The organism is Mycobacterium sp., assembly GCF_046091765.1.
Classification (GTDB): Bacteria; Actinomycetota; Actinomycetes; order Mycobacteriales; family Mycobacteriaceae; genus Mycobacterium.
Genome location: NZ_JBJTCF010000117.1, coordinates 1 through 55,990, shown reverse-complemented (window position 1 = coordinate 55,990; position 55,990 = coordinate 1). Strand labels below are relative to the sequence as shown.

General features: G+C 69.6%; 54 protein-coding genes, 2 tRNA genes and 1 pseudogene (1 of these 57 cut by a window edge). 40 read left to right on the top strand and 17 right to left on the bottom strand.

Annotation, left to right across the window (positions count from 1 at the left end; genetic code table 11):
- Positions 1–1,007 carry the 5' portion of a glycoside hydrolase family 15 protein gene (locus ACKOB8_RS13545; protein WP_526378075.1) on the bottom strand. Its footprint begins 994 nt before the window's first position, so only the first 1,007 of its 2,001 coding nucleotides appear in the window; the start codon lies at positions 1,005–1,007; its stop codon lies off the left edge, out of view.
- Positions 1,008–1,101: 94 nt separating this feature from the next.
- On the opposite strand from ACKOB8_RS13545, the gene ACKOB8_RS13540 reads away from it, so the two are divergent.
- The 6 genes from ACKOB8_RS13540 to ACKOB8_RS13515 all read left to right on the top strand — a co-directional run bounded on the left by ACKOB8_RS13540 (position 1,102) and on the right by ACKOB8_RS13515 (position 5,825).
- Positions 1,102–1,296 carry a hypothetical protein gene (locus tag ACKOB8_RS13540; RefSeq protein WP_526378073.1) on the top strand — a complete coding sequence of 65 codons (195 nt, stop codon included), beginning with the start codon at positions 1,102–1,104 and terminating at the stop codon, positions 1,294–1,296.
- Between the two features lie 352 nt (positions 1,297–1,648).
- Positions 1,649–2,653 (top strand): sulfate ABC transporter substrate-binding protein, encoded by a 1,005-nt coding sequence (locus tag ACKOB8_RS13535; RefSeq protein WP_526378105.1) that lies wholly within the window; start codon positions 1,649–1,651, stop codon positions 2,651–2,653.
- Complete coding sequence (gene cysT / locus ACKOB8_RS13530) at positions 2,650–3,522, top strand: sulfate ABC transporter permease subunit CysT (protein WP_526378071.1); 873 nt, start codon at positions 2,650–2,652, stop codon at positions 3,520–3,522. The genes ACKOB8_RS13535 and cysT overlap by 4 nt, the downstream gene beginning before the upstream one ends.
- The gene (cysW, locus tag ACKOB8_RS13525) at positions 3,519–4,331 is read left to right on the top strand and encodes a sulfate ABC transporter permease subunit CysW (RefSeq protein ID WP_526378069.1); all 813 of its coding nucleotides are present in this window, start codon (positions 3,519–3,521) and stop codon (positions 4,329–4,331) included. The genes cysT and cysW overlap by 4 nt, the downstream gene beginning before the upstream one ends.
- Positions 4,328–5,353, top strand: a complete 1,026-nt coding sequence (locus tag ACKOB8_RS13520; RefSeq protein WP_526378067.1) for a sulfate/molybdate ABC transporter ATP-binding protein — start codon at positions 4,328–4,330, stop codon at positions 5,351–5,353. Before cysW ends, ACKOB8_RS13520 begins: the two co-directional genes overlap by 4 nt.
- Positions 5,354–5,429: 76 nt before the next feature.
- The gene (locus ACKOB8_RS13515; RefSeq protein WP_526378065.1) at positions 5,430–5,825 is read left to right on the top strand and encodes a hypothetical protein; all 396 of its coding nucleotides are present in this window, start codon (positions 5,430–5,432) and stop codon (positions 5,823–5,825) included.
- Positions 5,826–5,842: 17 nt separating this feature from the next.
- On the opposite strand, the gene ACKOB8_RS13510 is transcribed toward ACKOB8_RS13515, so the two are convergent.
- From ACKOB8_RS13510 to ACKOB8_RS13500, 3 genes are read right to left on the bottom strand one after another with little or no spacing between them, the layout of a single operon-like run.
- Entirely contained in the window at positions 5,843–6,559 is a 717-nt protein-coding gene (locus ACKOB8_RS13510; RefSeq protein WP_526378063.1) for a sirohydrochlorin chelatase, read from the bottom strand.
- On the bottom strand, positions 6,559–7,281 hold the full coding sequence (locus ACKOB8_RS13505; protein ID WP_526378061.1) for a phosphoadenylyl-sulfate reductase: 723 nt from the start codon (positions 7,279–7,281) through the stop codon (positions 6,559–6,561). Before ACKOB8_RS13505 ends, ACKOB8_RS13510 begins: the two co-directional genes overlap by 1 nt.
- Positions 7,278–8,954, bottom strand: coding sequence for a nitrite/sulfite reductase (locus ACKOB8_RS13500; protein WP_526378059.1), 1,677 nt, complete (start codon positions 8,952–8,954; stop codon positions 7,278–7,280). The genes ACKOB8_RS13505 and ACKOB8_RS13500 overlap by 4 nt, the downstream gene beginning before the upstream one ends.
- 293 nt (positions 8,955–9,247) lie before the next feature.
- On the opposite strand from ACKOB8_RS13500, the gene hemW reads away from it, so the two are divergent.
- The 11 genes from hemW (at position 9,248) to ACKOB8_RS13445 (ending at position 19,369) form a co-directional block, all read left to right on the top strand.
- A complete protein-coding gene (gene hemW / locus ACKOB8_RS13495; protein WP_526378102.1) occupies positions 9,248–10,393 on the top strand; it encodes a radical SAM family heme chaperone HemW in 1,146 nt (381 codons plus the stop codon).
- A gap of 115 nt (positions 10,394–10,508) precedes the next feature.
- Positions 10,509–11,546, top strand: coding sequence for a heat-inducible transcriptional repressor HrcA (gene hrcA / locus ACKOB8_RS13490; RefSeq protein ID WP_526378057.1), 1,038 nt, complete (start codon positions 10,509–10,511; stop codon positions 11,544–11,546).
- Between the two features lie 24 nt (positions 11,547–11,570).
- Positions 11,571–12,710, top strand: coding sequence for a molecular chaperone DnaJ (gene dnaJ, locus ACKOB8_RS13485; RefSeq protein ID WP_526378055.1), 1,140 nt, complete (start codon positions 11,571–11,573; stop codon positions 12,708–12,710).
- A 9-nt stretch (positions 12,711–12,719) separates the two neighbouring features.
- The gene (locus ACKOB8_RS13480) at positions 12,720–13,475 is read left to right on the top strand and encodes a 16S rRNA (uracil(1498)-N(3))-methyltransferase (protein ID WP_526378053.1); all 756 of its coding nucleotides are present in this window, start codon (positions 12,720–12,722) and stop codon (positions 13,473–13,475) included.
- A gap of 133 nt (positions 13,476–13,608) precedes the next feature.
- Positions 13,609–14,583, top strand: a complete 975-nt coding sequence (locus ACKOB8_RS13475) for a PhoH family protein (RefSeq protein ID WP_526378051.1) — start codon at positions 13,609–13,611, stop codon at positions 14,581–14,583.
- Between the two features lie 18 nt (positions 14,584–14,601).
- Positions 14,602–15,135 carry an rRNA maturation RNase YbeY gene (gene ybeY, locus ACKOB8_RS13470; RefSeq protein WP_526378049.1) on the top strand — a complete coding sequence of 178 codons (534 nt, stop codon included), beginning with the start codon at positions 14,602–14,604 and terminating at the stop codon, positions 15,133–15,135.
- On the top strand, positions 15,132–16,409 hold the full coding sequence (locus ACKOB8_RS13465; RefSeq protein ID WP_526378047.1) for a CNNM domain-containing protein: 1,278 nt from the start codon (positions 15,132–15,134) through the stop codon (positions 16,407–16,409). Before ybeY ends, ACKOB8_RS13465 begins: the two co-directional genes overlap by 4 nt.
- Positions 16,402–16,722 (top strand): cytidine deaminase-like protein, encoded by a 321-nt coding sequence (locus ACKOB8_RS13460; protein ID WP_526378045.1) that lies wholly within the window; start codon positions 16,402–16,404, stop codon positions 16,720–16,722. Before ACKOB8_RS13465 ends, ACKOB8_RS13460 begins: the two co-directional genes overlap by 8 nt.
- A complete protein-coding gene (era, locus tag ACKOB8_RS13455; protein WP_526378043.1) occupies positions 16,719–17,621 on the top strand; it encodes a GTPase Era in 903 nt (300 codons plus the stop codon). Before ACKOB8_RS13460 ends, era begins: the two co-directional genes overlap by 4 nt.
- A gap of 55 nt (positions 17,622–17,676) precedes the next feature.
- A complete protein-coding gene (recO, locus tag ACKOB8_RS13450; protein ID WP_526378041.1) occupies positions 17,677–18,495 on the top strand; it encodes a DNA repair protein RecO in 819 nt (272 codons plus the stop codon).
- Positions 18,458–19,369 (top strand): decaprenyl diphosphate synthase, encoded by a 912-nt coding sequence (locus ACKOB8_RS13445; protein WP_526378039.1) that lies wholly within the window; start codon positions 18,458–18,460, stop codon positions 19,367–19,369. The genes recO and ACKOB8_RS13445 overlap by 38 nt, the downstream gene beginning before the upstream one ends.
- A 4-nt stretch (positions 19,370–19,373) precedes the next feature.
- Here ACKOB8_RS13445 and ACKOB8_RS13440 read toward each other — a convergent pair whose 3' ends face one another.
- Positions 19,374–19,832 carry a Fur family transcriptional regulator gene (locus ACKOB8_RS13440; protein WP_526378100.1) on the bottom strand — a complete coding sequence of 153 codons (459 nt, stop codon included), beginning with the start codon at positions 19,830–19,832 and terminating at the stop codon, positions 19,374–19,376.
- Between the two features lie 110 nt (positions 19,833–19,942).
- On the opposite strand from ACKOB8_RS13440, the gene ACKOB8_RS13435 reads away from it, so the two are divergent.
- Entirely contained in the window at positions 19,943–21,337 is a 1,395-nt protein-coding gene (locus tag ACKOB8_RS13435) for a glycine--tRNA ligase (RefSeq protein ID WP_526378037.1), read from the top strand.
- Between the two features lie 7 nt (positions 21,338–21,344).
- On the opposite strand, the gene ACKOB8_RS13430 is transcribed toward ACKOB8_RS13435, so the two are convergent.
- On the bottom strand, positions 21,345–23,348 hold the full coding sequence (locus tag ACKOB8_RS13430) for a TPM domain-containing protein (protein WP_526378035.1): 2,004 nt from the start codon (positions 23,346–23,348) through the stop codon (positions 21,345–21,347).
- Between the two features lie 73 nt (positions 23,349–23,421).
- On the opposite strand from ACKOB8_RS13430, the gene ACKOB8_RS13425 reads away from it, so the two are divergent.
- From ACKOB8_RS13425 to ACKOB8_RS13415, 3 genes are all read left to right on the top strand, one after another.
- Entirely contained in the window at positions 23,422–24,711 is a 1,290-nt protein-coding gene (locus ACKOB8_RS13425) for a deoxyguanosinetriphosphate triphosphohydrolase (protein ID WP_526378033.1), read from the top strand.
- 9 nt (positions 24,712–24,720) lie between these two features.
- Complete coding sequence (gene dnaG / locus ACKOB8_RS13420; RefSeq protein ID WP_526378031.1) at positions 24,721–26,637, top strand: DNA primase; 1,917 nt, start codon at positions 24,721–24,723, stop codon at positions 26,635–26,637.
- Between the two features lie 61 nt (positions 26,638–26,698).
- Positions 26,699–26,998: a DUF7155 family protein gene (locus ACKOB8_RS13415; RefSeq protein ID WP_526378029.1), complete on the top strand. Its 300-nt coding sequence runs from the start codon at positions 26,699–26,701 to the stop codon at positions 26,996–26,998.
- Positions 26,999–27,003: 5 nt separating this feature from the next.
- Here ACKOB8_RS13415 and ACKOB8_RS13410 read toward each other — a convergent pair whose 3' ends face one another.
- Positions 27,004–27,258: a hypothetical protein gene (locus tag ACKOB8_RS13410; RefSeq protein ID WP_526378027.1), complete on the bottom strand. Its 255-nt coding sequence runs from the start codon at positions 27,256–27,258 to the stop codon at positions 27,004–27,006.
- Positions 27,259–27,374: 116 nt separating this feature from the next.
- Between ACKOB8_RS13410 and ACKOB8_RS13405 the strand changes: the two genes are divergently transcribed.
- Together ACKOB8_RS13405 and ACKOB8_RS13400 are read left to right on the top strand one after the other, a co-directional pair.
- Positions 27,375–27,450: transfer RNA gene (locus ACKOB8_RS13405), tRNA-Asn, on the top strand.
- 67 nt (positions 27,451–27,517) lie between these two features.
- A complete protein-coding gene (locus tag ACKOB8_RS13400; protein ID WP_526378025.1) occupies positions 27,518–27,814 on the top strand; it encodes a hypothetical protein in 297 nt (98 codons plus the stop codon).
- Here ACKOB8_RS13400 and ACKOB8_RS13395 read toward each other — a convergent pair.
- Complete coding sequence (locus tag ACKOB8_RS13395; protein WP_526378023.1) at positions 27,811–29,748, bottom strand: acyl-CoA dehydrogenase family protein; 1,938 nt, start codon at positions 29,746–29,748, stop codon at positions 27,811–27,813. The genes ACKOB8_RS13400 and ACKOB8_RS13395 overlap by 4 nt on opposite strands.
- Before the next feature lie 131 nt (positions 29,749–29,879).
- Here ACKOB8_RS13395 and ACKOB8_RS13390 point away from each other — a divergent pair, with 131 nt between their 5' ends.
- The 3 genes from ACKOB8_RS13390 to ACKOB8_RS13380 all read left to right on the top strand — a co-directional run bounded on the left by ACKOB8_RS13390 (position 29,880) and on the right by ACKOB8_RS13380 (position 33,746).
- The gene (locus ACKOB8_RS13390; protein WP_526378021.1) at positions 29,880–30,773 is read left to right on the top strand and encodes a bestrophin family protein; all 894 of its coding nucleotides are present in this window, start codon (positions 29,880–29,882) and stop codon (positions 30,771–30,773) included.
- A gap of 64 nt (positions 30,774–30,837) precedes the next feature.
- Complete coding sequence (locus ACKOB8_RS13385; protein WP_526378018.1) at positions 30,838–32,928, top strand: ATP-binding cassette domain-containing protein; 2,091 nt, start codon at positions 30,838–30,840, stop codon at positions 32,926–32,928.
- Positions 32,925–33,746 carry an energy-coupling factor transporter transmembrane component T family protein gene (locus ACKOB8_RS13380; RefSeq protein ID WP_526378016.1) on the top strand — a complete coding sequence of 274 codons (822 nt, stop codon included), beginning with the start codon at positions 32,925–32,927 and terminating at the stop codon, positions 33,744–33,746. The genes ACKOB8_RS13385 and ACKOB8_RS13380 overlap by 4 nt, the downstream gene beginning before the upstream one ends.
- On the opposite strand, the gene ACKOB8_RS13375 is transcribed toward ACKOB8_RS13380, so the two are convergent.
- Together ACKOB8_RS13375 and ACKOB8_RS13370 are read right to left on the bottom strand one after the other, a co-directional pair.
- The gene (locus ACKOB8_RS13375) at positions 33,743–35,062 is read right to left on the bottom strand and encodes an extracellular solute-binding protein (protein WP_526378098.1); all 1,320 of its coding nucleotides are present in this window, start codon (positions 35,060–35,062) and stop codon (positions 33,743–33,745) included. The genes ACKOB8_RS13380 and ACKOB8_RS13375 overlap by 4 nt on opposite strands.
- Positions 35,062–35,886, bottom strand: coding sequence for a carbohydrate ABC transporter permease (locus ACKOB8_RS13370; protein WP_526378014.1), 825 nt, complete (start codon positions 35,884–35,886; stop codon positions 35,062–35,064). The genes ACKOB8_RS13375 and ACKOB8_RS13370 overlap by 1 nt, the downstream gene beginning before the upstream one ends.
- 27 nt (positions 35,887–35,913) lie before the next feature.
- Here ACKOB8_RS13370 and ACKOB8_RS13365 point away from each other — a divergent pair.
- Positions 35,914–36,741 (top strand): annotated as a pseudogene (locus ACKOB8_RS13365) (PE-PPE domain-containing protein); the annotation flags it as partial.
- Positions 36,742–36,834: 93 nt separating this feature from the next.
- Here the strand turns inward: ACKOB8_RS13365 and ACKOB8_RS13360 are convergent.
- Complete coding sequence (locus tag ACKOB8_RS13360) at positions 36,835–37,707, bottom strand: carbohydrate ABC transporter permease (protein ID WP_526378012.1); 873 nt, start codon at positions 37,705–37,707, stop codon at positions 36,835–36,837.
- Between the two features lie 24 nt (positions 37,708–37,731).
- Between ACKOB8_RS13360 and ACKOB8_RS13355 the strand changes: the two genes are divergently transcribed.
- Both ACKOB8_RS13355 and ACKOB8_RS13350 read left to right on the top strand, forming a co-directional pair.
- Positions 37,732–39,243: a metallopeptidase TldD-related protein gene (locus tag ACKOB8_RS13355; RefSeq protein WP_526378010.1), complete on the top strand. Its 1,512-nt coding sequence runs from the start codon at positions 37,732–37,734 to the stop codon at positions 39,241–39,243.
- Between the two features lie 10 nt (positions 39,244–39,253).
- Positions 39,254–40,621 carry a metallopeptidase TldD-related protein gene (locus ACKOB8_RS13350; RefSeq protein WP_526378008.1) on the top strand — a complete coding sequence of 456 codons (1,368 nt, stop codon included), beginning with the start codon at positions 39,254–39,256 and terminating at the stop codon, positions 40,619–40,621.
- Between the two features lie 17 nt (positions 40,622–40,638).
- Here the strand turns inward: ACKOB8_RS13350 and ACKOB8_RS13345 are convergent, their stop codons facing one another.
- On the bottom strand, positions 40,639–42,510 hold the full coding sequence (locus tag ACKOB8_RS13345) for a beta-propeller fold lactonase family protein (RefSeq protein ID WP_526378006.1): 1,872 nt from the start codon (positions 42,508–42,510) through the stop codon (positions 40,639–40,641).
- 109 nt (positions 42,511–42,619) lie between these two features.
- On the opposite strand from ACKOB8_RS13345, the gene ACKOB8_RS13340 reads away from it, so the two are divergent.
- The 5 genes from ACKOB8_RS13340 to ACKOB8_RS13320 all read left to right on the top strand — a co-directional run bounded on the left by ACKOB8_RS13340 (position 42,620) and on the right by ACKOB8_RS13320 (position 46,917).
- The gene (locus tag ACKOB8_RS13340; protein WP_526378004.1) at positions 42,620–44,362 is read left to right on the top strand and encodes an amidase; all 1,743 of its coding nucleotides are present in this window, start codon (positions 42,620–42,622) and stop codon (positions 44,360–44,362) included.
- Positions 44,363–44,405: 43 nt separating this feature from the next.
- A complete protein-coding gene (locus tag ACKOB8_RS13335) occupies positions 44,406–45,461 on the top strand; it encodes an agmatine deiminase family protein (protein WP_526378096.1) in 1,056 nt (351 codons plus the stop codon).
- 91 nt (positions 45,462–45,552) lie between these two features.
- Positions 45,553–46,401: a carboxymuconolactone decarboxylase family protein gene (locus ACKOB8_RS13330; protein WP_526378094.1), complete on the top strand. Its 849-nt coding sequence runs from the start codon at positions 45,553–45,555 to the stop codon at positions 46,399–46,401.
- 9 nt (positions 46,402–46,410) lie between these two features.
- Positions 46,411–46,761, top strand: a complete 351-nt coding sequence (locus tag ACKOB8_RS13325) for a VOC family protein (RefSeq protein WP_526378002.1) — start codon at positions 46,411–46,413, stop codon at positions 46,759–46,761.
- 82 nt (positions 46,762–46,843) lie between these two features.
- Positions 46,844–46,917: transfer RNA gene (locus ACKOB8_RS13320), tRNA-Ile, on the top strand.
- Here the strand turns inward: ACKOB8_RS13320 and ACKOB8_RS13315 are convergent.
- Positions 46,899–47,378, bottom strand: a complete 480-nt coding sequence (locus ACKOB8_RS13315; protein WP_526378000.1) for a nitroreductase family deazaflavin-dependent oxidoreductase — start codon at positions 47,376–47,378, stop codon at positions 46,899–46,901. The genes ACKOB8_RS13320 and ACKOB8_RS13315 overlap by 19 nt on opposite strands.
- A complete protein-coding gene (locus ACKOB8_RS13310; protein ID WP_526377997.1) occupies positions 47,375–48,631 on the bottom strand; it encodes a protoporphyrinogen/coproporphyrinogen oxidase in 1,257 nt (418 codons plus the stop codon). The genes ACKOB8_RS13315 and ACKOB8_RS13310 overlap by 4 nt, the downstream gene beginning before the upstream one ends.
- Before the next feature lie 74 nt (positions 48,632–48,705).
- On the opposite strand from ACKOB8_RS13310, the gene ACKOB8_RS13305 reads away from it, so the two are divergent.
- Genes ACKOB8_RS13305 through ACKOB8_RS13290 form a run of 4 tightly spaced genes read left to right on the top strand, consistent with a single transcriptional unit; the run spans position 48,706 to position 53,267 of the window.
- Complete coding sequence (locus ACKOB8_RS13305; RefSeq protein WP_526377995.1) at positions 48,706–49,482, top strand: SDR family NAD(P)-dependent oxidoreductase; 777 nt, start codon at positions 48,706–48,708, stop codon at positions 49,480–49,482.
- A gap of 11 nt (positions 49,483–49,493) precedes the next feature.
- Positions 49,494–50,690, top strand: a complete 1,197-nt coding sequence (locus tag ACKOB8_RS13300) for an acyl-CoA dehydrogenase family protein (RefSeq protein ID WP_526377993.1) — start codon at positions 49,494–49,496, stop codon at positions 50,688–50,690.
- Between the two features lies 1 nt (position 50,691).
- Entirely contained in the window at positions 50,692–52,149 is a 1,458-nt protein-coding gene (locus tag ACKOB8_RS13295) for an aldehyde dehydrogenase family protein (RefSeq protein ID WP_526377991.1), read from the top strand.
- Complete coding sequence (locus tag ACKOB8_RS13290) at positions 52,146–53,267, top strand: CaiB/BaiF CoA transferase family protein (RefSeq protein ID WP_526377989.1); 1,122 nt, start codon at positions 52,146–52,148, stop codon at positions 53,265–53,267. Before ACKOB8_RS13295 ends, ACKOB8_RS13290 begins: the two co-directional genes overlap by 4 nt.
- 5 nt (positions 53,268–53,272) lie before the next feature.
- Here ACKOB8_RS13290 and ACKOB8_RS13285 read toward each other — a convergent pair whose 3' ends face one another.
- Complete coding sequence (locus ACKOB8_RS13285; protein WP_526377987.1) at positions 53,273–53,731, bottom strand: hypothetical protein; 459 nt, start codon at positions 53,729–53,731, stop codon at positions 53,273–53,275.
- A 43-nt stretch (positions 53,732–53,774) separates the two neighbouring features.
- Here ACKOB8_RS13285 and ACKOB8_RS13280 point away from each other — a divergent pair, with 43 nt between their 5' ends.
- Together ACKOB8_RS13280 and vapC are read left to right on the top strand one after the other, a co-directional pair.
- Positions 53,775–53,987 carry a type II toxin-antitoxin system VapB family antitoxin gene (locus ACKOB8_RS13280; protein WP_526377985.1) on the top strand — a complete coding sequence of 71 codons (213 nt, stop codon included), beginning with the start codon at positions 53,775–53,777 and terminating at the stop codon, positions 53,985–53,987.
- A complete protein-coding gene (gene vapC / locus ACKOB8_RS13275; protein WP_526377983.1) occupies positions 53,984–54,388 on the top strand; it encodes a type II toxin-antitoxin system VapC family toxin in 405 nt (134 codons plus the stop codon). Before ACKOB8_RS13280 ends, vapC begins: the two co-directional genes overlap by 4 nt.
- 14 nt (positions 54,389–54,402) lie before the next feature.
- Here vapC and ACKOB8_RS13270 read toward each other — a convergent pair whose 3' ends face one another.
- Both ACKOB8_RS13270 and ACKOB8_RS13265 read right to left on the bottom strand, forming a co-directional pair.
- On the bottom strand, positions 54,403–55,470 hold the full coding sequence (locus ACKOB8_RS13270) for an alpha/beta fold hydrolase (protein WP_526377981.1): 1,068 nt from the start codon (positions 55,468–55,470) through the stop codon (positions 54,403–54,405).
- 73 nt (positions 55,471–55,543) lie between these two features.
- Positions 55,544–55,990 (bottom strand): peptidoglycan recognition protein family protein (locus ACKOB8_RS13265; RefSeq protein ID WP_526377979.1); only part of this gene is annotated, 447 nt, incomplete at its 5' end.

The following is a 55,990-nucleotide window of genomic DNA, read 5'->3' as shown; positions in this document are numbered from 1 at the left end:
GTGTAGAGGCCCCACAGGGCGAAGGTCGAATCACGCACCCATGCGTAGCGGTAGTCCCAGTTGCGCTCGCCACGCGGGGTCTCCGGCAACGAGGTGGTGCTCGCCGCCAGTAGCGCACCGGTCGGCGAGTACACCAGTCCCTTCAGGGTCAGGGCGCTGCGCTGCAGATAGGCCCGCCACGGATGATCCGGGAACTGACCGACGTTGATCCACTGCCGCCAGGCCTCGCTGGTCTGCCACATCCGCTGGGTGGCCTCCTCGTAGGTATGCGGTGGCGGATTCTTCGACCACGACAGCGCAACGAAAACGTTGTCGCCCTCCTTGAGACGGGTGCGGGCCCGGGCCTCCCGGCCCTCCAGGCCGATCCGCAGGTTGGTGGTCAGCCGCAGGGCGGGATGCTCATCGGCGTCGGAACGGCCGCGCGCGATCGCCTCGCCGTAGCCGTCGGTGGAGTACTCCCAGACGGTGTTGATGCGCCCGTAGTCGAAACACGGTTCGCAGTTCATGGTCAGTTCCACGGTCCCGCTCACGCAGCGCACCGTGCGCAACAGAATGTGCTCGGCATCCCAGTCCATCGGTGTACGGCGGTGGGTGTGGGAGCGGGCCTCGATGTCGTGCCACGGACCCATCACCAGGGCCTCGCGAACGATGATCCAGCCCGTGTGCGTCTGCCACGTCGTCTCCATGATCAAGCTGCCCGGCAGATAGCGCCGTGCCGCCGGGACCGTCACCCCGTACGGGCCCAGTCGGAAGTGGCCTGCGCCCCGGTCCAGGATGGCGCCGAAGACGCTGGGGGAGTCCGGGCGCGGGACGCACATCCATTCCACCGAGCCGGCCGAAGAGATCAGGCAGGTGTTCTCGCAGTCGGACAGGAAGGCGAAATCGGCGATCGGGGGAAACGGACCGCGATGGGCCGCGGACGGAACGAAGCTGGCCGGGGCGGTCGACAGCCGCGAGGGCCGCCCGTCGGCCGCGCCGACATTCCCGGGCTGGGTATCCAGAGACATTCCGACATCATCAGCCCCGCGGGCCTCCTGCGTCCACCGTTACCGAAGAAGGCGCTTGAGGTGTGGTCACCAGCGGTGCGGTTAAGGTAGTGCGGTGGCCGGGTTCCTCAGCTGGTGGGACAGTGCCGAGCTGTGGTTGTCGGGACGGGGCTTCGTGCTGCAGACCGTGATCGTCATGCCGGTCGTTCTGGTCCTCGCCTACGGCATCGCGTCGGCTCTGGACGCCATGCTCGGCCGGGGAATTCGATTGCTGAGCCGGCTGCGGGGGAGCGGGGACCGGCGGGGGTGAGCGGAATGCCGCGCTCCCGGGTCAGTCTCGCGCTGGTCGCCCTGCTGCTGCTCGTCGTCGTGGTGTGGCTACTCAACCGTTGACTTCGGGGGGTCCCCGGTGCTCTGTTAGGCTGCGGCGCATGCGTGCGGCAGCGTTGACATCGCCCATCGGTGAGCGCGGCGTTGCGCACACCGGCTGTTTTTGCTGACTCCACCGCCCGCGCGCGGTTCGGTGCCGGATGGGGCACAGCTCCGGTTGCCGTCCAGTCGCTGGTGAATCCAGAACTCGACGAGGAAAGAAGCCGTCAGTGCCGATCACGCCGATCACACCGCTCGACTCCCGGACCCGGGCCCTGCAGCACTCCCGCCGGATCGCCCTGCAAGCCGGCCTCGCGGCACTGCTGACCCTGACCGCCGCCTGCAGCGGCGGGGCCAGCGACGTCGTCGGCGGCGGGGGCGGTAAGGCCGACACCACGCTGACCCTGGTGGCCTACGCCGTTCCGGAGCCGGGCTGGAGCAAGATCATCCCCGCCTTCGCGGCGACACCCGAGGGCAAGGGAGTCGCCGTGACGACCTCCTACGGTGCCTCCGGCGACCAGTCCCGCGCCGTGGTCGACGGCAAGCCGGCCGACATCGTGAACTTCTCCGTCGAGCCCGACGTGACGCGGCTGGTCAAGGCCGGCAAGGTTGCCGCGGACTGGAACGCCGACGTCACCGGTGGGATTCCGTTCGGATCGGTGGTGACCCTGGTGGTCCGCAAGGGCAACCCGAAGAACATCCGCGACTGGGACGACCTGCTGCAGCCCGGCATCACGGTGGTCACCCCGAGCCCGCTGAGCAGCGGTTCGGCCAAGTGGAATCTGCTTGCTCCCTATGCGGTCAAGAGCGACGGCGGTCGCGACCGGCAGGCCGGCCTGGACTACGTCAGCCGGCTCGTCACCGATCACGTCACCACCCGCCCCGGCTCCGGTCGCGAGGCCACCGATGTGTTCCTGCAGGGCACCGGCGATGTTTTGATCAGTTACGAGAACGAGGCGATCAACATCGAGCGTCAGGGCAAGCCGGTCGAACACGTCAACCCCGCGCAGACCTTCAGGATCGACAACCCGGTCGCGGTGATCGCCACCAGCACCCATCTCGACAAAGCCACCGCGCTGAAGAACTACCTCTATACCCCTGAAGCGCAGATGATCTGGGCCCAGGCGGGCTTCCGGCCGGTCGACCCAGGCGTCGCCGCCGACTACGCAGGCGACTTCCCGCTGCCGCAGAAACTGTGGACGATCGCCGATCTGGGCGGCTGGGATGTCGTCGACCCAGCTCTTTTCGATAAGGACACCGGGGCGATCACCGAGATCTACAAGAAAGCGACCGGATGACCCCACCGGCCGGTCCCGGCGTCGCGGCAGCCCGCATGGCCGCGCCCGCCGACGGTGATCCGGCGGTGGTCATGGGCCGCGGCGCCTCGACCGTGGCGCTGGCCGGTGTGGCGTCGATCTGGCTGAGCCTGATCGTTCTGGCTCCGCTGGCGGCGATCGTGTGGCAATCGGTGGAGGGTGGCCCGGGTGCCTTCTGGGACGCGGTGACCTCCAGGCCGGCGCTGGAGTCGTTTCAGGTGACGATGGTGATCTCTGTCGCCGTGACCCTCATCAACACGGTGCTCGGCCTGCTGGTGGCATGGGTGCTGACCCACGACGAGTTCGCAGGCCGAAGGTTCGTCGATGCGGTGATCGACCTGCCGTTCGCCCTGCCTACCATCGTCGCGAGCCTGGTGATGCTGGCGCTGTACGGCCCGAACAGTCCGGTGAACCTCCACCTGCAGCACACCAAGTGGGGGGTGGGGATCGCGCTGCTCTTCGTGACCCTGCCGTTCGTGGTACGAACGGTGCAGCCTGTGCTACTCGAACTGGACCGCGAGGTCGAGGAAGCCGCGGCATCACTCGGTGCGGGAAACCCGGCGATCTTCGCCCGGGTGATCCTGCCCGCCCTCGCTCCGGCTCTGCTGTCCGGGGCGGGCCTAGCCTTCTCGAGGGCGATCGGCGAATTCGGGTCGGTGGTACTGATCGGCGGAGCCATTCCCGGTAAGACCGAAGTCTCCTCGCAGTGGATTCGCACCCTGATCGAGAACGACGACCGAACCGGTGCGGCAGCCGTATCCATCGTGCTGCTGCTGGTGTCCTTTCTCGTACTGCTGGTGTTGCGCATCGTCGGATCACGGGCGGCCCGACGGGAGGAACTTGCCGCATGATCCTCTCGCCGCTGGTCCGCTACCTGATCCGCTACTCCGCGCTGTTTTATGTGGCGATTCTGGTGCTCGTGCCGGTGGGATTGATCGTCTGGCGCACCGTCGCGCCCGGCTTCGACACTTTCGTCGCCTCGATCACCACGCCGGCGGCGATCTCAGCACTGCAGCTGTCACTCCTCGTCGTCGCGATCGTCGTCCCGCTCAATGTGGTGTTCGGGGTTCCCACCGCCTTGCTGTTGGCGCGCAGGCGATTCCGCGGCAAAGCGATCCTGCAGGCCGTCATCGACCTGCCCTTCGCGGTATCGCCGGTCGTGGTCGGAGTGGCCCTGATTCTGCTGTGGGGCAGTGCGGGGTTACTCGGATTCGTCGAGAACAGTCTGGGGTTGAAGATCATCTTCGGACTGCCCGGGATCGTTTTGGCAAGTGTCTTCGTCACGGTGCCGTTCGTGATCCGGGAGGTCGAGCCCGTTTTGCACGAGCTCGGTACCGAGCAGGAGGAGGCCGCCGCCACGCTGGGTGCGACCTGGTGGCAGACGTTCTGGCGCATCACCCTGCCGTCGATCCGATGGGGACTGACCTACGGTGTGGTGCTGACCGTGGCCCGGACACTGGGCGACTACGGCGCGGTCTTGATGGTGTCGTCGAATCTGCCGGGCCAGTCCCAGACCTTGACGCTGCTGGTCGCCGACCGCTACAACCGGGGCGCGGAATACGGCGCCTACGCGATCTCGACGGTGCTGATGACGATCGCGATTCTGGTCTTGGTTGCCCAGGTGGTCCTGGATGCACGACGCGGCAGGATCGGCAGATGATCGACGCGATCACCGTCACCGGTGCCAACAAGCAGTACGGGGATTTCCGGGCCCTGAACAATGTCGACTTCGTGGTCCCCGCCGGGTCGCTCACCGCTCTGCTCGGACCGAGCGGGTCGGGCAAGTCGACGCTGTTGCGGGCCATCGCCGGACTTGATCAACCGGATACCGGCACGATTGTCATCAACGGTCGTGACGTCACGAGAGTGCCGCCGCAGCGGCGCGGTATCGGTTTCGTCTTCCAGCACTATGCGGCGTTCAAGCACCTGACGGTGCGCGACAACGTGGCGTTCGGCCTGAAGATCCGCAAACTCGCCAAGCCGGAGATCGATGAGAAGGTCGACAACCTGCTGCACATCGTTGGTCTGGCGGGCTTCCAGACCCGCTACCCCAGCCAGCTCTCCGGCGGTCAGCGCCAGCGCATGGCACTGGCCCGCGCGCTCGCGGTGGACCCAGAGGTCCTGCTGCTCGACGAACCTTTCGGCGCGCTGGATGCCAAAGTTCGCGAGGGTCTGCGGGCGTGGTTGCGGCGATTACACGACGAAGTCAATGTCACCACCGTGCTGGTCACTCACGACCAGTCAGAGGCCCTCGATGTGGCCGATCGGATCGCGGTGCTCAACGAGGGTCGTATCGAACAGGTCGGCACGCCGGCGGAGGTGTACGACCATCCCGCCAACGCCTTCGTGATGTCGTTCCTGGGCGCGGTCTCATCGCTCAACGGGATCCTGGTGCGTCCGCACGACATCAGGGTCGATCGCAGCCCGGAGATGAACTACGCCGCCGGCGACGGAACCGCACAGACCACCGGCGTCACCCGCGCCACCGTCGAGCGGGTGGTCTATCTCGGATTCGAGGTTCGGGTCGAGTTGACCAGTGCCACCACCGGCGCCCCGTTCACCGCTCAGATCACCCGTGGGGACGCTGAGGCGCTGGGACTTAGCGAGGGCGACACCGTCTATGTGCGGGCCACCCGGATTCCGCCGGTCGCCGGCGACGAGACGCCGTCAAGCGCTTCCTGAGCTGGTATTTCCCCACCCCCGGGTAGCGTGCAGGAGGAGATGGCGGCCCGACGGGCGGCCCGAAGGAGAGGCAATCATGGATGCCGGATCATCGCGCGTGCGAGCGCTGCGACTGCTCAGTGCCGGAGCGCTCGTCGCTCTGGTGGCCGCGACAGGGGCCTGCGGCAAACCCGTGCCGGGGTCGGCGACGTCACCGGGCGATGCGACCGCAACGACGACAACGACTGAAGGGCCGGCGATGACTGAGGGTGGTAACGGGGGCAGTGGCGGTAACGGCGGCCAGGGTGGTAACGGCGGCCAGGGCGGGGCCGGCGGCCAGGGTGGCGCGGGTGGCGCCGGGGGCGCGGGCGGTCAGGGCGGTCAGGGCGGCAAGGGCGGTCAGGGCGGCAAGGGCGGGCTTGGCGGGCAGGACGGCGTCGCCGGTGCCGACGGGGCCGACGGGGCCGACGGGGCGCCGGGTGCACCCGGCTGAGTAGACCGGTCCCGCGTTCAGGCGGCGGCGCGGCCGCGCCGCGCGGCGTCGAAGCGGTCCAGGAGGGTTTCCGCCACCAGGGGGTGCGCTCCGAGAGGGTCGGCCATTTCGGCTCCGCTCGTGTGAGCCGTCGCGGCGAGCCGGTCGGTGATGCGCCCCGGCGCGATGAACCAGGGGGCGATGACGATCCGCCGTGCGCCCAGGTCGCGAAGTCGTTCGAGACCGTCGGTCACCGAGGGTGTCGGGCCGGTCGCGAACGCCAATCCGACGGCGGCCCGCGGATGGTCGCGGCCCAGGCTCTCGGCGACGCCGGCGGTTCGGGCGTTGGCGTCGGTGTCTGACGACCCGACGGCCACCACCAGCACACCCGTGCCGTCGCGCTGCTCGTCGCCGACGCACTCGGTGACCCGCTGGTGTAGCACCCGCACCAGCCGCGGATCCTCACCCAGCGCCTCCGCCTGCGACACCGGGTACTGCGCTCCCGCGGCGGCGATCATTGCCGGGATGTCCACCCGGGCGTGGTAGGCGCTGGCCAGCAGCAGCGGCGTGACGATCGCCGGGCCGTCGAGTCCGGCCAGCACATCGCGAAGATTCGGCGTGCTCTTCTCGCAGAACGCCACCCGCACGCGCAGACCGGGCCGAAGCAGACCTATCTGTTCGGCAACGGCGTGCGTGGTGGCCGCCGACCGCGGATCCACGCTGCCGTGCGCGGTCAGCACCAGAGTCGGAGCCATCAGGTGTGCAACCCGCACTCGGTCTTGCCCAGGCCCTGCCAGCGACCGCTGCGCGGATCAGAACCGGAGGAAGGCTTCGCGGTGCACGGCGCGCAGCCGATCGACGGGTAGCCCTCCTGCACGAGCGGATTGACCAGAACGCCGTGGGCATCGATGTAGGCCTGCATGTCCTCGTCGGTCCACGCCGCCAACGGGTTGACCTTCACCAGCTTGAACGCCTCGTCGAAGCTGATCAGCGGGGCGCCGGCCCGGGTCGGTGACTCCACCCGGCGGATGCCGGTGACCCACGCCCGATAGTTGCGCAGCACAGCGCTCAGCGGTGTCACCTTGCGCAGCCGGCAGCACTCGTGGGGATCACGGGCGAACAGATCCTCGCCCAGCATCCGGTCCTGCTCGGACACGCTGTGCTCGGGCGTCGCGTTGATCACCGTGATGTCGTAGAGCGATGCGGCGGCGTCACGAGTGCCGATCGTCTCGGCGAAGTGATAGCCGGTGTCGAGGAACACCACGTCGACTCCGGGCCTGACCGTGGCGGCCAGATCGATCAGAACCGCATCGGCCATGTTGGAGGCCACCACGTAGTGGCCGCCGAAATGCCGCTCGGTCCAGGCCAGCAGTTCCGCCGCACCGGCATCCGCCAGCTCGGCGGCTCCGCGGCGCGCCAGCTCGCGCAACGCCGCCTCGGTCTGCGCGCCGACTTCCTGATCCGGGCCGCCCCTCATCGCAGGTCCGCCTCCTCGGCGCGCAACGCCCACTGCGCGAAACGCTCCCCGTCGGTGCGCTGCTTGGCGAAGTTACGCACCACCCGCTCGATGTAGTCCCCGAGTTCGGCGGCGGTGACCTTGTGCTGGCGCAGTTTTCGCCCGAAGTTGCTGTCCTGACCGAGGCTTCCCCCGAGGTGAACCTGGAATCCCTCGGTGTGGCCACCTTCGCCGTCCTCGACGACCTGACCCTTGAAGCCGATGTCGGCAACCTGGATGCGCGCGCACGAGTTCGGGCAGCCGTTGATGTTGACGGTGATCGGTACGTCGAGCCCGGCGTTCAGATCGGCCAGACGCTGCTCAAGCTCGGGTACCAGAACCTGGGCGCGCTTGCGGGTCTCGGCGAAGGACAGCTTGCAGAATTCAATACCCGAGCACGCCATCAGATTGCGCCGCCACGGTGACGGCGTGGCCGGCAGGCCCAGATTCTCCAACTCGCCGGCCAGCCAGGCCACCCTGTCGTCCGGGACGTCGAGAACGATCATCTTTTGGTACGGGGTGAACCGGATGCGATCGGAGCCGACCTGCTCGGCCAGGTCGGCGACCCTGCTCAGAATGGTCCCCGACACCCGACCTGCGATCGGGGCGACGCCGATGGCGTTGAGTCCGTTGCGAAGTCGCTGCACGCCGACGTGGTCGATGGGTCGCGTCACCGGCTGTGGTGCCGGGCCGTCGATGAGCCGCCGCTGGAGATACTCGGTCTCGAGAACGTGCCGGAATTTCTCCGGTCCCCAGTCCTTGACGAGGAACTTCAGCCGGGCCTTGGAGCGCAGCCTGCGGTAGCCGTAGTCCCGGAACAGACTCACCACCGCCTCCCACACGTCCGGCACGTCGGCCAGCGCAACCCACGCGCCCAGACGCTGGGCGAGCATCGGGTTGGTGGACAGCCCGCCACCCACCCACAGATCCAGCCCGGGACCGTGCTCAGGGTGGTGCACACCGATGAAGGAAACGTCGTTGACCTCGTGAACGACGTCCTGCAGTCCGCTGATGGCGGTCTTGAACTTGCGCGGAAGGTTCGCGTACTCCGGCTTGCCGATGTAGCGGCGCACGATCTCCTCGATCGCCGGGGTGGCATCGAGCACCTCGTCGAGGGACTCCCCGGCCAGCGGCGAGCCGAGGACGACGCGTGGGCAGTCCCCGCACGCCTCGGTTGTCTGCAGGCCGACCGCGTCCAGGCGCCGCCAGATCTCGGGCATGTCTTCGACCCGTATCCAGTGGTACTGGACGTTCTGCCGATCGGAGATGTCGGCGGTGTCGCGGGCGAACTGGGTGGAGAGCTCGCCGAGCGTGCGCAGTGCGGCCGCGCTCAGCGCGCCGCCGTCGCTGCGCACCCGCAGCATGAAGTACTTGGCCTCGAGCAGGTCGATGTTCTCATCACCGGTCCACGTGCCGTCGTAACCCTCTTCGCGCTGGGTGTAGAGACCCCACCACCGGAACCGGCCACGCAGGTCGGTCTTGTCGATGCTGTCGAAGCCGTCGCGGGCGTAGCTGGTCTCGATGCGCTCCCGCACGCTGAGCGGGTCGTCGTCCTTCTTCATCTGCTCGTTGGCGTTGAGCGGTTCCCGCTGGCCCAGCGCCCACTGGCCCTCGCCGCGGCTGCGCGGCGTCTCGGCGTCGGTCGTGCGGGTCATGACGTTTCTCCGGTCTGGGGAGGCTGGCGGGGGACCGCGATGCAACATCGGGGCCAGCCAGCACAGGTGCAGTTGAGCGGGTACCGCGGCGTCAGGCCGGACAGCAGCAGCTGCAGATGCGCTTGAAGTCGACGTGCCGCCGAACCACCAGGACGACCGATCGGGTCTGGGGGGCGGACATGGCCGCAATTGTGCCACGGCAGCCCGCACCCGCCCCAACCGGCCGGAATTTACGCTCGCGGTGAGCGAAACCGGGGCTCTGGGAGACTCAGACGGTGGCGGTCCTTCCCCGCATGACCCCGGGCACGCCCTTCGGCATCTATATCCACGTGCCGTTCTGCGCCACCCGGTGCGGGTACTGCGACTTCAACACCTACACCCCGGTCGAGCTGGGTGCCGAGCGCGGTCCGGCCGGAGCCACACCGGACGGCTGGCTCGCCGCGCTGCGGGCCGAACTGGATCAGGCGGCGGGGCTGCTCGGGCCGGTGACCGTGGACACCGTCTTCGTCGGCGGGGGAACCCCGTCGCTGCTGGGCGCCGGGCGCCTGGCCGCGGTCCTCGAGCTCGTGCGCGACCGGTTTCCGCTGGCCGGCGACGCCGAAGTCGCCACCGAGGCCAACCCCGAGTCGACGTCGGCGGACTTCTTCGCCGACATCCGTGCCGCCGGCTACACCCGGGTGTCGCTGGGCATGCAGTCGATCGCCCCGCACGTGCTGGCCGCGCTGGACCGCGCCCACTCGCCGGGTCGGGCGGCCGCCGCCGTCGGTGAGGCGCTGGCCGCCGGCTTCACCCACGTCAATCTCGATCTCATGTACGGCGTCCCGGGGGAGTCCGACCGCGACGTGCTCGATTCGGTCGCGGCGGCGCTCGACGCCGGCGTCGACCACGTCTCGGCCTACGCCCTGGTGGTCGAGGAGGGCACCGCGCTGGCGCGGCGGGTCCGAGCGGTCGAGTTGCCCGGTGACGACGTGCTGGCCCGGCGCTACCGGCTGATCGACGAACGACTCGCCGCCGCCGGGCTGGACTGGTACGAGGTCTCCAACTGGAGCCGCCCGGGTGGGCAGAGCCGACACAGCCTCGGGTACTGGGGCGGCGGTCAGTGGTGGGGTGCCGGGCCGGGGGCGCACGGGTTCCTCGGCGATGTCCGCTGGTGGAACGTGAAGCATCCGCGGGCCTACGCCCAGCGGCTCGCCGGCGGCGACAGTGCGATCGACGGCTTCGAGCGGCTCGACACCCGCAGCCGGCATTACGAAGAGGTTCTGCTCGGCATCCGGCTGCGGCGCGGATTGGACTCCGCGCTGTTGAGCGACACCGAACGGGCGCGCGCCGAGCGGGCGGTCGGCAGCGGCCTGCTCGACCGCGACGGCGACCGCCTGGTTCTGACCGACCAGGGTCGCCTGCTCGCCGACGGGGTGGTGCGCGACATTCTGGACGGCTAGCGGCAGAGCCGCGGGGTCCCGCCAGTCTGTGGTGGCACTCAAGTGGCTCGGGTGCCAATCCGGCCGGTCGCGACCCGTAAAATAGGCTGAACAGGCCGACGAGGGAGGTGAGCCGATGAGTACCGCTGACGACCGCCGGTTCGAGGTGCTGCGCGCCATCGTCGCCGACTTCGTCGCGACCCGGGAGCCGATCGGCTCCAAGGCCCTCGTCGAGCGCCACAACCTCGGGGTTTCCAGTGCCACGGTCCGCAACGACATGGCGGTCCTCGAGGCCGAGGGCTACATCGCCCAGCCGCACACCAGTTCCGGGCGGATTCCCACCGAGAAGGGTTATCGGGAGTTCGTCAACCGGATCGACGAGATCAAGCCGCTCTCGGTGCCCGAGCGCCGGGCGATCCTGTCGTTTCTGGAGTCGGCGGTCGACCTCGACGACGTCCTGCGCCGCGCGGTGCGGCTGCTCGCGCAGCTGACCCGCCAGGTCGCCGTCGTGCAGTACCCCACCCTCGCGGCCTCGACGGTGCGCCACCTCGAGGTCGTCGCCCTCACCCCGGCGCGGCTGCTGATGGTCGTGATCACCGACTCCGGCCGGGTCGACCAGCGCATCGTCGAACTCGGCGACACCTTCGACGAGCACCAGGTGTCGCAGCTGCGCGAGCTGCTGGGGCAGGCTCTGGTCGGAAAGAAACTCCCGGCCGCCTCGGTGGCGGTCGCCGATCTCGCCGGGCGACTCGACGCCTCGGGCACGTTCGGCGATGCCGTCGGCCGGTCGGCCACCGTGCTGCTGGAGGCCCTGGTCGACCACAGCGAGGAGCGGTTGCTGATGGGCGGCACCGCGAACCTGACCCGCAACACCGCCGACTTCGGCGGCTCGCTGCGCACGGTGCTCGAGGCGCTCGAGGAGCAGGTGGTGGTGCTGCGGCTGCTGACCGCCCAGCAGGAAGCGGGCAAGGTCACGGTGCGCATCGGCCACGAGCACGACGCCGAGCAGATGGCCGGGACTTCCGTGGTGACCACCGCCTACGGCAGCCCCGGTACCGTCTACGGCGGGATGGGTGTGGTCGGACCCACCCGGATGGACTATCCGGGGACAATGGCCAATGTCGCGGCGGTCGCGATGTACATCGGCGAAGTTCTGGGCAGGCGCGCCGGCTGACGCCGGCGTCACGAAAGGTCAGGCGTGGCACGCGACTATTACGGCTTGCTCGGGGTCGGCAGGAATGCGAGCGACGCCGAGATCAAGCGCGCCTACCGGAAACTGGCCCGCGAGCTGCATCCCGACGTCAACCCCGACGAGCAGGCCCAGCACCGGTTCAAAGAGATGAGCACCGCCTACGAGGTGCTCTCGGATCCGGAGAAGCGCCGCATTGTCGATCTCGGTGGTGATCCGCTGGCGACCGCGGGCGCCGCCAATGGCTTCGCGGGTTTCGGGGGCCTCGGCGACGTGTTCGAGGCGTTCTTCGGCTCCGGTGGCGCCTCCCGCGGCCCGATCAGCCGCGTTCGACCCGGCTCGGACTCGCTGTTGCGGATGCGGTTGTCGCTCAACGAATGTGCGACCGGCGTCACCCGGCAGGTCACCCTGGACACCGCGGTGCTGTGCGACCTGTGCCAGGGCCGGGGTACCCACGAGAACTCCACACCGGCGGTCTGCGACATCTGCGGGGGCCGCGGTGAGATTCAGACTGTGCAGCGCTCACTGATCGGACAGGTGATGACGTCGCGGGCCTGCCCGACCTGCGGCGGCGTCGGTGAGGTGATCCCCGATCCGTGCCGCCGCTGCGCCGGTGACGGTCGGGTGCGCTCCCGCCGCGAGATCAGCGTGAAGATTCCGGCCGGCGTCGCCGACGGCATGCGGGTGCGCCTGGCCGCGCAGGGTGAGGTCGGTCCGGGCGGCGGCCCGGCGGGCGACCTCTATGTCGAGATCCACGAGAAACCGCACGAGATCTTCGCCCGCAACGGCGACGACCTGCACTGCACGATCACCGTGCCGATGGTCGAAGCCGCCCTGGGTACGACGGTCGCCGTCGAGGGCATCCCCGAGGGGCAGGTCGACATCGACGTCGTAGCGGGAACCCAGCCGGGCGCGGTGCTGACCCTGCGCGGCCACGGGATGCCGCAACTGCGCACGGGCGCCCGCGGCGATCTGCACGCGCACGTCGAAGTCAGCGTGCCCACCAAGCTTGACGCCCGGGCCAAGCAACTGTTGGGCGAGGTGCGGGGCCTCAGCGAGGAGCAGGCCGCGATCAAGCCCACCCGCACCGCGCCCAGCCAGCCCGGCGGCGGGCTTTTCAGCCGCCTGCGCGAGACCTTCAGCCGCTGATCCTCCCGCGTGGTCGCGACCCTCTTCTACACCGAGTCGGTGCCAGCCGTGGGCGCCGTCGCAGTCCTTGCGGGCGACGAAGGGTTTCACGCCGCAACGGTGCGGCGGATCCGCGTCGGTGAGTCCCTTCACCTCGGGGACGGCGCAGGCACCGTTGCCGAGTGCGTGGTCGAGACCGTCGCCCGCGACTGCCTCGGCGCCCGAGTGGTGCGGCGTCGCACGGTGGCCCCGGCTCAGCCCGCGGTGACCATCGCCCAGGCCATCCCCAAATCGGAGCGCTCCGAACTGGCCGTCGAGCTCGCCACCGAGGCCGGCGCCGATGAATTCCTGGCGTGGCAGGCCGCGCGCTGCGTTGCCCGCTGGGATGACGACCAGCGCGCCGCGAAAGGGCTGCGCCGGTGGCGTGCGGTGACGCGGTCGGCCGCGCAGCAGGCGCGCCGCCCCTTTCTCCCCGTCGTCGACGGCCCCGTATCCACCCGGCAGCTGGCCGGGGTCATTGCCGAGCGGGTGGCGGGGGGCTCGGCTGCGCTGCTGCTCCACGAGTCGGCCGACCGGCCGCTCACCGATATCGCGCTGGCCCGGGCGGTCTCGATTCTGATCGTGGTGGGACCCGAGGGGGGGATCGCCGACGAGGAAAAAGCCCTGCTGGAAGGGGTCGGCGCGGTCGCGGTACGGCTGGGCCCGACGGTCCTGCGCACCTCGACGGCAGCGGCGGTGGCCCTCGGCGCTCTCGGCGTGCTGACACCACGCTGGGCGCTCGGCTGATGGCGGGAGGTTGTTTGCTCGCCGGAGGGTCCATTCGCGAGCCCGCGGCGGTAAGATCGGCTCAACAACCGAGAAAGCAGGCATTGAAGACCACGTGACGCCCCGCGAAACGACCGCCGCTGTCCGCAGCAGCATGAATGTTCCGCCCGACTTGGTCGTGGGCCTGCTCGGTTCGGCCGACGACAATCTGCGTGCCCTGGAGACGGCGCTTGCCGCTGAGGTGCACGTGCGCGGCAACGCCATCACCCTCTCCGGGTCACCGGCCGACGTCGCCCTGGCCGAGCGGGTGATCTCCGAACTGATCGCCGTCGTCGCCGGGGGACAGGCCCTGACCCCCGACGCCGTGCGGCGCAGCGTCGCGATGGTCTCCGAGGCCGAGAACGCCTCGCCCGCCGAGGTGCTGACGCTCAACATCCTGTCCCGGCGTGGCCGAACGATCCGCCCCAAGACCCTCAATCAGAAGCGCTACGTCGATGCGATCGATGCGAACACGATCGTGTTCGGCATCGGTCCGGCCGGAACCGGCAAGACGTATCTGGCGATGGCCAAAGCGGTCAACGCGCTGCAGACCAAGCAGGTCACCAGGATCATCCTCACCCGGCCGGCGGTGGAAGCCGGTGAGCGCCTGGGCTTTCTGCCCGGGACGCTGAGCGAGAAGATCGACCCGTACCTGCGGCCCCTCTACGACGCGCTGCACGACATGATGGACGCCGAGGCGATCCCCAAGCTGATGAGCGCCGGTGTCATCGAAGTCGCACCCCTGGCCTACATGCGTGGCCGGACCCTGAACGACTCGTTCATCATCCTCGATGAGGCGCAGAACACGACCGCCGAACAGATGAAGATGTTCCTGACCCGCCTGGGGTTCGGCTCGAAGATCGTCGTGACCGGTGACATCACCCAGGTCGATCTGCCCGGGGCGGCCACGTCGGGTCTGCGGGCGGCGATGGACATCCTCGACGGCATCGACGACATCCACTTCGCTCTGTTGACCAGCGCGGACGTCGTCCGCCACCGGTTGGTGTCCGACATCGTCGACGCCTACGCCAAAGCCGCCGAGCGGCCGGGCCTGCCTAACCGAGCGCAGCGTCGCTCGTCGCGCCGATAGGCAACGACAGGTCAGCCCATGAGTATCGAGGTCTCCAACGAGTCCGGATTGGACGTCTCCGAAGAGGAACTGATCAGCATCGCGCGCTACGTCATCCGCAAGATGAACGTCAACCCGAGCGCTGAACTGTCCATGGTGCTGCTGGACATCGACGCGATGGCAGACCTGCACATGCGCTGGATGGATCTGCCCGGTCCCACTGACGTGATGAGCTTCCCGATGGACGAACTCGAACCCGGCGGGCGACCGGACGCCCCCGAACCGGGACCGTCGATGCTGGGCGACATCGTGCTGTGTCCGCAATTCGCGGCCGAGCAGGCCCGGGCGGCCGGGCACAGCCTCGGACACGAACTGGCACTGCTGACTGTGCACGGTGTGCTGCACCTTCTGGGCTACGACCACGCCGAGCCGGAGGAGGAGCGGGAGATGTTCGGGCTGCAGAACAGGCTCCTGGAGGAGTGGGTGGCAGATCAGGTCGAGGGCTACCACCGGGACCGCCAAAGCGAGCGGGACCAGCACCTGCTCGACAAGTCGCGGTACTTCGACAATTGAACGGACTGGCGCCGCTGGCCGGCGTGATCGCATTGATCGTCCTGGGTGGGTTGTTCGCCGCCGTCGACGCCGCGATCAGCGAGGTCTCCGTCGCCCGGGTCGAGGAAATGGTGCGCGATGAACGACCCGGGGCGATACGGCTGGTGCGGATGCTGCCCGAGCGGCCGCGTTACATCAATCTCGTCGTGCTCCTGCGGATCGCCTGTGAAGCCACCGCCACGGTATTGCTCGTGGCCTATCTCTACGACGACATCGGCATCAACAGGAGCCTGCTCGCCTCCGCGGGCATCATGACGCTGGCCAGCTTCGTCATCATCGGCGTCGGCGCCCGGACCCTGGGCCGGCAGCACGCCTACTCGATCGCGTTCACCTCCGCGCTCCCACTGCAGGCGATCTCGGTGCTGCTCACCCCGATCAGCCGGCTGCTGGTCCTGCTCGGAAACGCGCTCACCCCGGGGCGCGGTTTCCGCAACGGGCCGTTCGCCTCCGAGACCGAACTTCGCGAGGTCGTCGACCTCGCCCAGCAGCGCGGCGTGGTCGCCGACGACGAGCGGCGAATGATCCAGTCGGTCTTCGAACTCGGCGACACTCCGGCCCGCGAGGTCATGGTTCCGCGTACCGAGATGGTGTGGATCGAGAGCGACAAGACCGCCGGACAGGCGACGTCGCTGGCGGTCCGCAGCGGTCATTCCCGCATTCCGGTGATCGGCGAGAATGCCGATGACATCGTCGGGGTCGTCTATCTCAAAGACCTGGTGCGCATGACGTACTACTCGATCAACGGTGGCCGCGACACCAAAGTGGCCGAGGTGATGCGGCCGGCGGTTTTCGTCCCCGACTCCAAACCTCTCGACGACCTGTTGCGGGAGATGCAGCACGACCGCAATCACATGGCGCTGCTGGTCGACGAGTACGGAGCGACGGCCGGCCTGGTGACCATCGAGGACGTGATCGAGGAGATCGTCGGCGAGATCGCCGACGAGTACGACACCCACGAGGTCGCTCCGGTGGAGGATCTCGGCGAGCGGACCTTCCGGGTGTCCGCGCGGCTGCCGATCGAGGATATCGGCGAGCTCTACGACATCGAGTTCGATCAGAAACTCGACGTCGACACCATCGGCGGACTGATGGCGCTGGAACTCGGCCGGGTTCCACTGCCCGGAGCCGAGGTGGTGTCCCACGGTCTGCGACTGCGTGCCGAGGGCGGGCCGGACCATCGCGGCCGGCTGCGAATCGGCACCATTCTGGTGAGCCCGGATCACGACGGTGACTGAGCCGCCGCAGAGCGAGGATGCCAAACTCGTCGCGCTGGCCCGCAGTGCGGCGGCGCGCGCCGGGGTGCCCAGTGCCGCGGCGGTCCGCGATCTGGATGGCCGAAGTTACGTCGGCGTACCCGTCGGCCTCTCGGCCCTGCGACTGACCGGACTTCAGGTCGCGGTCGCCGCCGCGATCTCCAGTGGCGCAACGGGATTTGAGGCGGTGGTGCTGGTCGGTGGTTCGGCTGCCGATGAAGGCCTCGCCGCGGTGCGGGAACTCACCCCGGATGCGGCCGTCCTCGAAGTCGACCTCAACGGAGGGCCGCGGTGAGCGACTTCCGCTCCGGCTTCGTCTGCCTGGTCGGCCGACCCAACACCGGCAAGTCGACGCTGACCAACGCGCTGGTCGGCGCGAAGGTGGCGATCACCTCGAGCCGGCCGCAGACCACCCGCCGCGTCATCCGCGGGATCGTGCACCGCGAGGACTTCCAGATCGTCCTCGTCGACACCCCGGGGTTGCATCGCCCGCGCACGCTGCTGGGCCAGCGGCTCAACGATCTGGTCCGCGACACCTACTCCGACGTCGACGTGATCGGGCTGTGCCTGCCCGCCGATGAGGCGATCGGTCCCGGGGACCGATGGATCTACGAGCAGATCCGGTCGGTGGCGCCCACGACGACGCTGGTGGCGATCGTCACCAAGATCGACAAGGTGTCCAAGGACGAAGTTGCCGCCGCGCTGATGTCGGTCAGCGAACTGGTGGGCGAGCACGCCGCAGCGATCGTGCCGGTCTCGGCAGCCACCGGTGAGCAGGTCGGTGTGCTGATCGATGTGCTCGCCGCCCAGTTGCATCCTGGCCCGGCCTTCTACCCCGACGGTGAACTGACCGACGAACCCGAGGAGGCGCTGATGGCCGAACTGATCCGGGAGGCCGCACTCGAGGGGGTGCGCGACGAGCTTCCGCACTCACTGGCCGTGGTGATCGAGGAGGTGAGCCCGCGAGCCGGGCGAGACGATCTCATCGACGTGCACGCGGTGCTCTACGTCGAGCGGGACAGCCAGAAGGGGATCGTCATCGGCCGGGGCGGCGCCCGGCTCAAGGAGGTCGGCACGGTCGCGCGCACCCAGATAGAAAAACTTCTCGGCACCAAGATCTTCCTGGATCTACGGGTCAAAGTGGCCCCGAACTGGCAGCGCGACCCCAGGCAACTGGGTCGGCTCGGATTCTGAACCCGACACGGCGCGGGGCGCTGACGATGTCGCAGACGGGTGTCAGACTCGTCTGATGCGGCTGTATCGGGACCGGGCGGTGGTGCTGCGCCAGCACAAGCTCGGCGAGGCCGACCGGATCGTGACCCTGCTGACCCACGACCACGGGCTCGTCCGTGCGGTCGCCAAGGGGGTTCGCCGCACCCGCAGCAAGTTCGGCTCCCGGCTGGAACCGTTCGCCCATGTCGATGTCCAACTCCACGCCGGCCGCAATCTCGACATCGTCACCCAGGTGGTCTCGATCGACGCCCTGGGATCTGACATCGTCCGCGATTACGGCCGCTACACCTGTGCCTGCGCCATTCTGGAGACCGCTGAGCGGCTCGCCGGGGAGGAGCGGGCGCCGGCTCCGGTGCTGCAGCGGCTCACGGTCGGCGCGCTGCGGGCGGTGGCCGACGGCCTTCGTCCCCGCGAACTCGTGCTGGACGCCTACCTGCTGCGCGCCATGGGTATCGCCGGCTGGGCGCCGGCGCTGACCGAATGCGCGCGGTGCGCTGCGCCGGGACCGCACCGCGCGTTCCACGTCGCCGCCGGGGGCAGCGTGTGCACCCACTGCCGCCCGTCGGGTTCGACGACCCCGCCGCAGCCGGTGCTGGATCTGATGACGGCGCTGCACGACGGCGACTGGGCGGTGGCGGAGTCCTCCTCGGCGGCGCACCGCAACCATGCCAGCGGCCTGGTCGCCGCTCACCTGCAGTGGCACCTGGAACGCCGGTTGCGGACGTTGCCACTGGTGGAGCGTTTCTCTTCGCTGCCCGCCGACCACGGGCAGGGGGTGTTCAGGCAGGATGTCCCCCATGGTCAATCGGGTGACCAGCTCCTGGCGGGGAGCTGAGCGCAGGCGACGGGAGCACTTTCCGCAGCTGCCGCCGGCGCCCGAGAGCTACCCGGTTTTCCCCGACACCTCGTCGTGGCCGGTGGTGTTCCCGCAGTTGCCGTCCGCACCCGGCGGGGGCCCCTGTCGCCCTCCCCAGCACGTCTCCAGGGCGGTGCCCCCGGCGATCCCGGCCGACCAACTGCCCGAGCACGTCGCCATCGTCATGGACGGCAACGGACGGTGGGCCACCCAGCGCGGCCTGAGTCGCACCGAGGGTCACAAGATGGGCGAGGCGGTGCTCATCGACATCACCTGCGGTGCCATCGAGTTGGGCATCAAGCACCTGACCGTCTATGCGTTCTCCACCGAGAACTGGAAGCGCAGCTCCGAGGAAGTCCGCTTCCTGATGGGTTTCAACCGGGAGGTGGTGCGCCGGCGCCGCGAGAACCTCAACGCGATGGGAGTCCGGATGCGCTGGGTCGGATCCCGGGCTCGGATGTGGCGCAGTGTCATCAAGGAGTTCGACATCGCCGAGGACATGACCGTGAACAATCGGGTCATCACGGTCAACTACTGCGTCAACTACGGCGGGCGCGCGGAGATCGCCGAAGCCGCTCGCCAGATCGCCCGCGACGCCGCCGCCGGCCGCATCGATCCCGAGCGGGTCGACGAGACCACGATCTCGGACTATCTGCACCGTCCCGACATCCCCGACGTCGACCTGTTCATCCGCACCTCGGGCGAGCAGCGCTCGAGCAACTTCATGCTGTGGCAGGCCGCCTACGCCGAGTACGTCTTCCAGGACAAGCTGTGGCCGGACTACGACCGCCGCGACCTGTGGGCGGCCTGCGAGGAGTACGTCCAGCGCAACCGCAGATTCGGGCGCGCCTGAATACTCAGCCGCCGCGGCAGTCCGAACAGGTACCGAACAACTCGATGGTGTGGCTGACCTCGGAGAATCCGTTATCGGCAGCGACGGCTGCCGCCCAGGACTCGACTTCGCTTGCGCTGACCTCCACCGCGCACGCGCAGTGCCGGCAGACCAGATGGTGATGGTGCTGCTCGCCGGCGCAGCGGCGGTACACCGACTCACCGCTGTCGTTGCGGACCACGTCGACCAGTCCGGCCGTCGCGAGCGCCTGCAGGTTGCGGTACACGGTGGTCAGCCCGATGTTCTCGCCGCGGTGGCGCAACTCGTCGAAAAGCTCCTGCGCCGAGCGGAATCCATCCACCGCCTCGAGCAGTGCGACCACCGCCGCACGCTGCCGGGTGGCGCGAACGCCGGCGCCGACCGAACGCCGCTCGCTCGTATCCTCACCCCCTGGGTGCGCGGGAAACCCACTGGAAAGGGGGATCCCTGTGCGGCCACCCTAGCGGTCCGCCGTGGTGCGCGGGTCGACGGGTGTCACAGCCGGAATGTGGTGTCGCTTAGGCTTGGGCGGTTCCCTACAGCGAAGGAGCGCGAGTGGCCTCCGTCATCGACTCCGTGGTCAATCTGGCCAAGCGCCGCGGCCTGGTGTTTCCCTGCGGAGAGATCTACGGGGGGACCCGCTCGGCGTGGGATTACGGCCCGCTGGGTGTCGAACTCAAGGAAAACATCAAGCGACAGTGGTGGCTTGCCACGGTCACCGCGCGCGACGACGTCGTGGGTCTGGACAGCTCGATCATCCTGCCGCGCGAGGTGTGGGTCGCCTCGGGGCACGTCGAGGTGTTCCACGACCCGCTCGTGGAGTGCCTGCAGTGCCACAAGCGTCACCGCCAGGACCACATGCAGGAGGCGCACTTCGAGAAGAAGGGGGCCAGGGAAGGCCTGTCCGACCCGGAGTCGGTCCCGATGACAGAGATCGTCTGCCCCGACTGCGGGACCAAGGGCGAGTGGACCGAGCCGCGTGAGTTCAACATGATGCTCAAGACCTACCTCGGTCCGATCGAGAGCGAGGAGGGGCTGCACTACCTGAGACCCGAGACCGCTCAGGGCATCTTCGTCAACTTCGCCAACGTGGTCACCACCTCACGAAAAAAGCCGCCCTTCGGAATCGCCCAGATCGGCAAGAGCTTCCGCAACGAGATCACCCCGGGCAACTTCATCTTCCGCACCCGTGAGTTCGAGCAGATGGAGATGGAGTTCTTCGTCGAACCCGACACCGCCCGCGATTGGCACCAGTACTGGATCGACACCCGGCTGCAGTGGTACGTGGACCTCGGCATCGCCCCGGACAATCTCAGGCTGTACGAACACCCGAAGGAGAAGTTGTCGCACTACTCCGACCGCACCGTCGACATCGAGTACAAGTTCGGATTCCAGGGCAACCCCTGGGGCGAGCTGGAGGGTGTGGCCAACCGGACCGACTTCGACCTCAAGACCCACTCCACGCACTCCGGAACCGACCTGTCCTACTACGACCAGGCCTCCGACAGCCGCTACATCCCCTACGTCATCGAGCCCGCAGCCGGCCTGACCCGTTCGTTCATGGCGTTTTTGGTCGACGCCTACGCCGAGGACACCGCGCCCAACGCCAAGGGCGGTGTGGACAAGCGCACGGTGCTGCGGCTGGACCCGCGGCTGGCGCCGGTCAAGGCCGCGGTGCTGCCGCTCTCCCGCAACGAGGACCTCAGCCCCAAGGCGCGCGATTTGGCCGCCGAACTGCGCCGCAACTGGAACGTGGAGTTCGACGACGCCGGCGCGATCGGTCGCCGCTACCGCCGCCAGGACGAGATCGGCACCCCGTTCTGCGTGACCGTCGACTTCGACACCCTGGAGGATCATGCGGTCACCATCCGCGAGCGCGACGAGATGACCCAGGAGCGAGTCGGCCTGGACGCCGTCGCGGGCTATCTTGCGGCCCGGCTGGGCGGCTGAGGAACCCTCAGAACCGGCCGCCGCCGCCGAACATCCCGCCCCCACCCGGCGAACCGCCGTAGGTGGTCGAGGTCCAGCCGCCACCGCCGCCGCGCCCGCCGCCGAATCCGCCGGAGAGCACATTGCCCAGGATGATCCCGCCGATCACCGCGCCCATGTCGGACTGCCGGCCGCCGCGGGCCTGGTAGGCGCGCTGGCCGGCCAGCACGTCGTTGTTGGCCAACTGCTGGGCCTGGGCGGCCAGCAGGGAGGCGCCGTTGGCGTGCGCGATGGCCTCGGTGATGGCGGTGTCCTTCTTGGACTGAGCCGCTTCCAGCTGCCGGGTCGCCTCGTTGAGCCGGGTGCGCGCCTCCGGGCCGATGCTGCCGCGGCGGGTGTCGATGTAGTCCGAGACCGCCCGCACCCGGGACTGGGCGGTGAACAGCGCCTGATCGTAGGAACGGCTGAGGCGTTCGGCCACCTCGCGTGCCTCGGCGACGTCGGCCAGCAGCCGGTCCAGCTCGGCGTCGGCCGACGTCAGCTGGGTGAAGGCCCCCAGCGGGTCGGCCGCGCCGTCGGCCTGGGCGGCGCTGACGGCCTTGACCGCTCTGTCGCGCACGCTCGACAACTCGGTTGCCGTGTCCAGCCCGCCGCGGGCCAGCTGCGCGCCCGCCTCGGTGATGCCCCGCTGGATGTCCTCGATCGCCGCGGGCAGTCCGGCCACCGCCCGGCGGATGTCACTGGCGGCGCTGTCCACCGCGTCGAGCATCGTGTTGGCCTGCTGCAGCGCGGATTCCGCGCCCCGGATGCAGTCGACGAGCTCGCCGACCTCTCCGGCGACCGGCTTGGCCGACAGCTCCCGGGCCCGGGTGATCGCCTGGTCGGCGAAACTCAGGCGCTCCCTGGTGGCGTTGACGTTGCGGGTGACCGACGCCAGTGCCGACTCGGCGAACTCGTCGTGCAACTGGGCGAGCCGCTGCTGGGAGGGTTCCACCCGCGCGGACACGTCGACCATGTGGCGGGTCAGGGCGTCGAGACGCTCGGGGGAGTTGAGCACGAGGTCGCGCATCTGGTGGAAGGCGTCGGTCTGAGTCTCCAGCTCTCGGTTGGCCTTGGCCGCGGACACCACCACCCGGGTCAGCAGATCGCGGCGCTCGGGCAGCGGCTCGGGGACGTCGTCGTCGAGCTTCTGGCGAACGGCGAACGCCTGCTTGAGCGTGGTGCGGGCGCTTTCCACCGCGGCGGCGAACGGCGCGGTCTGGGCCTCGCCGAACTCCTCGACCGCCAGGGTCAACTCGTTGGCACTGGTTCGCACCGCGTTGTCGACGTCGACCACGATCGAGCGGGACAGCTCATCGAGGGCGTCGAGGGGTACCGCCGCCAGAGCGGCCGGGTCGGTGGGGTCGACCTGCCGTGCGGCGGCGACGTCGGCCTCGCGCCGCCGGCGTTGGCGCCGACGGCTCCAGAGCACCATCGCGGCGATGACGAGCAGCCCGATCCCGGCGAAGATCAGCAGCCCCGCCAGCGACCCGCCGCCCCCGGCGCCGGTGGAGCCTGCGCCCGGACCGAGTGCGGCCAGGCCGGTGGCGGCCGCGGTGGCCGCTCCGGCCCAGTCGTCGTCGCGCAGGGCCGGTTCGATGCGGTCGCGGCGAATGTCGTCCACTTTCGTCGAGCTGCCCCCGGCCGCGGCCGCGGGCACCAGGAAGGCATACGAACGCTGCCCGGTCGCGACGGCCAGGATGGCGTCCTCCTCGCCCAGGTCGCTGGCGGTGCGGGTCTGCTGGGCCCAGGTCACCGCACCCTGCGGGGCGAAGGAGTCGACGAACACCACCCACAACCGGACCCGGCGGTCGCGGTAGAGCTGGTCGACGGCCTGCTGGACGGACTCGAGTTGCCGCTCGGAGAGCACCCCCGCGTTGTCGGTGACGTAATCGGGCAGCCGGAACGGCGGCTCGGCGGCGGTCGTCGGAGCAAACAGGACCGCGACGGCCGCCATCGCGGCCAGCAGTCGGGGCAGTCGGGCGAGTCCCATGCTGGCCAATGTAGGGCAACGGCCGGACCCGCAACGCCCGGCCAGCAGAACTTGGCAGACTGTGCCCGGAGCGATGATGAATCAACAGGACCGCTACACCCCATCCGACCGTGAGCGGGTGGTGGCCGAGCCGGCCAAGACCGCGGCTCTGCCGGGAACCACCACCGAGCACCGCACCGACTTCGCCCGTGACCGCGCCCGGGTGCTGCACAGCGCGGCGCTGCGCCGGCTGGCGGACAAGACCCAGGTGGTCGGACCCCGAGAGAGCGACAATCCGCGGACCCGATTGACGCACTCGCTGGAGGTCGCCCAGATCGGCCGGGGCATGGCGGTGCCGCTGGGCTGCGATCCGGACCTGGTCGACCTGGCCGGGCTGGCGCACGACATCGGTCACCCGCCCTACGGTCACAACGGCGAGCATGCGCTGGACCAGTTCGCCGCGCCGTGCGGCGGCTTCGAGGGCAACGCGCAGACCTTCCGGATTCTCACCAGGCTCGAACCCAAGGTTCTCGCCGAGCCCGTTCCCGCCGCCCGCAGCGTCGGATTGAACCTCACCCGCGCCGCGCTGGACGCCGTCAGCAAGTACCCGTGGCCGCGGGGTGGAGCCGGCCGCAAGTTCGGCTTCTACGCCGACGACCGCGAGCTCGCCGACTGGGTCCGGGCCGGCGCCCCGCCCGCGCGGCCGTGCCTGGAGGCGCAGGTGATGGATTGGGCCGACGACGTCGCCTACTCGGTCCACGACGTCGAGGACGGTGTCATCTCCGGGCGGATCGACCTGCGGGTCCTGGCCGATCGCGATGCCGCCGCCACACTGGCCCGGCTCGGCGCCGCCCCGGCGGGGGGCACGGGTCCTGCGGCCGGCGAACTGGAGGAGGCCGCGCTGCGGCTCTCGCGGCTGCCCGTCGTCGCCGCCGTCGGCAGCTACGACGGCACGCTGAGCGCGTCGGTCGCCCTCAAGCGATTGACCAGTGAACTGGTCGGTCGTTTCGCCTCGGCCGCGGTCACCGAGACGCTGCGGGGAGCCGGCCCGGCGCCGCTGGTCCGCTACCAGGCCGACCTTGTCGTTCCGGCGGGTGTGCGGGCGGAGGTGATCGTACTCAAAACCCTTGCACTGCAGTTCATCATGTCCGATCCGCGGCACCTGGAAGTACAGGCCGGTCAACGGGAACGCATCCACCGGGTCGCCAATCGCCTGCTCGCCGGAGCCCCGGCGACGCTGGACGCGCTGCTCGCCCCCGCCTTCGAGGCGGCCCCCGACGACGCCGCGCGGATCCGGGTGGTCGCCGACCAGATCGCGGCCTGCACCGAGGGACGCCTCGAGCGACTGGACGGCACGGCGCTTTCCGTCGCCGATGGGCTCTAGACTGTGCCGGTGGCAGCTGCGGCGGGCGGGGACGGTGCTCGCCGGGGCCGCATCTCCGACCGCGACATCACCGCCATCCGCGAACAGATCCGCATCGAGGACGTCGTCGGCGACTACGTCCAGCTGAGGCGAGCGGGCGCCGATTCGCTCAAGGGCTTGTGCCCGTTCCACGATGAGAAGTCGCCGTCCTTCCACGTCCGGCCCAACCACGGCCACTTCCACTGCTTCGGCTGCGGCGAGGGTGGCGATGTCTACGCGTTCGTGCAGAAGATCGAGCACGTCAACTTCGTCGAGGCTGTCGAGACGCTGGCCGATCGGCTCGGCTATGCGGTGACCTACAGCGGCGGCGGCACCAGCGCACAGCGCGACCGCGGCAGCCGAAGCCGCCTCGTCGCCGCCACCGCGGCCGCCCGGGAGTTCTACCAGGCGGCGCTGGAGTCCGAGGAGGCCGCTCCGGCGCGCCAGTTCCTGAGCGCACGGAACTTCGATGCCGCCGCCGCGCACGAATTCGGCTGCGGGTTCGCGCCGTCGGGGTGGGACTCACTGACCAGGCACCTGATCCGGAAGGGCTTCGAGTTCGCCGAACTCGAGGCCGCCGGGTTGTCCCGGGAGGGTCGGCGCGGGCCGATCGACCGGTTCCACCGGCGTCTGCTGTGGCCGATCCGCGGCGCAAGTGGCGAGACCCTCGGGTTCGGCGCCCGCCGAATCTTCGACGACGATCCGATCGAAGCGAAATACGTCAACACCCCCGAGACCGTCCTGTACCGCAAGTCCTCGGTGTTGTTCGGCATCGACCGCGCCAAGCGGGACATCGCCAAGGGACATCAGGCTGTCGTCGTCGAGGGGTACACCGACGTGATGGCGATGCACCTGGCCGGGGTCGGTACCGCGGTGGCGTCCTGCGGCACCGCGTTCGGCGACGAGCATCTGGCGATGCTGCGCCGGCTGATGATGGACGACAAGTTCTTTCGCGGCGAACTGATCTATGTCTTCGACGGTGACGCCGCCGGGCAGGCGGCGGCGCTGAAGGCTTTCGCCGGGGAACAGAACCTGGCCGGACAGAGCTTCGTCGCGGTCGCCCCCGACGGGATGGATCCCTGTGATCTGCGGTTGAGCGGCGGCGACGGCGCGCTGCGCGATCTGGTCGCGCGGCGCACCCCGTTGTTCGAGTTCGCCATCCGCAGCGCGCTGGCCGAATACGATCTGGACAACGCCGAGGGCAGGGTGAGCGCACTGCGCCGCTGCGTGCCGATGGTCGCCCAGATCAAGGATCCCGCGCTGCGCGACGAATACGCCCGCCAGCTCGCCGGCTGGGTCGGCTGGGACGACGTGGCTCAGGTGCTCGGACGGGTACGCGCGACGGCGGGCCGCAAGCCGGATCAGCGCGGCGTCACCCGCCGGCCCGCCGAGGGCGCTCCGGCCTCTTCCGGTCAGCCCGATCCGCGCGATCCCACCCTGTGGCCGCAGCGCGAGGCGCTCAAGGCCGCGCTGCAGTACCCGGCCCTGGCCGGCCCCGTCTTCGACGCGCTGGCTGCGGAGAACTTCACCCATCCCGGTTACGCCGGGGTGCGCGCCGCGATCGCCGCGGCGGGCGGGGTGTCCGCGGCGCCCGGCGGCGCAGGCTGGATCGAACAGGTCCGCGAGCACGGTGCGGCGACCGACCAGGCGCTGATCAGCGAACTGAGCGTGGAGGTGATCCGGGTCGGCGACGACGAGCGGATGCCGCGCTACATCGCCGGTGTGCTGGCCCGACTGCAGGAGGTCTGGGTGGGCCGCCAGGTCGCCGAGGTCAAGTCCAAACTGCAGCGCATGTCCCCGGTGGAACAGGGCGATGAGTACCACGCCCTGTTCGGTGACTTGGTGGCGCTGGAGGCATACCGGCGCAGTCTGCTCGAGCAGGCCAGCGGCGACGACCTGACGGCCTGACTCGTCCTGGGCTAGAGTCGACAGGTCAGGGTTTTCCGGCAGGCTGGGGATGAGGTCCGACATGGCACCCACGCGTCATCGCAGCGCGGCTAGAGCTGTTCGGGCTGTGGTGGTGGCGGCGTCGGTGGTCGCGCCCTTGATCGCCGCCGCGCCGACCGCCGGTGCGGGGCCGGGTCAGTGCCTGGCGTGGTTCGGGTCGCGCGACGAGGGGACCTGCTTGAGCTACTCCAACGGATCGCCGTCCTACGTCGGCACGCCGAACCTGGGTATCTACGGACCTGCCGGCGTCGGCAATCCCGGGGTGGGCATCATCACCGGGCCGATGCTGCCAGGCCAGACCATCAACGTGCCGATCGGCTGATACTGCTACGCGGGTCGCTCGGGCTGGGCGACGCCGGAGTTGATCCGGTCGATCCCGGTGTCGATCTCGGTGATGGTGACCACCACCGGGTCCGGCGATACCCGCTCGGCGATCTTGCGGCGACCGGCCTCGATCATGGACCGGGTCGCGGGGTTGCCGGTCAGCGCGCGGTAGGTGCCCGCGATCTGCTCGTAGCGGGCGCGGCCCGCCTTGGTTCCCAGCACGTAGCCCGCCGCCAGCACGGCCAGATAACGGATCACGCGGACCATCCTGCCTGACAGTGTCCGGGGAAGTCCGGCCAGGCCGCGTTTGGCGGCGTCCGGCTCCAGTAGGCTAAAGTCTCGTTCCGGCCCGCGCGTGTGTTCGGCGGGAGCGGTCCCCTGTAGCTCAATTGGCAGAGCATCCGACTGTTAATCGGACGGTTGCTGGTTCGAGTCCAGCCGGGGGAGCCAAGCCCGGTTAGACTGGCGTCCAGCCCGTCGACCGAGGGAGCCCTGAATTAACGCCTGGTACCGGCTCGTGCAGCACGCGGCGTTCAGCGGCGCCCTCGCCGTCGGCACGGCTCTGATCGCCGTGGCCCCGGCGGCGGCCGCACCGGCCCTGCCGCACCCTCCGGCGACGCCCGGTCAGAACTGCGCGGCCGGCTACCTCGCCGACCCCAACTCGGGGAACTGCTGGCAGATCGTCGACAACGGCTCTCCCACGATCGGTGGCGGGCCGTGCCTGCCCGGCCGGGTCGGGCTCTGCGTCGGGTATCTGGCCAACAACCCCTACGACATCGGCGACACCCTGCCCGACACCAGCAGCTGGCCCTAGGCGCCGGTGGGCGCCGGGATGTTCTCCGGGTGCAGCATCTCGGCGTAGCGCAGCTGTTCGGGGATTCCGAAGGCGTCGACGAGAGTCTCGGCGTGCGGACGCAGCGTTCGGCAGCGTTCGTTGATGCCGCGGGTGACCGCCTTGGCCCGCTCGGTGGACAGGAAGCGGTGCTCGATGAACCAGGCCTTGTCCTCCTCGATGACCGACAGCGCGTAGAGGTCGCACACCATCTCCAGGATGCGTCTGGCTTCGGGATCCTCGCAGGAGGCGATCCCGGCGATGAACGCCTCGAGGACGGTGCGTTCGATGTGCGCCCGCGCGGTGTGCATGACGTGGTCCTGCACCGAGTTGAAGGCGTCGAAGGCCGACATCGTCTTCGACCGGCGCTGCAGCCGTCGCGCCAGCGACGACAGCAGATACCGCTCGCGGTCCTCGAACATCGTGACCTGCGTCCCGCGGTTGAACAGGCTGCCCTCCTCCTCGTTGTCCTTCCGGTTGTCGAGGATGGTCTGCATGATGGTCTCGGCGGCGGTGCGCTTGACCACCCGGTCACCGGCGAAGTTCGCCGCGAAGCGGACCCATTCGAACGGGCTCATGCCTTTGATGTCGTCGTTGTAGCCGGTGAGTAGCTGCTTGGCGACCAATTGCAGCAGCACGTAGTTGTCGCCCTCGAAGGTGGTGAACACGTCGGTGTCGGCGCGCAGTTCGATGATGCGGTTCTCCGCCAGGTAGCCGGCGCCGCCGCAGGCCTCGCGGGCCTCCTGGATCGCGGCGCTGGCGTGCCAGGTGCTGATCGCCTTGATTCCGGCTGCGCGGGACTCCAATTCGCGCTGATCCTCGGCCTCGGGGTGGTCGGCGGTCTGGACGTCGTGGCACTTGGCCACCAGTTCGTTTTGCGCGAACTGCAGCGCATAGGACTTGGCGACCAGCGGCAGCAGACGGCGCTGATGCATCAGGTAGTCCATCAGCAGGACTTCCCGCTCCTCGCCGGGCGCCTTGAACTGCCTGCGTTGCAACGCGTAGCGAACGGCGATGTCCAGGGCCACCCGCGCCGCCGCGGCTGCGCTGCCGCCGACGGTCACCCGACCGCGCACCAGGGTGCCCAGCATGGTGAAGAAGCGCCGACTGGGGTTGTCGATCGGCGAGGTGTAGCTGCCATCCGGTGCGACATCGGCGTACTTGTTGAGCAGGTTCTCGCGAGGTACGCGAACGTGATCGAACATGATCCGGCCGTTGTCGACGCCGGGCAGTCCACCCTTGTAGTTGCAGTCCGAGGTGGTCACCCCGGGCAGATCGTTGCCGTTCTCGTCGCGGATCGGGACCACGATGCAGTGCACACCGTGGTTCTCGCCGCCGGTGATCAGCTGTGCGAAGACAGCCGCGACCTGAGCGCTTTCCGCGGCGCCGCCGATGTAGTCCTTGCGCGACTGCGGGGTCGGCGAGTGGATGACGAACTCCTCGGTGCCGGGATCGTAGGTCGCGGTGGTCTCGATGGACTGCACGTCGCTGCCGTGCCCGGTCTCGGTCATCGCGAAGCAGCCCAGCAGGTCCAGGGTGATCAGCGGACGCACGTAGGTCTCGTGGTGGCGCTCGGTGCCGAGATTCTCTATCGCCCCGCCGAACAGGCCCCACAGGACGCCGGCCTTGACCATCAGCGACAGATCGGACATCGCCAGCATCTCGATCTTGGTGACGGCGGCGCCGACGTCACCGGTGCCGCCGTGGTCCTTCTTGAATCCGTCCTCGGCGGCTCCCGCGGCGGCGATGATCTTCAGTTGCTGATTGACCCGGTTGCGGGCGATGGACGTCGTCGGGGTGAAGTGCGGGCGGAAGATCTCCTTGGTGAACTTCTCGCGGATCATGTTCTTGGTGTCACGCCAGCGCCCGTCGAGAGCGTTCTGCAGGTGCCGCGCGGTATCGGCGGTGCTCGTCATCACCTGTTCATAACCCACCCGGGGCGCCTTGGCCCGGGGTTTCCCGATAATCCGGGTGCTCCTGCCCGGGGCTGGGCCAGAATGGCGGCCATGTGCCCGCGCCGCGCCTGCCTCCGACCGGGCGGACGGGGATGATCCGCAGCGCCGGGCGGGCCGGCGGGCTCAAGGTCACCGCGCTGGTGCTGTGGCAAATGCGCTACACCCTGCTGGCGATCGCCGTGGTCGCCGGATTGCTGATGCCGGTTCCCGACGCCAGCCAGAACGAGTACGCCGCGGCGGTGCTCTCGGTGCTGGGCATCGGCGCCTCGGTGTTCATCGCCTTCCGCAACACCAACGCCTACAACCGCTGGTGGGAGGCCCGCACCCTGTGGGGCGGCATCATCATCAACTCGCGAACCCTGCACTACGGGTTGACCTCCGTCGACGATGCCGCTGCCGGGATGGCGCCGATCCTGGATCGGATGCGCCGCCGGCAGGTTCGGTACTGCTGGCAGTTCGCCGCCGAGATGCGCGGCGTCGCGCCGCTGGACGGGGTGACCGAGTTGACCCCGGAGGACCCGGCCGCGACCGACTCGACGGCCCTGCTCGACCGCCAGGCCGCCGATGTCGAGAGGCTCGTCGAGGACGGCTACATCGACGGGCAGGCGCGGCTGATGCTGATGAACGCGGTGCGGGGCGCGGCCACCGCGCAGAGCGGTCTGGAACGCATCCGCAACGAGCCGGTCCCGCTGCACTACGACCTTTTCATCCGGGGCTTCGCCTGGTTCTTCGGCTTGGTGGTGCTCAACCGGCTCGACGCCGCATCCGGCGGCAACCACATCGGCAGCCTGGTGATCGGCATCTTGCTGATGACGCTGTTCATCGCCGCCGAACGCTTCGGGCGTTTCATCGAGCAACCGATGAACAACAGTGTGTTCGACATCCCCATGTACCGGATCTGCGCGGTGATCACCGCCAACCTGCTGGGTCCGGGTCATCGGCTGGCCCGACCGCGAGAGAGCGACACGGCCGTCGTCTGGATGTGAGTCGGGTCTGATCAGCGGCAGGTCGGAACGGCCCGGCGAACCGACCTGCTGGCAGAATCAGGTGATGACCTCGATCCGGCCGGAGGCGATGGCACACCGCCTGCCCGGGCGGGCGGAGCATCCCCGGGCGGACCGGGCACTGGGTCCGGTGGAGATCGCACAGGCTTCGGTGATGGCGGCGCTGAGCGCGGCGCTGGCCATCGTCTCGATCGTGGTTCCCTTCGCCGGCGGGCTGTCGCTTCTGGTGACGGTGCCGATGGGGGTGCTGGGCTACCGCTACCGGGTCCGGGTGCTGCTGGCCGCGGCCTTCGCGGCCGGGGTGATCGCCTTCCTGATCGCCGGGATCAGCGGGCTGATGGTGGTGGTGAACTGTGCGTACGTCGGCGGGCTGACCGGAATCGTCAAGCGTCGCGGGCGCGGCACCCTGACGGTGGTCGCCGTCTCGATCGTCGCCGGAGTCTTTCTCGGCCTGCTCATCATCGCCGCGCTGACCGTCATGGTCCGGCTGCGCACCCTGACCTTCGAGGCGTTGACCGCCAACGTCGACGGTGTCGTCGCCGTGCTGTCCGGTTTCGAGCCGATGCGCCAGTCCGCCCAGGATGCCCGTGCGACGTTCGGCCTGGCCCTGCAGTACTGGCCGGTGCTGTTGATGGGGTATTCGGTCTTCACCATCATGGTCGTCACGCTGGTCGGCTGGTGGGCGCTGTCGCGGGTGCTCGAACGGCTGCGCGGGATTCCCGACGTCCACAAACTCACCGCGCCCCAGGAGACCGCGCAGGCGACGCCCGCCCCGGTGCCGGTCCGGTTGGTCGAGGCCCGGTTCCGCTACCCGGGTGCCGACCACGACGCGCTGGCACCGCTGAACCTCACCATCGAGGCCGGCGAGCACGTCGCGATCACCGGGGCCAACGGCTCGGGCAAGACCACGCTGATGCTGCTGCTGAGCGGACGTGCGCCGACCTCGGGAACCATCAGCCGGCCCGGGGCGATCGGCCTGGGGCGCCAGGGCGGAACGTCGGTCATCATGCAGCACCCGGAAAGCCAGGTGTTGGGCAGCCGCGTCGCCGACGACGTGGTCTGGGGACTGCCGCCCGGCGTCCGCGCCGACGTCACCGGGCTACTCGGCGAAGTGGGCCTGGCCGGCATGGCCGAGCGGGACACCGGCGGGCTCTCCGGTGGGGAACTTCAGCGCCTTGCCGTCGCCGCCGCGCTGGCCCGTGAGCCGTCGCTGCTCATCGCCGACGAGGTGACCAGCATGGTCGACCAGCAGGGTCGGGAGGCCCTGCTCGGTGTGCTGTCCGGACTCAACGAGCGCCACGGTATGACCCTGGTGCAGATCACCCACTACAACAACGAGGCCGCGATCGCCGACCGGGTGGTCAACCTCAGCGAGTCGCTGGACAACACCACCATGGTCGACAGCGCGGCGGCGCCGGTGCCGACCGTCGGCGCGCCCCGCCGGGCGGGAGCGACCGTGCTGCGCCTCGACGGCGTCGGCCACGAGTACGGGCGCGGGACGCCCTGGGCCAAGACCGCGCTGCGTGACATCAGCTTCGAGGTTCATGAGGGTGACGGTCTGCTCATCCACGGCGGCAACGGTTCGGGGAAGTCGACGCTGGCCTGGATCATGGCCGGACTGACCCGGCCCTCCGAGGGCAGCTGCCAGGTCGGCGGCCGGGCAGCGCATCGCAGTATCGGCGAGGTGGCGATCGCGTTTCAGGCGGCGCGGCTGCAGTTGATGCGCAGCCGGGTCGACCTGGAGGTCGCCTCCGCCGCCGGTTTCTCGCCGCACGACCATGCCCGGGTGGTGGCGGCACTGGCGCGGGTGGGGCTCGACGCCGCGCTGGCCAGGCGTCGTGTCGACCAGCTCAGCGGCGGCCAGATGCGCCGGGTGGTGCTGGCCGGGCTGCTGGCACGCTCACCGCGCGCGCTGATCCTCGACGAACCGCTGGCCGGTCTGGACGCCGCCAGCCAGCGCGGGCTGCTGCGGCTGCTGGTCGACCTTCGGCGCACCAGCGGGCTGACGGTGGTGGTGATCTCCCACGATTTCGTCGGACTCGAGGAGCTGTGCCCGCGGATCCTGCACCTGCACGAGGGGACGCTGGGCAAGACACCGGGGGAGACACCGGGGGAGACACCGGGGGAGACACCGTGAGGGAGAACCGGCAGTCGCGCCCGGTCGTGCTGCTGCGCCCGGTACCCGGAGACTCCGTCATCCACCAGTTGTGGGCCGGAACCAAACTCATCGTGGTCTTCCTGTTCTCGGCACTGCTCGCCTTCTATCCCGGCTGGCTGCCGATCGGCATGGTGGCGGCCCTGGTGGTCGTGGCGGCGTGGCTGGCCCGCATCCCCTCCGGCGCGCTGCCCACGGTGCCCCGCTGGCTGTGGGTCCTGCTGCTGATCGGCGCGCTCACCGCCGGACTGGCCCGCGGCGCGCCGGTGCTGCACCTGGGGGGCGTCGAGCTCGAACTCGGCGGGCTGCTGAAGTTCCTGCGCTTCACCGCGCTGTCGGTGGTGCTGCTGGCCCTGGGCGCGATGGTGTCGTGGACGACCAACGTCGCCGACGTCGCGCCGGCGATCGCCAAACTGGGCCGGCCGCTGCGGCGGCTGCGCACCCCGGTCGAGGACTGGGCGGTCGCGGTGGCTCTGGCGTTGCGGGCCTTTCCGATGTTGGTCGAGGAGTTCCGGGTGCTCTATGCCGCGCGCCGGTTGCGGCCTCGCCCGGTGCTGCCCACCGGCGAACCCCGGCGGCGGCGCTGGGCCGCCGAGTTGGTGGACCTGCTGGCCGCGGGCCTCACGGTCGCGCTGCGTCGCGCCGACGAGATGGGAGATGCCATCACCGCCCGCGGTGGAGTCGGTCAGATCGCCGCCGCACCGTCGCGGCCGCGCTGGCCGGACTGGGTGACGCTGGCGATCTGTGTGGCGGTGTGTGTCGTCGCCATCTTCCTGGAGATCCGCGGTTTGAGCGGCTAGCGCCGCGCGGCGGTGTTCGCGGCGCGCTGGGCGGCCGCCAGCGTGTCGGCGACGGGTCGGCGGCCCAGGAACATCTCGTCGAAGTACGGCTTGATCGCCGCGAAGCCGGCGGCGAACCCCGCCCCGCCGGGAGCCGCGATCCGCGGCCCTTCGAGCACCGCGAAGAACGGGGTGACGTCCACACCCTTGGCCCGCCAGAAGTCGAAGTACGCCTGCTGGGCGGGCAGCACCGCCGGGATGGCCGCGCCGCGGCGGCCGAGGTAGGCGTTGCCCGCCGTACTGCCCAGCCACGCCAGCACCTTGCCGACCGCCTCGGGGTGCGGTGAGGCCGGGTTGCCGGCGGCCACGATCCCGTTGGTGACGCTGACCCGCCCGGCCGGACCTTCGGGAAGCAGGGTGACGCCCCATCGGAAGCGGGCCTGCTCGGCGACCTGAGCGAGGTTGTAGGTGCCCGACTGCAGCACCGCCATCCGCCGGGCCAGGAACTGGTTGCGGGAGAAGTCGCCGTTGTCGTTGGTGTCCGACGCCGGCGGGGCTACGCGGGCGTCGTTGATCAGGTCGACGACGTAGCCCAGTGCGGTGACGGCCTGCGGGTTGTCGAAGGCGAACCGGTCCCCGTCGGCGAACGCTCCGCCGGCCGAACCGATGTAGTTGAGGTTGATGCCCTGCAGATCGTTGGCTGCGTTGTACCCCCATTGGCGCACCCGGCGCGAGTCGAACCCGGGGGAGTCGGCGCGGGCGCCGGCGCTGTCCACGGTCAGCCGTGCCAGCAGGGGACGCAGCGTGTCGGCAGCGGGGTCGGGATCCCAGCGCGCCGTCCCGAGGTCGGCCGGGTCCACGCCGGCGGCCTCGAGCAGCTCGGCGTTGTAGTAGAGCGCGATCCCCGCGTCGGTCAACTGGGGCACACCCCACAGCGCGCCGTTGCGGGTGAACTGCCCGATCACCGAGGGCTCCCAGTCCGGCGAGGGCGCAATCGGCATCAGCCGCCCGTTGTCGGCGTATTCGGCGAAGGAGGAATTGTTGATCCAGAAGATGTCGTCGGCACCGCCGCCGGCCACGTCGGTGCGCAGGGTGTCGAAGTAGGACGCGTAGGCCACCAGGTTGGTGCGCACCTCGATGTCGGGATGGGTGCGGCTGAACTCGACGAACGACTCCCGGTAGGCGGCGGCGACCTGCTGGTCCCACAGTCGCACGGTGACGACGGTCCGGCCGGGCCGGTCGGCGCTGCGTCCGAGTACCACCACCGCGCCTGCCAGGACCACGGCGAGTGCCACCACCGCGGCCAGGACCGTCGTGGAGTAGCGCGGGCGGGTGATCACTTGAGCCCGGTGACCACGATGGAGCGCACGATGTGACGTTGGAACACGACGAACAGCACCACCAGCGGGACGATCGCCACCGTGGTGGCGGCCATCACCAGCGTCCACTGCGCGTTGTACTGCGACTGCAGTCCTGCGGTGGCCACCGTCAGCACACGCCACCGCCCCCCGCTGGTGATCACCAGCGGCCACATGAAGCTGTTCCACTGCGAGACGACGGTGATCAACGTCAGCGTGGCCAGAATCGGCCGACTCGCCGGAACCACCACATGCACGATCACGTCGAGGGTGTTCGCACCGTCGATGCGCGCGGCGCTGAGCAGATCGGCGGGAATCGACCGGAAGTACTCGCGCAGCAGGAAGATGGCGTAGGGCGATCCGAACAGGAACGGCAGCACCAGCGCCCAGAAGGTGTTGCGCAGACCGAGTTGGGCCATCATCAGATACAGCGGAACCACGGTCACCGTGGCGGGCACCATCAGTGTGGCGATGTAGACCCAGAACAACCCGTCGCGCCCGGGAAACTGCAGCCGGGCGAAGGCGTAGGCGGCCAGCACCGAGAAGACCAGTTGCCCGAGGGTGATGATCGCGGTCATCAGGGCGGTGATGGCCAACGCGCGCCCGAACCCCGCATCCCCCAGGGCGGAGTAGTTCTCCAGCGTGGGCGGGTCGGGCAGCGACAGCGGCGAGCCGGTGGCGAACTGGCGGGCCGAGGTGAACGACGTCAGCAGGCCGAGCCCGAACGGGGCGAGGGTCAGCAGCCCGGTGGCGAACAGGCCCGCATAGAGGGGTACCGCACCTCGACCGAGCCCGGTGGCCATAGGGCATCAGATTAGCTGGCGGGTAGGATGAGGCGCATGAAGTCGTCATTGTGGCCGGTCGCGGCCTCAGCCCTGCTGGCAGTGGGATTGCTGAACCCGACCCAGGCCCAGGCCCAGGCCTCCCCGGGGGGTCCGGCCGGCACGGTTCGCGATGTCTCGCTGGCGGCCACCGTGCTGACCTTCGAGGGTGGGCTCGTCGGGATCCAGCCGTTGCTCTACTTCACCGGATCGCAGCTTCGGGGCGATCTGTGCGCGTCGCCCAATACCTGCGACCCCGTCTACTACGCGGCGATCCCCCTCGGACAGCTCTTCAATGACTGGGGGGCGCAGCGGCTTCAGCAGGCCGTCGACGGTCTGGCAAGCGATCCCACTCCGATCACCCTCTTCGGCCACAGCCAGGGCGGCCAGGTCATCTACACCGCACTGCGAAACTGGTCCGAGAACCCGCGCAGCGCCCCGGATCCGGCGAAGGTCTCGTGGGTGTCGATCGGCAACCCGGAGAACGTCGTGGGCGGCCGCGCGCCCAACCCGGTGCCGGCCGACTCTCCCTACACCGGCATCGAAGTGATCAAGCAGTACGACGGATGGGCCGACGCGCCCAGCGACAAGGGCAACGTCCTCGCACAGCTCAATGCCGCGATCGGCCGGCAGACCACCCACGTGTTCGGGTACTTCAATGTCGACCTCAACGATTCGAGCAACATCCGCTACACGCCGGATAATGCCGACGGCACGCCCGGCAAGATCACCTACGTGTTCGTGCCCAATCCGATGCTTCCGCTCATCACGCTTGCGGGACCGCTTGCACCCCTGTTGAATCCGGTGCTCGACCCGATCCTGCGCCCGATGGTCGAAGCGGGTTACGACCGGCCCTTTGATGTGAGCCCCCGGCCGGCGTCGACGGTTCCGGCGGTCTCGACTCAGCGCGCGGCGTCGGCCCCGGCACCGTCAGTAGGTGTCGTAAGTGACTCTGCTGCGGAAGTAAAGGTGCTGCGCGACGGTGGCGCCGACCAGGATCAGAAACAGGACAAGCGCCATCACCGCGGCGCGCCCGATCGCGGCCGCGCCGAACGCCTCGGCGTAGATCCGGTGCGCGACGAGGTCGGTCCGGCCGGCCGGGCCGCCGCCAGTCAGCGCGTACACCGTGTCGAAAACCTGGGCGGCGCTGACGATTCCGGTGACCGAGACAAAAAAGAACGTCGGCTTGAGCATCGGTAGGGTGATCCGCCAGAAGCGCTGCCACGAACTGGCGCCGTCCATGCGCGCGGCGGCGTGCACCTGCGGCGGGATGGCCAGGATGCCGGCCAGGAAGAACAGCGCCACATAGCCGACGTTGGTCCACACCGTCACCGCCGAGACCACCGGCAGCGCCAGACCGGGATCGGTCAGCCACTCGATGCGCCGGCCGGCCAGGGCGCTGACCGCGCCGTCGGTCGGGGCCAGGATCCATCTCCACAGCACCGCGACCGCCAGCGGTGAGCAGATCCACGGGATCACGTAGAGCGCACGGAACATCCCGCTTCCCGGCAGTCCGCGGGCCAGCATCGCCGCCGCGGCCAGGCCCAGCACGATCTGGGCCGGCACCACGATCGCGATGAACGCACACGTCACCAGCAGTGAGTTGCCGAAGTCCGGGTCGGTGAGCACCGAGTGCCAGTTCGCCAGTCCGACGAAGCGGATCGGCCCGAGCAGATCCCAGCGGTGCAGGCTCAGCCACACCACCACCAGCATCGGCAGCAGCAGGAAGCACACCACCCCGAACAGGCTCGGCGCCAGCAGCCCGTATCCCAGCAGGGTCTGGTGCCGATGCCGAGTGTTCACGCCGGTTAATTTACGGTGAGAAACGTGCCCGGCGCCGTCGATGAGGACTTCCTCGCTCTGCCGTTGCGCCGCCTCGCCGATGCGGCGCTGTCCGCGGCGACCGCGGGCGGCGCCGATTACGCGGACCTGCGGGTGCACGCGATCACCACCGAGGTCGTGACCCTGCGCGACGGTGAAGTGGAGTCGGCCGTGGTGGACCGCGACATCGGCCTGGCGGTCCGGGTGATCGTCGACGGGACCTGGGGGTTCGCCTCGCACGCCGGGTTGACCCCGGACATCGCGGCCGACTCGGCCCGCCACGCCGTCGGGGTCGCGGTGACCCTGGCCGCGCTCAACGCCGAGCGCGTCGAGTTGGCTCCCGAGCCGGTCTATCCCGACGCGATGTGGGTGTCGGACTACCGCATCGACCCGTTCGCCGTCCCGACCGCCGACAAGATCGCCGTGCTCCAGGAGTATTCCGGGCGGCTGCTGGCCGCCGACGGCGTCGACCACGTCTCGGCCCTGGTGAACACCGTCAAGGAGCAGACCTTCTACGCCGACACCTTCGGTTCGGTGATCACCCAGCAGCGGGTGCGCACCCTGCCGGCGCTGGAAGCCGTCGCCGTCGACGCCGCCGCCGGGCGTTTCGAGTCGATGCGCACGCTGGCCCCGCCGACCGGGCGCGGATGGGAGGCCGTTGTCGCCGAGGACGTCTGGGACTGGGCGGGCGAGTTGGCTGAACTGCCGGTGCTGCTGGCCGAGAAGACCAAGGCACCCAGCGTGGTGGCCGGGCCGACCGATCTGGTGATCGACCCCACCAACCTGTGGCTGACCATCCACGAGTCGATCGGGCACGCCACCGAGTACGACCGGGCGATCGGCTACGAGGCCGCCTACGCCGGCACGTCCTTCGCGACCCCCGACACACTGGGCACCCTGCGCTACGGCTCGCCGGTGATGAACGTCACCGCCGATCGCGTCGCCGGCCACGGCCTGGCCACCATCGGCTTCGACGCCGAAGGGGTCGCCGCGCAGCAGTGGGACCTGATCCGCGACGGGGTGTTCGTCGGCTACCAACTCGACCGGGTGTTCGCCCGCAAGCTCGGATTGGACCGCTCCAACGGATGCTCCTACGCCGACTCCGCCCACCACGTGCCGATCCAGCGGATGCCCAACGTCTCCCTGCAGCCCGGGGCTGGTGATCTGAGCACCGCTGATCTGATCTCCGGCGTGGACGACGGTCTCTACGTCGTCGGCGACAAAAGCTGGTCGATCGACATGCAGCGCTACAACTTCCAGTTCACCGGGCAGCGGTTCTTCCGCATCCGCGGCGGCCGGCTCGACGGCCAGGTCCGCGACGTCGCCTACCAGGCGACCACGACGGATTTCTGGAACTCGATGGAGGCCGTCGGCGGGCCGGGGACGTGGCGACTCGGCGGGGCGTTCAACTGCGGCAAGGCCCAGCCCGGTCAGGTGGCCGCGGTCAGCCACGGCTGCCCGTCGGCGTTGTTCCGCGGGGTCAGCGTGCTCAACACCGTCGAGGAGTCGGGTCGATGAGCGGGCACCGATGATCCCCGCCCAGGACGCCGTCGACCTCGCGCTGGCCGCGGTGTCCGGGTCGGCGCAGGACACCGTCGTCATCGTTACCGACCGCGCCGAGGCGTCGCTGCGCTGGGCGGGCAACTCGATGACCACCAACGGGGTGTCGACGTCGCGCAGCACCGCGGTGATCTCCTTCGTGCGCCGCGGTGCGGCGTTCCACGTCGGCGCGCGACGCTCCAGCGCGGTGGACCCGGAGTCGATCGCGGAGCTGGTCGCGGCCTCCGAGCAGGCCGCCCACGCCGCGCCCCAGGCCCGTGACGCCGCACCGCTGCTGGCCGGGTCCGGCGAACCGGCCGACTGGGGCGACCCGGAGCCGGCCACCGGTGTCGGGGCGTTCGCGGAGCTGGCCCGCGCACTCTCGGACGGATTCGGGCGCGCCGACCGCCTCTACGGGTTCGCCCACCACGTCGTCGAGACCACCTTCCTGGCCACGTCGACCGGCGTGCGCCGCAGGTTCACCCAACCCACCGGGTCGGTGGAGATCACCGCCAAACGGGGCGGGGCCAGTGCGTGGGCCGGTCTGAGCACGCCGTGGTTTATCGACGTGCCGGTGGCCGCCCTGCTGAGCGATCTCTCGACGCGGCTGGGCTGGGCCCGGCGCAGCGTCGCACTACCGGCCGGTCGCTACGAAACCCTGATGCCACCCTCGACGGTGGCCGACATGATGATCTACCTGAACTGGTCGATGGACGGCCGCAGTGCCCAGGAGGGCCGCAGTGCGCTGTCCGCACCGGGCGGGGGAACCCGGGTGGGGGAGCGGCTCACCGAACTGCCGCTGACGCTGTACTCCGACCCGCTGGCTCCGGGCCTGCAGTGCGCGCCGTTCGTGCACACCCCGACGGGTTCAGAGCGGCTGTCGGTGTTCGACAACGGCATGGACGTCGGCCGGGTGGACTGGATCCGCGACGGCGTGATCCACGCCCTGCCGTATCCGCGGGGGGCGGCCGCCGAGTTCGGCACCGCCGCGGTCGCACCCGCGGACAACCTGCTGATGACCGGCGGCGCCGCGTCGCTGTCCGACATGGTCGCCGCCACCGAACGCGGACTGCTGCTGACCACGCTGTGGTACATCCGCACCGTCGATCCGATCACGCTGCTGCTGACCGGGCTGACCCGTGACGGGGTGTATCTCATCGAGGACGGCGAGATCACCGGCGCGGTCAACAACTTCCGGTTCAACGAGAGCCCGCTGGACCTGCTGCGCCGGGCCACCGAGGCCGGGGTGGCGCAGCCGACGCTGCCGCGGGAGTGGAGCGACTGGGCCACCCGGGCGGTGATGCCGACACTGCGGATTCCCGACTTCCACATGTCCTCGGTGAGCCAGGCGCAATAGTCAGTCGGCGCTGCCCCCTAGTAGGCCACCCCGGAAGTCCCGTCCCCCACCACGAGGGTGTCCACGACCGAGTTGGTCGCGGTGCTGATCACCGTCACCGAGTTCACACCGATGGGGGCTTGGCCGTGGTAGTACTCGCCGTTGTAGTTGGCGGTGTAGACGAAGCCGCCATCGGGGCTGACGGCCATCGCGCACGGGTTGGTGCCGACCGGGATCGTCGCGATGACGTCGTGGGTGGCTGTGCTGATCACCGAGACGGTATTGGAGTCCGCGTTGGCGACGTAGACGTAGCGGCCGTCCGGGGTGACCGCCATCGCATCCGGTGAGAGCCCGACGTCGATCAGGTCGGTGACGGTGGCGGTGGCGGTGTCGATCACCGACACCGAACCCGGGCCGGGAACGTATTCCGGGCTGGTGTTGAAGTTGGTGACGTAGAGGTGGCGGCCGTCGGGGGTGATCACCGCGTCGTACGGTTGATTGCCCAGTCCGGTGATGGTGTTGGTGATCTGGTTGGTGGCTGTCGACACCACCGCCACCCCGCCGTTGAAGTTCGGCACGTACAGGGTCGTCCCATCGGGGCTCACCACCACCGCGCACGGGCCATCGAATCCCGGGATGGTGGCGGTCACCTGATTGGTGGCGGTGCTGATCACCGACACCGTGTTGGTCTCGTAGTCAGAGCTGTACACCGTGTCACCGCGTGGGCTGACCGCCAGGAAATACGGCGACGGGCCGATGCTGATGGTGGTGGTGACGGTTCCGGTGATGGTGGAAATCACCGACACCGTCCCCGGGGCCTGCGGCGTCAGAAGCGCCCCGCCCTCGTTGGGAACGTAGACGAAACGGCGATCGGGACTGGTCGCCAGGGGGCCCGGCCCGAGGCCCACCACGATGTTGGCCAGCACGGTGCCGGTGTTCGGGTTGACCACCGACACGTAGCTACTGTCGGCGCTGGAGACGTACAGATAGCCCGGAACCCCGGCACTCCCGGTCGCTCCGCCGGCCCCCGCAGTTCCCAACCACCCGCCCCGGCCGCCGATTCCGCCGGCGCCGCCGGCACCACCCACAGCACCGGCGCCACCGTCGCCCCCGGTGCCGCCGGCCCCGCCGCTTCCGCCGTGTCCGAACACCGCCAGCGAGCCGGCCGATCCGCCGGCGCCTCCGGCGCCCCCGGGGGTGCCGGGATTGTCGCTGCCCCCGGGGATGCCCGCGCCGCCCGCGCCACCGGACCCGCCGGCTCCGGCGAACAGCCCACCCGTTCCGCCGGCACCGCCCTCGCCGCCGAGGCGGCCGGTGCCGCCACTGCCACCGTTTCCGAACCAGCCCGCTGCACCGCCGGCGCCGCCGGCGTATCCGCCGCCGCCGTTGCCGAAGATTCCGCCGTTGCCGCCGGTGCACGGGCCGGAGGTGCATGCGCTGCCGGCCACGTAACCGGTCCAGGTGTAGCCGTTGCCCGCGAGGAGACCGGCGTTCGGGTGATCGGCCGTGCCGTCGCCGAAGAAGATCCGGACGATCCCGCCCGGCTGCTGCGCCGCCGCCGGCACCGAACCGCCGGAGCCCGTGCCGCCACCGGCCTGGCCCCGCGATGGGGGCGCGGAGTTCGGGTGACTGCGATGGCGGACCCCCGAGGGGTCGCGGCCGGGCCGGGTCACACCACTCCGCGGTGCCCGCGGGTGGCCGGTCGCGGGCGCGGGTGATGCCGAGCGCGAAGCCACCGCCTCGCTCGCTCCCGGCGAGGGTGTCGCGTCCGCGGAGGCCACCGGCATCGCCGCGATGGCCGCGCCGATCCCGACCAGAACCGCGAGCGCACCCCACCAGCCCGCATACCGGACGCAACCCGACACCGGCTCGGCTGCGGCGCAGTCCTGGTACCGCGCGGATCGCGTCACAGGGCTAGTCACAGGGCTAGTCACAGGGCTAAGCGTAGGGATCGCGCGTGCAGCCGGACCGACACCCTCGGTAACCGTCTGACGGGCGGTGCTTCTGGTCGTCCGTGCGATGATTCCGACCCGGGAGGTTGTCGTGGGTTCCTGTGAGGTCGCCGAAGCGGGCATCGCCGATCTCCGCGCAGCCCTCGAGGACGGAAGGACCACCAGCGCCGCGCTTGTCGAGGCCTGTCTGCGTCGCATCGAGGCCTATGACCGCAACGGGCCCGCGCTGAACTCCGTGGTGGTCCTCAACGGGGAGGCCCCGGCCGAGGCGGCCGCCTCCGACCGGCGCCGCTCCCGCGGCGAACTGCTGGGTCCGCTGGACGGCATCCCCTACACCGCCAAGGACAGCTACCTCGCCCAGGGCCTCACCGCGGCCTGCGGATCGCATGCGTTCGCCGGCCTGGTCGCCGGCAGGGATGCCTTCGCGATCGAACGACTCCGGCGCGGCGGGGCGATCCTGATCGGGCTGACGAACATGCCGCCGATGGCCAACGGCGGCATGCAGCGCGGTCTGTACGGGCGCGCCGAAAGTCCTTACAACGCCGACTATCTGACCTCCGCCTACGGGTCGGGGTCCTCCAACGGATCGGGCACCGCCACCGCGGCCAGCTTCGCCGCGTTCGGGCTGGGGGAGGAGACCTGGTCCAGCGGACGGGCGCCGGCCAGCTACAACGCCCTGTGCGCCTACACCCCGTCGCGCGGGGTGATCTCGGTCCGGGGCAACTGGCCGCTGGTGCCGACCATGGATGTCGTTGTCCCGCATACCCGCACCATGGCCGACCTGGCCGAGGTGCTCGACGTCATCGTGGCGGACGATCCCGAGCCGCGCGGTGATCTCTGGCGGCTGCAACCGTGGATCCCGATACCCCGCGCGTCGACGATTCGCCCCGCGTCCTACCGCGCACTGATACCCCGCGATCGTGCGGCGGCGCACGAAGTATTGTCCGGCAAGCGGTTCGGCGTGCCGCGCATGTACATCAACGCCGACCCCGACGCCGGTGTCGGCGAGAATCTCGGTATCGGTGGCGCAACCGGTCAGCGGATCGACACCCGGCACTCCATCCTCGAGTTGTTCCAGGCCGCCGCTGCCGACCTGATCGCCGCCGGCGCCGACGTCGTGATGGTCGACCTGCCGGCGGTGTCCAACTACGAACGCGACCGCGCCGACGCACCGTCGATCAAGACCCGCGGGCTGGTCAGCCGGGAGTTCCTCGACCGCGAGATCCTCGACCTCTGCGCCTGGTCCTGGGACGACTTCCTGCGGGCCAACGGCGATCCGGCGATCCCCGACCTCGCCGCCGTGGACGGCAGCCTCATCTGGGTCAAGGCCCCCGGGGAACTGCCCGACCGCACCCAGGGGTTCGACGACGACATCAACGGGTATCCGGACTTCATCCGGGCCCACCCCATCGGCTCCTTCCTCGACATCGAGCACCTGCAGGACGGGATGCGGGGGCTGGAAGAGACGCGAAAGGTCGACTGGGAGAAGTGGATGCACCGGCGTGGACTCGACGCGGTGATCTTCCCGGCCGTCGCCGACGTCGGCCCCGCCGATATGGACGTCAACCCGGCATCGGCTGATCGCGGGTGGCGTAACGGGGTCTGGGTGGCCAACGGCAACCTCGTGCCCCGCCACCTCGGCATCCCGACCGTCACGGTTCCGATGGGCCTGATGGCCGACACCGGCATGCCGGTCGGGCTGACCATCGCCGGGCACGCCTATGACGACACCAAGCTGCTGTCCTACGGTGCCGCTTTCGAAGCCACCGGACAGCGGCGCGTCCCTCCGCCGCGCACCCCGCCCCTCTGAGAGGTCGTCGATCGTGACTGACATCCCCGCTTCCGGCTACCGGATGCCCGCCGAAACCGCTCTGCAGGAACGGATCTGGATGGCCTTCCCCTGCGAAGGCTACAGCCTGGGCGATACCGAAGAAGAGCAGCACGAGGCGCGCTCCACCTGGGCAGCGGTGGCGCACGCGATCGCCGACTTCGAACCCGTCACGATGGTGGTGCTTCCAGGTGACCGTCCGATCGCCGACCGGTACCTGTCGTCGGAAATCGACATCGTCGAGGCCCCGCTCAACGACGCCTGGATGCGCGACATGGGTCCGACGTTCGTTCACGCCGCCGACGGCTCGGTCGCCGCGGTGGACTGGGTGTTCAACGGGTGGGGCGCCCAGGACTGGGCGCAGTGGGACCTCGACGCGAGGATCGGCCGGGTGGTCGCCGAGGCCGCCGGAACACCCGTCATCGACTCCCCGATGGTCAACGAGGGCGGCGGCATCCACGTCGACGGCGAGGGCACGGTGCTGGTCACCGAAACGGTGCAACTCGATCCCGGTCGCAACCCCGGTTTGACCCGGGCCGATGTCGAACGCGAGTTGAGCCGAACCATCGGCGCCACGCACGCGGTCTGGCTGCCGCGCGGTCTCACTCGGGATTTCCAGCGTTTCGGCACCCGCGGGCACGTCGACATCGTCGCGGCGATCACCTCGCCCGGCCGCCTGCTGCTGCACACCCAGTGCGACGAATCCCATCCGGACTTCGCGGTGTGCCGGGAGATCCGGGCCGCGCTCGAGGGAACCCACGATGCGGCCGGACGGAGCTGGGAGATCGCCGAGATGCCCGCCCCGGTGACGCTGACCGACGCCGAGGGCTTCGTGGACTACAGCTACATCAACCACCTCGTCGTCAACGGCGGTGTCATCGCCTGCGGCTTCGCCGACGTCAACGACAGCACCGCCGCCTCGATCCTGGCCGAGGAGTACCCCGGCCGCACGGTGGTCACCGTCGACGCCCGCCCACTGTTCGAACGGGGCGGCGGAATCCACTGCATCACTCAGCAGCAGCCGGCGCCGCTTTCGGCAGCAGAGGCCGCCCTGGCGCCGAGCACCGCGGCTTCGTCGTGACCTACGACGACGTCGATTTCGGCCGCTTCGGGGGACTTGGTCACCGGGTGCCGCCAGACGCCCGACGCACTGGCGTCCGGTGGATAATCCTCTGATGGCCCCCGATGACATCGACGCCCTGCTGACCGGGCTGGTCGAGCAGTCCCCGCCCGGCCGGGAGCGGCTGGTCGGTCTGCTCCGCAGCACCTGTGCCGGCGTGCTGTCGCTGCCCCCGCTGCCCTCGGACATCGTTGTTGCCCAGCCGGAGTCGGCAGAGGAAGCGGTGATCGCCGACTTCGCCGCACAGTTCAGCGTCGACGTCGCCGGGATCTCCGATGAGCAACGGGCCGCACTGGGCGCCGCAGCGGGGCGGGCCACCTTCCCGGTGGTGGTCCAGATGTTCCTCGCGGATTTCCTCCCGCGGGCCCGGGCCGGACTGACGGCACTGGGCCAGCCGGCGGCCTGGGTGCCGGACCGGCCGGCCTGGCAGGCCGACGCCGACGCCTCGGAGCTGGTGTTCACCGGGCTGCTGCCCGCGGTGGCGCGGTTGCGTGAGCTGGATCCGCTGACCACCGAGGTGGTGCGGCTGCGCGGCGCGGTGGCGCACGACTGCCGGCTGTGCAAGTCGCTGCGGGAGGGTAGCGCTCTGGATGCCGGCGGGTCGGAGACCCTGTATTCCGACATCGGAAGTTTCGAGGACTCCCCGCTGCTCAGCGACGCCCACAAGGGCGCGCTGCGCTACGCCGATGCGCTGATCTGGTCGCCCGGCCGCATCGAGCCCGCGACCGTCGCCGCGGTGCGCGAACACTTCAGCCCCGGTCAGGCCCGCGAGCTGACTCTTGACGTGATGCGCAACGCCAGCAACAAGATCGCGGTGGCCCTCAAAGGTGACGCTCCCCGGGTCGAGCACGGGACCGAACGGTATTCGATCGACGCCGACGGCCAGACCGTCTTCGGATGAGGGGCAGCGATGGCGGTGGGCAAGCTCTCGGAGGTAGTGATCGATTGCCGCGACTGCGACCGTCTGGCCTCGTTCTGGTCGGCGGTCCTGGGCGGAACCCCGCAGCGTGAGTCCGAGGAATGGGTGTGCATCCGGATGCCGGATGGTTCCACGGCGGTGTCCTTCCAGCAGGTTCCCGAAGAGAAAAGCGTCAAGAATCGGGTGCACCTCGATGTCGCCGTACCCGACCTTGAGGTGGCGGCCGCACGTTGCGTCGAACTCGGTGCGACCCGGCTCACCGGCCCCAACAGCGATCCGGTCGGGGACTTCATCGTTCTGCTCGACCCCGAGGGCAACGAGTTCTGCGTCGTCACGGACTGAGTGCTCGGCCGGTCCTGCGGTGGCGGGGTGGCGGGGGCTCGTGCCGCTAGGCTTCACAGAGCGTCCGGGCAGGCCGGGGCGCGGGGCGGTAGCTCAGTTGGTTAGAGCCGCGGACTCATAATCCGTTGGTCGTCGGTTCAAGTCCGACCCGCCCTACCGCCGATCCGTTCGGTCAGCCGGATGACCGGCAACTCCCGGTCGGTCTGCTCTTGGTACTTGGTGAATCGGTCCGACTTGGCGGTGATCGCACGCCAGGCTGACTCGCGCTCGGCTCCATGCAGTTGGGCGGCAGTGACGGGGATCGTCCGCCCGCCGATGTCGATCTGAACCTGATCCGGGTGAGCGGCGATGTTGTAGTACCAGGCGGGATTGCGGGGTGCGCCGGCCGCCGACGCGACGATCAGCCAGCTGCCGTTGTCGCCGGGAAACCAGACCAGCGGCGTGCTGCGGGGTTCACCGCTCTTGCGTCCGACGGTGGTCAGCACCAGCCCGTCGGTGCCGCCCATCAGCTTTCCGCCCTTGCGGATGCGCCGGGTGATGACGGCGTTCATCAGCCGCAGAAACCGGCCCTTGGGCTGGCGGGCACCTCGTGACCCGTTGCTCGTGGTGAAGCTCACGGTGCACTCCGATCTGTTCGGTCTTTGAGTACTGCCTGCGCGGCACGGCGCCCGCTCACCAGCGCACCCTGGATCGAGGACGTGTCGCGATGATCACCGGCCACGTAGACCCCCCCGTCGGTGCGAACGGGGCGCTGCAGGGCGAACGGCACCGGCATCGCCGGCAGCGCGTAGCGGATCGGGTAGCTCGCGATGAGCTCCCAGTCCCCGGTCGGCACCCCGTAGAGCCACGCGAGGTGCTCGCGCACTTCGTCGTCACGCTCCGGGTGGTCGGCCGCGCCGAGTGCCGACGCCGCGACCAGGGCACTGCCCGGCGGCGCGTAGTCGGGGGCGGCGTGGCTCATCACCACGGTGTTGACCAGGGGTCCGCGCCGAGCGCCGTCGAGGACGAGCACCGCCTCACCGTCGGCGAGTTCACCCGGCGCACAACTGGGCCGGTAGTACCACGTCGTGACCGAGTGGGCAGCGGGCGCGCGGACGCCGGTCACCAGGGCGGCGGCGCTCGCCGGATCGGTCGCGACGATCACGGCCTCACCGGTGTGCGTGTCACCGCCGACGACGTCCACACCGTGTGCGGAGACCGCACCGACCCGGTGTCCGAGTCGGATGTCGAGCCCGGCGGCGAGTTGCTCGGGTATGCGCTGCATCCCCAGGGCCGGCACGCTCGGGGTGCCCCGGACGAACGACTTGAGCACCACATCCAGGAAGCGCCGTGACGTGGCGAGCTCGGACTCCAGGAAGACCCCGGAAAGGAACGGCCGAAGCACCGTCTCCATCAGCGTGCGGTCCACACCGGCCCGGCGCAGTGCCTGCTCGCTGGTGACGTCGGGGGTGCGACCCAGGTCCGCGACCGACCGGATCGCGCAGGAGGCCGCGTAGGCGCCGAAGCGCGCGGTCGCCAGCGGGGAGCCGATACCCGCCCGCAGGGACGGCAGGGCCCACGAGGGCTTGCGACGCGGGTCGGCGATCCGCTGCACGCGGCGACGCCCGCCCCGCTCGAGGACGATCCGCGCGCCGGCGACGAACGCCTTGAGGTCGAGGGCCCGGTGGTCGAGGACCCGGGCACCCTCGGGGTAGGCCGGGTTGTAGAGCTGGAAGCCGCGATCCAGGCGATAGCCGTCGACCACGTCGGTGCGGATCCGTCCGCCCACGGCGTCCGAGCCCTCGAGCACCACGACCTCCACGCCCCGGCGGGTGAGGTATCGCGCGGCGGCCAGGCCGCTCAGCCCGGCTCCGACGACGACGACGGCCATGGCGCTCACTATTCCGGAGCGCCGGGGGCTGATCCATTCGGGGCTGGCCGGGCGCTGACAGTAAGCTCAGCGCCATGGAACTCAAGGGAGTTAGCGCGATCGTCACCGGCGGCGCATCGGGTATCGGCGCCGCCACCGCGACCCAGCTGGCCGATCTCGGCGCCCGTGTGGTGATCGCCGACATGCAGGCCGAACGCGGGCAGAAGCTTGCCGGGGAGATCGGCGGTGTGTTCGTGCCGGTCGACGTCACCAAGACCGAGCAGATCGTCGATGCCGTCAATACCGCGATGGATCTCGGACCCCTGCGCGCACTGGTGAACTCCGCAGGTGTGGGATGGGCGCAGCGCACCATCGGCAAGGACGGGGAGTTCGCCTCGGCGCACGATCTGGACGCCTACCGCAAGGTCATCGCGATCAATCTGGTCGGCACCTTCGACTGCATCCGCCTGGCGGCCACCGCGATGAGCAGGCTCGAACCCACCGACACCGGTGAGCGCGGCGCGATCGTGAACATGACCAGTGTCGCGGCCTTCGACGGCCAGATCGGCCAGGCCGCGTACTCCTCATCCAAGGGCGGGGTGGTCGGACTGACGCTGCCGGTAGCCCGCGACCTCGCCGCGGTGGGAATCCGGGTCAACACCGTGGCGCCGGGCCTGATCGACACCCCCATCTACGGCGAGGGTGAGGCCTCCGAGGCGTTCAAGGCCAGGCTCGGCCAGTCGGTGCTGTTCCCGCACCGCCTGGGCAAGCCGGAGGAACTGGCGTCGATGGTCATCGAGCTGATCACCAACTCGTACATGAACGCCGAGGTGGTCCGCGTCGACGGCGGCATCAGGATGCCGCCCAAGTAGAAAGGACTGCCATGACGATCACCGCCGCCGCACCGCCGACGAAGGACGTCTACTCTCCGCTGGAACTGTTCGACACCGACCGGCTGCTCGACGACGACGAACGCGACATCGCCGCGACGGTGCGAAAATTCGTCGACACCCGGCTCAAGCCCAACGTGGCCGACTGGTTCGAATCCGGCAGCCTGCCCAAGGAATTGGCCCGCGAGTTCGGCCAGCTCGGTGTGATGGGTATGCACCTGCAGGGTTACGGCTGCGCGGGCACCAACGCCGTCAGCTACGGACTGGCCTGTATGGAGCTGGAAGCCGGGGACAGCGGCTTTCGCAGTTTCGTCTCGGTACAGGGATCGCTGTCGATGTTCTCGATCTACCGCTACGGATCCGAGGAACAGAAGCAGCAGTGGCTGCCGCGTCTGGCGGCGGGCGAGGCGATCGGCTGCTTCGGGCTGACCGAGGCCGATTTCGGCTCCAACCCGGCCGGCATGCGCACCCGCGCCCGACGGGACGGCAGCGACTGGGTGCTCAACGGAACCAAGATGTGGATCACCAACGGCAACCTCGCCGATGTGGCCACGGTGTGGGCGCAGACCGATGACGGGATCCGCGGATTCCTGGTGCCCACCGACGCCCCGGGGTTCACCGCCAACGTCATCCACAAGAAGTTGTCGTTGCGCGCATCGGTGACCTCGGAGCTGGTTCTGGACAACGTCCGGCTGCCGGCCTCGGCGCAGTTGCCCGAGGCGCGCGGACTCGGTGCGCCGCTGTCGTGTCTGAACGAGGCCCGCTTCGGCATCGTGTTCGGCGCGATGGGCGCTGCACGCGACGCGCTGGAGACCACCCTCGCCTACACCGCGAACCGCGACGTTTTCGACCGGCCGCTGTCCAGCTACCAGCTGACCCAGGAGAAGCTGGCCAACATGACCGTGGAACTGGGCAAGGGCGTACTGCTGGCCATTCACCTGGGTCGCATCAAGGACGCCGACGGCATCCTGCCCGAGCAGATCAGCCTGGGCAAGCTCAATAACGTCCGGGAGGCCCTCGCCATCGTCCGGGAGTGCCGAACCCTGTTGGGCGGCAGCGGAATCACCCTCGAGTACTCCCCGCTGCGGCATGCCAACAACCTCGAGTCGGTGCTCACCTACGAGGGCACCTCGGAGATGCACCTGCTGTCGGTCGGTCGGGCGCTCACCGGGCACGCCGCCTTCCGCTGACATGGTCGAGACCATCCGACAGCTCATCGCCGGCCGGTGGCGCGACGGGTCGGGTGGCACGCTCGCGAGCGTCAATCCGGCCCGGCCCGCCCAGGTCGTCGCCCAGGGCAGTCGCGGTGAGGTCGCCGATCTCGATGACGCCGTGGCGGCGGCCCGCGTGGCGCTGCCCGGGTGGTCGGCGACCACGATCCACGCCCGCGGTGCGGTGCTGGCCGATGCGGCGGCCGTCGTCGATCGCAACGCCGACCGGTGGGGTCTGGAGTTGGCGCGGGAGGAAGGCAAGACCAAGGCCGAGGGCATCGGCGAGGTGCGCCGCGCCGCGCAGATCCTGCGCTACTACGGTGCCGAGGGGGACCGGCAGAGCGGGGAGATCTTCGCCTCGCCGCGCGCCGGGGAGCAGATCCTCGTCACCCGCAAACCCGTCGGCGTGGTGGGCGTCATCACCCCGTTCAACTTTCCCATCGCGATCCCGGCGTGGAAGATCGCGCCTGCCCTGGTCTACGGCAACACGGTGGTCTGGAAGCCGGCCAGCACGGTGCCACTGCTGGCGGTGCGACTCGCCGAGGCTCTCACCGCCGCCGGACTGCCGGCCGGGGTGCTCAACCTGATCGTCGGTGACGGGTCGATCGGAACGGCCATGGTCGAGAATGCCGGCGTCGACGCGATCACCTTCACCGGCTCGACCGGCGTCGGCAGGGCGATCGCCGCGGCCGCCGCCGCGCGCGGCATACCGGTCCAGGCCGAGATGGGCGGTAAGAACGCCGCCGTGGTCCTCGACGACGCGGACTTCGATCTGGCTGTCGAGCAGGTGATGTTGGGCGCCTTCCGCTCCACCGGACAGAAGTGCACCGCCACCTCGCGACTGGTGCTCACCGACGGCATCGCCGAGAGATTCCTCGACGCCCTGGTGGCACGGTCCAACGCGCTGGGAGTGGGCGACCCCACCGAGGAGCGGACCGAGATGGGGCCCGTCGTCAGCGAGGTGGCCCGGGCCGGCATCGTCGCCGGCATCGACACCGCCAGGACCCAGGGTGCGACGGTGCTCGCCGGTGGCGGCGCCTACCGCGACGGCGTCCTGGGCGAGGGCTACTTCGTCGCGCCCACCGTGCTCGAACTCCCCGGTCCGGCCGACGTGTGGACCACCGAGTTGTTCGGACCCGTCCTCGCGGTGCGCCGGGCCGCCGACGCGGGGGAGGCGTTCGCGCTGGCCAATGACAGTGAGTTCGGACTGTCCGCGGCGGTGTTCACCCAGGACCTGACGCGCGCCCTGGACGCCATGCAGTGCATCGACGTCGGGGTTCTGCACATCAACTCCGAGTCCGCCGGCGCCGACCCGCACGTCCCGTTCGGCGGTGCCAAGAAGAGCGGGCTGGGCCCCAAGGAGCAGGGCAGCGCCGCGCGGGAGTTCTTCACCCACACCACCACGGTGTACCTGCGCGGCGGAGCGCCGTCCGGATGACCCCGGGAGCCCTCGACGGCGTCGTCGTCGTCGACTTCAGCCGGGTGCTGGCCGGCCCCTACGCCACCATGATCCTGGGTGACTACGGCGCCGAGGTGATCAAGGTGGAGCGTCCGGGTGTCGGGGACGACACCCGGTCCTGGGGGCCGCCCTACGACCCCGACGGTGTGGCGACGTATTTCACCGCGATCAACCGCAACAAACGCTCGGTGACGGTGGACCTTGCCACACCGGCCGGCGTGCAGAAGGCACGGGAACTCGTGTCGACCGCCGATGTCGTGGTGGAGAACTTCCGTCCCGGGACCATGGAGCGACTGGGTCTGGGCTACGAGGATCTGCGGCGGGTTCGCCCGGAGCTGATCTACTGCTCGATCACCGGATTCGGTCACGGCGCCGGTGCCGGCCTGGCGGGCTATGACCTGCTCGTGCAGGCCGTCGGCGGCCTGATGAGCGTGACGGGGCCGGCACCCGGTGTGCCGACGAAAGTCGGCGTGGCACTCGTCGATGTGCTGACCGGTCTGCACGCGCTGTCGGGAATCCTGGCCGCGCTGCACCATCGCGACCGCACCGGGGAGGGTCAGCGGGTCGACACCAATCTGTTGTCCTCGCTGCTGTCGGCGCTGGTCAACCAGGCGTCGGGGTACCTGGGAGCCGCCGTGGTGCCCGGCATCATGGGTAACCGCCATCCCAGCATCACCCCGTACGAGACCTTCGCCACCGCCGACCGGCCGATCGCGGTGGCGGTCGGCAACGACAAGCAGTTCGCGGCCCTCGTCGGCCTTCTCGGTGTTGCGGAGCTGTGTGCAGATCCGAGGTTTGGCTCCAATCCCGATCGGGTGGCCCACCGCGACGCGCTGTGCGCCGTCCTGGGCGAGGTCTTCGCGACCCGCGGCGCAGATCACTGGTATGAGGTCCTCACCGGGGCCGGCGTGCCGGCCGGTCCCATCAACGACCTCGCCGAGGCGTTCGCCTACGCCGAGCGACTCGGCCTGGCCCCGACGGTCGCCGTACCGGGCTGTCGCACCCCCCAGGTCGCCAACCCGGTGACGTTGTCGGCCGCGCCGGTCAGCTACCGGTTGCCGCCGCCGCGACTGGGCGATGAGGCGAACGGCCGCTGAGAACGTCAGTGCCTGGCGGCCGTGCGCTCGATCTGGGTGACGATGTAGTCCAGGACGTCGCGGTGGGGCGCGAAGATGCCGACCCCGAGCGTGTCACTGCGGGCGTCCCAGCTGAAGGCCACCGCGTCGTAGTCGCCGGTGGCGAGCAGTTCATCCAGCCGGTCGATCGCGTCGTCGATGGCTCGTTGACCCTCGGCCAGGCCGGCGTAGCCGCCCGCGCGACCGGTGGGCACGCCGGTGGCTCGCGGCGGCGTGCGGCACTGGTAGGGCCGGATGACGGCATTGCCCCCGCCCGGCGGGCATCCGTGGGCGCTGCCCCGGCGCTGCTGGTGCTCGTAGAACTGCGTCTCGTTGTCGTTGAAGACGAATAGCGTCCGGGCGTACTCGGGTCGGTCGATCATCCAGCCGAAATCGCCGACGCTCCCCGCGCCGCCGTAGCAACTTCGGATCACTTCGAGGGTCATCGGTGGGCTCCTGTCAGGTGTATAACAGGTGTATCGTATGTGTATGGGTCGGACCAACATAGATCTCGACGACGAACTCGTCGCCGTGGTGATGCGCCGCTACGGCGTCGCCACCAAGAAGGAGGCCGTCGATCTCGCCCTGCGCCGTCTCGTCGGTGTGCCCCTCACCCCCGATTTCCTGCTCGGCCTGGAAGGGATCGGCTGGGACGGCTCCCTCGACGACATCCGCCGAGAGCGGCCCGACGAACTGTCATGATCCTGATCGACACCTCCGCGTGGGTCGAGTACTTTCGCGCCACCGGCTCGGCTGCCGCGACGGAGGTGCGGCGACTGCTGTCGAAGAAGGCTGAGCAGGTGGTCATCTGCGAACCCGTCGCCATGGAGATCCTGGCGGGCGCCCTCGCCGAGGATCGGCATACCAAACTTGAGCGATTGGTCAACGGATTGCCCTCGCTGAGAATCGACGACGCCGTCGACTTCCGCAGCGCGGCGGCGATCTACCGCACCGCACGCCGTGCCGGCCAGACGATCCGCAGCATTAACGACTGTCTGATCGCGGCGGTCTCGCTGCGCCACGGCACCCGAATCGTGCACCGCGACGCGGACTTCGAGGTGATCGCGACCATCACCGGACTCGATGCGCGCTACCTGCGCTAGCGAGCCCGAGCGCCTCAGGCGACGTGTTTGTCCAGGAAGTCGTCGATCATCGTCCAGGTCGTCGCCGGCGCCGAGCGCCCTGTCAGCACCCCCAGATGCCCGCCCGGGGCGGTCTCCAACCGGACCTCGGGGGAGTTCGGCAGCAGTTCTCCGACGTGATGGGCAACGGCGACGGGGACGAGGACGTCTCCGGTGCCCGCGATGTTCATCACCGGGACCCGCACGTCGGCGAGGTCGACGAGCTTGTTGGGTCCCTGAATCGTGCCGTGCGCCAGTTCGTTTCGCTGCACCAGGCGTTGATAGACCTGCAAAGTGGCGCGGCCCGGGTAGGCGAGCATGCTGTTCATCAGCCCGTCGATCGCCTCGACCTGGGCCAGGAAATCCCGGTCGTCGCGATAACGCATCAAGGTGATCGGCTTTTTCAGGTAGGTCGTCAGCGACGTCGCCTTGAACAACGGCCCCACGATCTGCGCCGGCAGGCCGCCGAGCATCCGCAGAAAGCCGCCGATGACCCGGCCGCCGGTGTACTTGCCCGCGGAGCGCAGCGGGGCGACCATCTTGTGCTTGCTCAAGTCGAACGGGCTGGCGACCATCGTCACCGACTTGATCGGCAGGTCGTCGTAGGCGGCGGTGGTCAGGATCGAGATCAGTCCACCCAGACACCACCCGATCAGGTGTACCGGTGCGCCGCCGGCGTCGGCGGACACCTTGCGCACCGCGTTCGGTACCACCTCCGAGACCCAGAACTCGATGCCCAGGTCGCGGTCGGAGAGGCCGATCTCGCCGTAGTCCACCAGGTAGGTCCGGTGACCGCGTTGGAGCAGGTGCTCGGTGAGCGAGCAACCGCGGCGCAAATCGAAGCACGCCGACTGGGAGCCCAACGGCGGCACCAGCAGCACCGGATCGCCGCCGAGGGCGACGTCCACCGGCAGAAAGCGGTGCAGAGTGGACTTGTGGCCCTCGTCGATGACCTCCGACGGCATTCGCGTGGTGTCGGCCATGCCGCCCTTGACGAGGAAGTCGAACAGATTGGACACCGCTTGACGGCGTTGCTCCAGCGTCCGGTTTGGCGTCTCGGCCATGTGCCGAGGATACGGCCTCAGACGCGGGCGGAATCCGGTTACGTCACGCCGCACAACGGCGGCTCGCCGGCGGCTATCCGCCGGCCTCGATGGTGGCGACCATCTCTGCGGCCTGCGAACCGCAGACCGGCTGCAGGCTCACCGCACCGCCGGCCAGCAGATCGTCGATGCGGCGTTTGAGGTCACCGGATCCGACGTGTGCCTGCAGGTCCGCGCCCGGGCAGGAGGTCGTGGCGGTGACCTGCTGATGGCTGGCCAGGGTGGCGGAGGTGATGCCGAACGCCTGGGTGGCCCAGGCGAAGGCCAGTGCGGCGCCGTTGAGTTGTGCTTCGCTGACTTTTTCCTCGTCGAAGTTGCCTTCGCAGACCACCAGGAAATGACCGGTGGTGTCGTAGTCGGTGGCGGTGTCCCCGGCGATCGCGGTGCGGCGCAGCGCGAAGATGTTGCCGTCGCGGTCCACGCCGGCGTGGTAGGCGATGTCCACCCAGCCCTTCTCGTCCTGGTGGTAGCGCTGATGCTG

What these genes read in the sequence shown, in the direction of transcription:
- cysT (WP_526378071.1), top strand. Translation starts at nt 2,650, where the DNA reads ATGACCCCACCGGCCGGTCCCGGCGTCGCGGCAGCCCGCATGGCCGCG.
- cysW (WP_526378069.1), top strand. Translation starts at nt 3,519, where the DNA reads ATGATCCTCTCGCCGCTGGTCCGCTACCTGATCCGCTACTCCGCGCTG.
- ACKOB8_RS13520 (WP_526378067.1), top strand. Translation starts at nt 4,328, where the DNA reads ATGATCGACGCGATCACCGTCACCGGTGCCAACAAGCAGTACGGGGAT.
- ACKOB8_RS13515 (WP_526378065.1), top strand. Translation starts at nt 5,430, where the DNA reads ATGGATGCCGGATCATCGCGCGTGCGAGCGCTGCGACTGCTCAGTGCC.
- ACKOB8_RS13510 (WP_526378063.1), bottom strand. Translation starts at nt 6,559, where the DNA reads ATGGCTCCGACTCTGGTGCTGACCGCGCACGGCAGCGTGGATCCGCGG.
- ACKOB8_RS13505 (WP_526378061.1), bottom strand. Translation starts at nt 7,281, where the DNA reads ATGAGGGGCGGCCCGGATCAGGAAGTCGGCGCGCAGACCGAGGCGGCG.
- ACKOB8_RS13500 (WP_526378059.1), bottom strand. Translation starts at nt 8,954, where the DNA reads ATGACCCGCACGACCGACGCCGAGACGCCGCGCAGCCGCGGCGAGGGC.
- hemW (WP_526378102.1), top strand. Translation starts at nt 9,248, where the DNA reads ATGACCCCGGGCACGCCCTTCGGCATCTATATCCACGTGCCGTTCTGC.
- hrcA (WP_526378057.1), top strand. Translation starts at nt 10,509, where the DNA reads ATGAGTACCGCTGACGACCGCCGGTTCGAGGTGCTGCGCGCCATCGTC.
- ACKOB8_RS13475 (WP_526378051.1), top strand. Translation starts at nt 13,609, where the DNA reads ATGAATGTTCCGCCCGACTTGGTCGTGGGCCTGCTCGGTTCGGCCGAC.
- ybeY (WP_526378049.1), top strand. Translation starts at nt 14,602, where the DNA reads ATGAGTATCGAGGTCTCCAACGAGTCCGGATTGGACGTCTCCGAAGAG.
- recO (WP_526378041.1), top strand. Translation starts at nt 17,677, where the DNA reads ATGCGGCTGTATCGGGACCGGGCGGTGGTGCTGCGCCAGCACAAGCTC.
- ACKOB8_RS13445 (WP_526378039.1), top strand. Translation starts at nt 18,458, where the DNA reads ATGGTCAATCGGGTGACCAGCTCCTGGCGGGGAGCTGAGCGCAGGCGA.
- ACKOB8_RS13430 (WP_526378035.1), bottom strand. Translation starts at nt 23,348, where the DNA reads ATGGGACTCGCCCGACTGCCCCGACTGCTGGCCGCGATGGCGGCCGTC.
- ACKOB8_RS13425 (WP_526378033.1), top strand. Translation starts at nt 23,422, where the DNA reads ATGATGAATCAACAGGACCGCTACACCCCATCCGACCGTGAGCGGGTG.
- ACKOB8_RS13415 (WP_526378029.1), top strand. Translation starts at nt 26,699, where the DNA reads ATGGCACCCACGCGTCATCGCAGCGCGGCTAGAGCTGTTCGGGCTGTG.
- ACKOB8_RS13395 (WP_526378023.1), bottom strand. Translation starts at nt 29,748, where the DNA reads ATGACGAGCACCGCCGATACCGCGCGGCACCTGCAGAACGCTCTCGAC.
- ACKOB8_RS13390 (WP_526378021.1), top strand. Translation starts at nt 29,880, where the DNA reads ATGATCCGCAGCGCCGGGCGGGCCGGCGGGCTCAAGGTCACCGCGCTG.
- ACKOB8_RS13385 (WP_526378018.1), top strand. Translation starts at nt 30,838, where the DNA reads ATGACCTCGATCCGGCCGGAGGCGATGGCACACCGCCTGCCCGGGCGG.
- ACKOB8_RS13370 (WP_526378014.1), bottom strand. Translation starts at nt 35,886, where the DNA reads ATGGCCACCGGGCTCGGTCGAGGTGCGGTACCCCTCTATGCGGGCCTG.
- ACKOB8_RS13350 (WP_526378008.1), top strand. Translation starts at nt 39,254, where the DNA reads ATGATCCCCGCCCAGGACGCCGTCGACCTCGCGCTGGCCGCGGTGTCC.
- ACKOB8_RS13340 (WP_526378004.1), top strand. Translation starts at nt 42,620, where the DNA reads ATGATTCCGACCCGGGAGGTTGTCGTGGGTTCCTGTGAGGTCGCCGAA.
- ACKOB8_RS13335 (WP_526378096.1), top strand. Translation starts at nt 44,406, where the DNA reads ATGCCCGCCGAAACCGCTCTGCAGGAACGGATCTGGATGGCCTTCCCC.
- ACKOB8_RS13325 (WP_526378002.1), top strand. Translation starts at nt 46,411, where the DNA reads ATGGCGGTGGGCAAGCTCTCGGAGGTAGTGATCGATTGCCGCGACTGC.
- ACKOB8_RS13310 (WP_526377997.1), bottom strand. Translation starts at nt 48,631, where the DNA reads ATGGCCGTCGTCGTCGTCGGAGCCGGGCTGAGCGGCCTGGCCGCCGCG.
- ACKOB8_RS13305 (WP_526377995.1), top strand. Translation starts at nt 48,706, where the DNA reads ATGGAACTCAAGGGAGTTAGCGCGATCGTCACCGGCGGCGCATCGGGT.
- ACKOB8_RS13300 (WP_526377993.1), top strand. Translation starts at nt 49,494, where the DNA reads ATGACGATCACCGCCGCCGCACCGCCGACGAAGGACGTCTACTCTCCG.
- ACKOB8_RS13295 (WP_526377991.1), top strand. Translation starts at nt 50,692, where the DNA reads ATGGTCGAGACCATCCGACAGCTCATCGCCGGCCGGTGGCGCGACGGG.
- ACKOB8_RS13290 (WP_526377989.1), top strand. Translation starts at nt 52,146, where the DNA reads ATGACCCCGGGAGCCCTCGACGGCGTCGTCGTCGTCGACTTCAGCCGG.
- ACKOB8_RS13285 (WP_526377987.1), bottom strand. Translation starts at nt 53,731, where the DNA reads ATGACCCTCGAAGTGATCCGAAGTTGCTACGGCGGCGCGGGGAGCGTC.
- ACKOB8_RS13280 (WP_526377985.1), top strand. Translation starts at nt 53,775, where the DNA reads ATGGGTCGGACCAACATAGATCTCGACGACGAACTCGTCGCCGTGGTG.
- vapC (WP_526377983.1), top strand. Translation starts at nt 53,984, where the DNA reads ATGATCCTGATCGACACCTCCGCGTGGGTCGAGTACTTTCGCGCCACC.
- ACKOB8_RS13270 (WP_526377981.1), bottom strand. Translation starts at nt 55,470, where the DNA reads ATGGCCGAGACGCCAAACCGGACGCTGGAGCAACGCCGTCAAGCGGTG.